This is a genomic window from Pseudomonas sp. H3(2019), from assembly GCF_007713465.1.
In the GTDB taxonomy this organism is placed as follows: domain Bacteria; phylum Pseudomonadota; class Gammaproteobacteria; order Pseudomonadales; family Pseudomonadaceae; genus Aquipseudomonas.
Map to the genome: position 1 here is coordinate 1 of NZ_VMSG01000024.1, position 56,213 is coordinate 56,213.

Annotated in this window: 56 protein-coding genes, 1 tRNA gene, 3 pseudogenes and 1 riboswitch (1 of these 61 running past the window's edge); of the genes and pseudogenes, 28 read left to right on the plus strand and 32 right to left on the minus strand. The window is 59.2% G+C overall.

What is annotated here, in order from left to right; translation table 11 throughout:
• Positions 1-428 (plus strand): hypothetical protein (locus FPT12_RS27705; protein ID WP_178098845.1); only part of this gene is annotated, 428 nt, incomplete at its 5' end.
• A 118-nt stretch (positions 429-546) separates the two neighbouring features.
• On the opposite strand, the gene FPT12_RS21470 is transcribed toward FPT12_RS27705, so the two are convergent.
• From FPT12_RS21470 to FPT12_RS21480, 3 genes are all read right to left on the minus strand, one after another.
• Complete coding sequence (locus FPT12_RS21470) at positions 547-1,149, minus strand: hypothetical protein (RefSeq protein WP_145019730.1); 603 nt, start codon at positions 1,147-1,149, stop codon at positions 547-549.
• Between the two features lie 73 nt (positions 1,150-1,222).
• Positions 1,223-1,723, minus strand: a complete 501-nt coding sequence (locus FPT12_RS21475) for a methylated-DNA--[protein]-cysteine S-methyltransferase (protein WP_145019733.1) — start codon at positions 1,721-1,723, stop codon at positions 1,223-1,225.
• A gap of 161 nt (positions 1,724-1,884) precedes the next feature.
• Entirely contained in the window at positions 1,885-2,145 is a 261-nt protein-coding gene (locus FPT12_RS21480; protein ID WP_145019735.1) for a hypothetical protein, read from the minus strand.
• A gap of 129 nt (positions 2,146-2,274) precedes the next feature.
• Here FPT12_RS21480 and FPT12_RS21485 point away from each other — a divergent pair, with 129 nt between their 5' ends.
• The gene (locus FPT12_RS21485) at positions 2,275-2,958 is read left to right on the plus strand and encodes a response regulator transcription factor (protein ID WP_145019738.1); all 684 of its coding nucleotides are present in this window, start codon (positions 2,275-2,277) and stop codon (positions 2,956-2,958) included.
• Positions 2,943-4,262 carry a HAMP domain-containing sensor histidine kinase gene (locus tag FPT12_RS21490; RefSeq protein WP_145019741.1) on the plus strand — a complete coding sequence of 440 codons (1,320 nt, stop codon included), beginning with the start codon at positions 2,943-2,945 and terminating at the stop codon, positions 4,260-4,262. The genes FPT12_RS21485 and FPT12_RS21490 overlap by 16 nt, the downstream gene beginning before the upstream one ends.
• A gap of 85 nt (positions 4,263-4,347) precedes the next feature.
• On the opposite strand, the pseudogene FPT12_RS21495 reads toward FPT12_RS21490, so the two are convergent.
• The 9 genes and pseudogenes from FPT12_RS21495 to FPT12_RS21535 all read right to left on the minus strand — a co-directional run.
• Positions 4,348-4,542, minus strand: a pseudogene (locus FPT12_RS21495) (response regulator transcription factor); the annotation flags it as partial.
• Positions 4,543-4,649: 107 nt separating this feature from the next.
• Positions 4,650-6,797 carry an ergothioneine biosynthesis protein EgtB gene (egtB, locus tag FPT12_RS21500; RefSeq protein WP_145019744.1) on the minus strand — a complete coding sequence of 716 codons (2,148 nt, stop codon included), beginning with the start codon at positions 6,795-6,797 and terminating at the stop codon, positions 4,650-4,652.
• A complete protein-coding gene (locus FPT12_RS28415) occupies positions 6,778-7,107 on the minus strand; it encodes a DUF427 domain-containing protein (protein ID WP_371922601.1) in 330 nt (109 codons plus the stop codon). The genes egtB and FPT12_RS28415 overlap by 20 nt, the downstream gene beginning before the upstream one ends.
• A gap of 13 nt (positions 7,108-7,120) precedes the next feature.
• Positions 7,121-7,207 (minus strand): annotated as a pseudogene (locus FPT12_RS21510) (cysteine methyltransferase); the annotation flags it as partial.
• Positions 7,208-7,236: 29 nt separating this feature from the next.
• Positions 7,237-9,975, minus strand: a complete 2,739-nt coding sequence (locus FPT12_RS21515) for a LuxR C-terminal-related transcriptional regulator (protein ID WP_145019750.1) — start codon at positions 9,973-9,975, stop codon at positions 7,237-7,239.
• 217 nt (positions 9,976-10,192) lie between these two features.
• Complete coding sequence (locus FPT12_RS21520; RefSeq protein ID WP_145019753.1) at positions 10,193-11,557, minus strand: DUF1329 domain-containing protein; 1,365 nt, start codon at positions 11,555-11,557, stop codon at positions 10,193-10,195.
• A 28-nt stretch (positions 11,558-11,585) separates the two neighbouring features.
• Complete coding sequence (locus FPT12_RS21525) at positions 11,586-13,475, minus strand: DUF1302 domain-containing protein (RefSeq protein ID WP_145019756.1); 1,890 nt, start codon at positions 13,473-13,475, stop codon at positions 11,586-11,588.
• A 336-nt stretch (positions 13,476-13,811) separates the two neighbouring features.
• Positions 13,812-15,494, minus strand: a complete 1,683-nt coding sequence (locus FPT12_RS21530) for a fatty acid--CoA ligase (RefSeq protein WP_145019759.1) — start codon at positions 15,492-15,494, stop codon at positions 13,812-13,814.
• 150 nt (positions 15,495-15,644) lie between these two features.
• Positions 15,645-16,829, minus strand: a complete 1,185-nt coding sequence (locus tag FPT12_RS21535; protein ID WP_145019762.1) for an MFS transporter — start codon at positions 16,827-16,829, stop codon at positions 15,645-15,647.
• A gap of 85 nt (positions 16,830-16,914) precedes the next feature.
• Here FPT12_RS21535 and FPT12_RS21540 point away from each other — a divergent pair, with 85 nt between their 5' ends.
• On the plus strand, positions 16,915-17,688 hold the full coding sequence (locus FPT12_RS21540) for a helix-turn-helix domain-containing protein (protein ID WP_145019765.1): 774 nt from the start codon (positions 16,915-16,917) through the stop codon (positions 17,686-17,688).
• On the opposite strand, the gene FPT12_RS21545 is transcribed toward FPT12_RS21540, so the two are convergent.
• Positions 17,672-18,301 (minus strand): LysE family translocator, encoded by a 630-nt coding sequence (locus FPT12_RS21545; RefSeq protein WP_145019768.1) that lies wholly within the window; start codon positions 18,299-18,301, stop codon positions 17,672-17,674. The genes FPT12_RS21540 and FPT12_RS21545 overlap by 17 nt on opposite strands.
• A 92-nt stretch (positions 18,302-18,393) precedes the next feature.
• Here FPT12_RS21545 and FPT12_RS21550 point away from each other — a divergent pair, with 92 nt between their 5' ends.
• From FPT12_RS21550 to FPT12_RS21560, 3 genes are all read left to right on the plus strand, one after another.
• A complete protein-coding gene (locus FPT12_RS21550) occupies positions 18,394-19,359 on the plus strand; it encodes a 2-hydroxyacid dehydrogenase (RefSeq protein WP_145019771.1) in 966 nt (321 codons plus the stop codon).
• Positions 19,360-19,392: 33 nt separating this feature from the next.
• The gene (locus tag FPT12_RS21555; RefSeq protein ID WP_123582786.1) at positions 19,393-20,391 is read left to right on the plus strand and encodes a class I SAM-dependent methyltransferase; all 999 of its coding nucleotides are present in this window, start codon (positions 19,393-19,395) and stop codon (positions 20,389-20,391) included.
• 40 nt (positions 20,392-20,431) lie between these two features.
• Positions 20,432-20,553, plus strand: a riboswitch (yybP-ykoY riboswitch).
• An 89-nt stretch (positions 20,554-20,642) separates the two neighbouring features.
• Entirely contained in the window at positions 20,643-21,227 is a 585-nt protein-coding gene (locus FPT12_RS21560; RefSeq protein WP_071553377.1) for a TMEM165/GDT1 family protein, read from the plus strand.
• A 48-nt stretch (positions 21,228-21,275) separates the two neighbouring features.
• Here the strand turns inward: FPT12_RS21560 and FPT12_RS21565 are convergent, their stop codons facing one another.
• A complete protein-coding gene (locus FPT12_RS21565; protein ID WP_145019774.1) occupies positions 21,276-22,094 on the minus strand; it encodes a M48 family metallopeptidase in 819 nt (272 codons plus the stop codon).
• Positions 22,095-23,457: 1,363 nt separating this feature from the next.
• Here FPT12_RS21565 and FPT12_RS28420 point away from each other — a divergent pair.
• Both FPT12_RS28420 and FPT12_RS28425 read left to right on the plus strand, forming a co-directional pair.
• Positions 23,458-23,655: pseudogene (locus FPT12_RS28420) on the plus strand (HAMP domain-containing protein); the annotation flags it as partial.
• Between the two features lie 111 nt (positions 23,656-23,766).
• Positions 23,767-24,510: a methyl-accepting chemotaxis protein gene (locus FPT12_RS28425; protein WP_371922602.1), complete on the plus strand. Its 744-nt coding sequence runs from the start codon at positions 23,767-23,769 to the stop codon at positions 24,508-24,510.
• A gap of 98 nt (positions 24,511-24,608) precedes the next feature.
• On the opposite strand, the gene FPT12_RS21575 is transcribed toward FPT12_RS28425, so the two are convergent.
• The 3 genes from FPT12_RS21575 to FPT12_RS21585 are packed head-to-tail and all read right to left on the minus strand — an operon-like array spanning position 24,609 to position 25,721.
• Positions 24,609-25,229 (minus strand): SOS response-associated peptidase, encoded by a 621-nt coding sequence (locus FPT12_RS21575; RefSeq protein WP_103320210.1) that lies wholly within the window; start codon positions 25,227-25,229, stop codon positions 24,609-24,611.
• A 36-nt stretch (positions 25,230-25,265) separates the two neighbouring features.
• Positions 25,266-25,526, minus strand: a complete 261-nt coding sequence (locus FPT12_RS21580) for a putative signal transducing protein (protein WP_054595657.1) — start codon at positions 25,524-25,526, stop codon at positions 25,266-25,268.
• 12 nt (positions 25,527-25,538) lie between these two features.
• Positions 25,539-25,721, minus strand: coding sequence for a CPXCG motif-containing cysteine-rich protein (locus tag FPT12_RS21585; RefSeq protein ID WP_123424980.1), 183 nt, complete (start codon positions 25,719-25,721; stop codon positions 25,539-25,541).
• Positions 25,722-25,861: 140 nt separating this feature from the next.
• Here FPT12_RS21585 and FPT12_RS21590 point away from each other — a divergent pair, with 140 nt between their 5' ends.
• Positions 25,862-27,028 (plus strand): 1-acyl-sn-glycerol-3-phosphate acyltransferase, encoded by a 1,167-nt coding sequence (locus FPT12_RS21590; RefSeq protein ID WP_145019781.1) that lies wholly within the window; start codon positions 25,862-25,864, stop codon positions 27,026-27,028.
• Positions 27,029-27,088: 60 nt separating this feature from the next.
• Here FPT12_RS21590 and FPT12_RS21595 read toward each other — a convergent pair whose 3' ends face one another.
• Positions 27,089-27,376, minus strand: coding sequence for a hypothetical protein (locus tag FPT12_RS21595; protein WP_178098847.1), 288 nt, complete (start codon positions 27,374-27,376; stop codon positions 27,089-27,091).
• 182 nt (positions 27,377-27,558) lie between these two features.
• Here FPT12_RS21595 and FPT12_RS21600 point away from each other — a divergent pair, with 182 nt between their 5' ends.
• Entirely contained in the window at positions 27,559-27,765 is a 207-nt protein-coding gene (locus FPT12_RS21600) for a hypothetical protein (protein WP_145019787.1), read from the plus strand.
• Between the two features lie 542 nt (positions 27,766-28,307).
• Here the strand turns inward: FPT12_RS21600 and FPT12_RS21610 are convergent.
• Positions 28,308-28,892, minus strand: a complete 585-nt coding sequence (locus FPT12_RS21610; protein ID WP_145019790.1) for a YajG family lipoprotein — start codon at positions 28,890-28,892, stop codon at positions 28,308-28,310.
• A gap of 998 nt (positions 28,893-29,890) precedes the next feature.
• Here FPT12_RS21610 and mqo point away from each other — a divergent pair.
• Positions 29,891-31,399, plus strand: coding sequence for a malate dehydrogenase (quinone) (gene mqo / locus FPT12_RS21615; protein ID WP_145019793.1), 1,509 nt, complete (start codon positions 29,891-29,893; stop codon positions 31,397-31,399).
• 67 nt (positions 31,400-31,466) lie between these two features.
• On the opposite strand, the gene FPT12_RS21620 is transcribed toward mqo, so the two are convergent.
• From FPT12_RS21620 to FPT12_RS21630, 3 genes are all read right to left on the minus strand, one after another.
• The gene (locus FPT12_RS21620) at positions 31,467-31,754 is read right to left on the minus strand and encodes a PA4642 family protein (protein WP_054595650.1); all 288 of its coding nucleotides are present in this window, start codon (positions 31,752-31,754) and stop codon (positions 31,467-31,469) included.
• A 189-nt stretch (positions 31,755-31,943) separates the two neighbouring features.
• Entirely contained in the window at positions 31,944-32,417 is a 474-nt protein-coding gene (locus FPT12_RS21625; protein ID WP_145019796.1) for a WbuC family cupin fold metalloprotein, read from the minus strand.
• Positions 32,418-32,420: 3 nt separating this feature from the next.
• The gene (locus FPT12_RS21630) at positions 32,421-32,978 is read right to left on the minus strand and encodes a hypoxanthine-guanine phosphoribosyltransferase (RefSeq protein ID WP_145019799.1); all 558 of its coding nucleotides are present in this window, start codon (positions 32,976-32,978) and stop codon (positions 32,421-32,423) included.
• Between the two features lie 165 nt (positions 32,979-33,143).
• On the opposite strand from FPT12_RS21630, the gene upp reads away from it, so the two are divergent.
• Positions 33,144-33,782: a uracil phosphoribosyltransferase gene (gene upp, locus FPT12_RS21635; RefSeq protein WP_145019802.1), complete on the plus strand. Its 639-nt coding sequence runs from the start codon at positions 33,144-33,146 to the stop codon at positions 33,780-33,782.
• A gap of 2 nt (positions 33,783-33,784) precedes the next feature.
• Positions 33,785-35,059 carry a uracil-xanthine permease family protein gene (locus tag FPT12_RS21640; RefSeq protein WP_145019805.1) on the plus strand — a complete coding sequence of 425 codons (1,275 nt, stop codon included), beginning with the start codon at positions 33,785-33,787 and terminating at the stop codon, positions 35,057-35,059.
• Between the two features lie 37 nt (positions 35,060-35,096).
• Here the strand turns inward: FPT12_RS21640 and hemH are convergent, their stop codons facing one another.
• Together hemH and FPT12_RS21650 are read right to left on the minus strand one after the other, a co-directional pair.
• On the minus strand, positions 35,097-36,119 hold the full coding sequence (gene hemH / locus FPT12_RS21645; RefSeq protein ID WP_145019808.1) for a ferrochelatase: 1,023 nt from the start codon (positions 36,117-36,119) through the stop codon (positions 35,097-35,099).
• Between the two features lie 13 nt (positions 36,120-36,132).
• Positions 36,133-37,035, minus strand: coding sequence for a TIGR01777 family oxidoreductase (locus tag FPT12_RS21650; protein WP_145019811.1), 903 nt, complete (start codon positions 37,033-37,035; stop codon positions 36,133-36,135).
• 196 nt (positions 37,036-37,231) lie between these two features.
• Here FPT12_RS21650 and FPT12_RS21655 point away from each other — a divergent pair, with 196 nt between their 5' ends.
• From FPT12_RS21655 to FPT12_RS21680, 6 genes are all read left to right on the plus strand, one after another.
• A complete protein-coding gene (locus FPT12_RS21655; protein WP_145019813.1) occupies positions 37,232-38,218 on the plus strand; it encodes an NAD(P)/FAD-dependent oxidoreductase in 987 nt (328 codons plus the stop codon).
• Between the two features lie 160 nt (positions 38,219-38,378).
• Complete coding sequence (locus tag FPT12_RS21660) at positions 38,379-39,341, plus strand: DUF523 and DUF1722 domain-containing protein (RefSeq protein ID WP_145019816.1); 963 nt, start codon at positions 38,379-38,381, stop codon at positions 39,339-39,341.
• Positions 39,342-40,286, plus strand: a complete 945-nt coding sequence (locus tag FPT12_RS21665; RefSeq protein ID WP_145019820.1) for a MerR family transcriptional regulator — start codon at positions 39,342-39,344, stop codon at positions 40,284-40,286. It abuts the gene before it with no gap.
• A 21-nt stretch (positions 40,287-40,307) separates the two neighbouring features.
• Entirely contained in the window at positions 40,308-41,753 is a 1,446-nt protein-coding gene (gene phrB, locus FPT12_RS21670) for a deoxyribodipyrimidine photo-lyase (protein ID WP_145019952.1), read from the plus strand.
• A 13-nt stretch (positions 41,754-41,766) separates the two neighbouring features.
• Entirely contained in the window at positions 41,767-42,549 is a 783-nt protein-coding gene (locus FPT12_RS21675) for an SDR family oxidoreductase (RefSeq protein ID WP_145019948.1), read from the plus strand.
• Positions 42,550-42,645: 96 nt separating this feature from the next.
• A complete protein-coding gene (locus FPT12_RS21680; RefSeq protein ID WP_145019823.1) occupies positions 42,646-42,951 on the plus strand; it encodes a YkgJ family cysteine cluster protein in 306 nt (101 codons plus the stop codon).
• A gap of 63 nt (positions 42,952-43,014) precedes the next feature.
• On the opposite strand, the gene FPT12_RS21685 is transcribed toward FPT12_RS21680, so the two are convergent.
• The 6 genes from FPT12_RS21685 to hemA all read right to left on the minus strand — a co-directional run bounded on the left by FPT12_RS21685 (position 43,015) and on the right by hemA (position 48,380).
• Complete coding sequence (locus FPT12_RS21685; protein WP_145019826.1) at positions 43,015-43,533, minus strand: acyloxyacyl hydrolase; 519 nt, start codon at positions 43,531-43,533, stop codon at positions 43,015-43,017.
• Between the two features lie 114 nt (positions 43,534-43,647).
• A complete protein-coding gene (gene murI, locus FPT12_RS21690; RefSeq protein ID WP_145019829.1) occupies positions 43,648-44,439 on the minus strand; it encodes a glutamate racemase in 792 nt (263 codons plus the stop codon).
• Positions 44,432-45,187: a molybdopterin-synthase adenylyltransferase MoeB gene (locus FPT12_RS21695; RefSeq protein ID WP_103318437.1), complete on the minus strand. Its 756-nt coding sequence runs from the start codon at positions 45,185-45,187 to the stop codon at positions 44,432-44,434. Before FPT12_RS21695 ends, murI begins: the two co-directional genes overlap by 8 nt.
• Complete coding sequence (prmC, locus tag FPT12_RS21700) at positions 45,181-46,011, minus strand: peptide chain release factor N(5)-glutamine methyltransferase (RefSeq protein WP_145019831.1); 831 nt, start codon at positions 46,009-46,011, stop codon at positions 45,181-45,183. The genes FPT12_RS21695 and prmC overlap by 7 nt, the downstream gene beginning before the upstream one ends.
• Entirely contained in the window at positions 46,012-47,094 is a 1,083-nt protein-coding gene (prfA, locus tag FPT12_RS21705; RefSeq protein WP_054595622.1) for a peptide chain release factor 1, read from the minus strand.
• Positions 47,091-48,380 carry a glutamyl-tRNA reductase gene (hemA, locus tag FPT12_RS21710; RefSeq protein WP_145019834.1) on the minus strand — a complete coding sequence of 430 codons (1,290 nt, stop codon included), beginning with the start codon at positions 48,378-48,380 and terminating at the stop codon, positions 47,091-47,093. Before hemA ends, prfA begins: the two co-directional genes overlap by 4 nt.
• 216 nt (positions 48,381-48,596) lie before the next feature.
• Here hemA and FPT12_RS21715 point away from each other — a divergent pair, with 216 nt between their 5' ends.
• From FPT12_RS21715 to ychF, 8 genes are all read left to right on the plus strand, one after another.
• Positions 48,597-50,321, plus strand: coding sequence for a tetratricopeptide repeat protein (locus tag FPT12_RS21715; protein ID WP_145019837.1), 1,725 nt, complete (start codon positions 48,597-48,599; stop codon positions 50,319-50,321).
• Between the two features lie 4 nt (positions 50,322-50,325).
• Positions 50,326-50,943: a lipoprotein insertase outer membrane protein LolB gene (gene lolB / locus FPT12_RS21720; protein ID WP_145019840.1), complete on the plus strand. Its 618-nt coding sequence runs from the start codon at positions 50,326-50,328 to the stop codon at positions 50,941-50,943.
• Position 50,944: 1 nt separating this feature from the next.
• Positions 50,945-51,796 (plus strand): 4-(cytidine 5'-diphospho)-2-C-methyl-D-erythritol kinase, encoded by an 852-nt coding sequence (gene ispE / locus FPT12_RS21725; RefSeq protein WP_145019843.1) that lies wholly within the window; start codon positions 50,945-50,947, stop codon positions 51,794-51,796.
• Between the two features lie 36 nt (positions 51,797-51,832).
• Positions 51,833-51,907, plus strand: a tRNA-Gln gene (locus FPT12_RS21730).
• Positions 51,908-51,953: 46 nt separating this feature from the next.
• Entirely contained in the window at positions 51,954-52,895 is a 942-nt protein-coding gene (locus FPT12_RS21735; protein WP_003171603.1) for a ribose-phosphate pyrophosphokinase, read from the plus strand.
• 142 nt (positions 52,896-53,037) lie between these two features.
• On the plus strand, positions 53,038-53,634 hold the full coding sequence (locus FPT12_RS21740) for a 50S ribosomal protein L25/general stress protein Ctc (protein WP_145019846.1): 597 nt from the start codon (positions 53,038-53,040) through the stop codon (positions 53,632-53,634).
• 168 nt (positions 53,635-53,802) lie between these two features.
• Entirely contained in the window at positions 53,803-54,387 is a 585-nt protein-coding gene (pth, locus tag FPT12_RS21745; RefSeq protein WP_145019849.1) for an aminoacyl-tRNA hydrolase, read from the plus strand.
• Between the two features lie 23 nt (positions 54,388-54,410).
• On the plus strand, positions 54,411-55,511 hold the full coding sequence (gene ychF, locus FPT12_RS21750) for a redox-regulated ATPase YchF (RefSeq protein ID WP_145019852.1): 1,101 nt from the start codon (positions 54,411-54,413) through the stop codon (positions 55,509-55,511).
• 73 nt (positions 55,512-55,584) lie between these two features.
• On the opposite strand, the gene FPT12_RS21755 is transcribed toward ychF, so the two are convergent.
• Both FPT12_RS21755 and FPT12_RS21760 read right to left on the minus strand, forming a co-directional pair.
• Positions 55,585-56,172 (minus strand): hypothetical protein, encoded by a 588-nt coding sequence (locus FPT12_RS21755; RefSeq protein ID WP_054595614.1) that lies wholly within the window; start codon positions 56,170-56,172, stop codon positions 55,585-55,587.
• Between the two features lie 3 nt (positions 56,173-56,175).
• Positions 56,176-56,213, minus strand: the final stretch of a protein-coding gene (locus tag FPT12_RS21760) for a DUF3592 domain-containing protein (protein ID WP_145019855.1). The gene runs 406 nt beyond the window's last position; 38 of the gene's 444 nt are visible here — the last part of the coding sequence; the start codon falls outside the window, past its right edge; the stop codon is at positions 56,176-56,178.

Sequence of the window (56,213 nt, forward strand, 5' to 3'; positions counted from 1 at the left end):
CACAGCATCGAGGATCAGGTGATGACTTTGAATGTGGAGTTCATGGAGCGCTTACGTACTTTCTAGTACAGTCTGGCTCAAAGAGCCCCTTCTACATTGGCGAATACGGCAAAGCAGAGGGATACAACGTAATTGAACGTATTAGTCGTCACTTTGCGAACAGCGGAACTCTTCGCCGAGTCGCCATAAACCTATCAGCCTTTGGGGTTCCTCAGCCATCAAAGTTCTCAGCTTACGTGAAGCAGTTGCCAGATGAGTATCGAGATGATGCGAAACGAAAGAGCCTCGAGGCGTGGATTATTCATATCGTTTGTCACGAACTGAAAATTCAAAGCAAGTCATTTTGCGTTGTTAAGTACCAAGCTCCCACGCACAATGAACAGGCGATTGCCAGAGAAATCATCAATGAATTCGTGCGCAGCACATAACAACTTCCTGCCACCCGCGCAATACAGGGACAGACCACGATCATGAGTTTGAGCAAAACGTGGTCCACCCCTGAAAAACTCCTTAACCCAGTTACTAGCATCACTCGCCATATATTGATTAAAAACTGCTTACCCACTCATCTGTGGCGTTGTATCTTGCATAATAATCTCGCTTTTCCGCCTCATTTAAACTTGTGAAAAACGGGAAGAAGAAGTTGTCGTTGTAGTAACCCGGAGCGCCTTGCATGTTTCCGCCCCACCATGATGGATTGTAACCCTCAAAGGCTACCCAAGGCGGAGGTACGGCGAATTTCTCACCATGGATAGCCTTCAGTAAATCAGTGCTATTCGTAACCAGCCGTATAGTGACGGAGTTGAATTCTCTGGTGGATACAGAAAAAATCAAGTGTTCACTCTTTTGAGCGCTCTCATACAGCTTCACGGGTAGATCGTTGAATTCTTTCTCGTTTACAAATGTGAAGCTTGATTCCACGATCGCCCAAAACGCATGAATGTCGCCTCCATCGATCAGGAGCGAAACGTAATAAGCTGGAACACCCACATCTTCCAAAGACACCGCTCTCAGCTGGCCAGACTGAGTGTGGATCGTGTGCAACAAAGGCTCAGTAAAAACTGTTTTGAGCTCTGTTATGGAATACCCGACAACTTGTTCCTTGGGGTCTTGCCTGACAAAGGTCTTGATACGACTGAAAAAATTCATGACCCTCCTCACTCCTTGAGATATTCAGTTAGCCAAGTCGCCCCGCGATAATCGGCCGCCGCCCCACAACACGTCAAAACACCAACTGCAACGTCTCCTTCCCCTCCAACGCCAACAAAAACTGCTTCGCCCCCAACCCACCCGCAAACCCGGTCAAACTCCCCGAAGCCCCAATCACCCGATGGCACGGCGCAACTATCGAAATCGGATTCTTCCCATTCGCCGCCCCCACCGCCCGAACTGCCTTCGGATTACCAATCTGCTGGGCAATCTGGCTATAACTCCGCGTCTCCCCAAACGGAATCGTCAGCAACGCCTGCCAAACCTTTTGCTGAAACTCCGTCCCGGCAAAATCCAGTTCCAGCTCAAAGCAATCACGCTCACCCGCGAAGTACTCGTTGAGTTGGCGCTCAGCCTCCAGCAACACCGGGCTGTGGATATCTTCCTGCAACGGGCCGATACGAACCCGGTCGAACTTTTCGTTTTCCCACAAGATCGCGCAGAGCGCGATGCCCTTGGCGACCAGGGTGAGGGTGCCGACGGGGGATTTCATCAGCTTGAATACGTACGACATGGTTGACTCCTTGATCCGACGGAGGCCTTAGGCGTCATTGGACGTTGAAGGCGATCGATCATCTGTGTCAGAGGACGTATTCAGAGTAATTGTGGGTTCAAACGCAAGAACTACGTTTCTTGCGATTGAATTTTGCAGGCTGATGCCACCCGCGTTTAGCGCTATTGATCGTCAGCCGCTTCGGCATCTTCCACAAAGTAGCAATTATTGCGCTTACCGCTTGGGTCGATGATGAATGCGCCCTGCCCTTTGCCGCACTCGAGCGGCTGGGTGGCCGAGTCCAGTCGTGTCTTGCCGATCCAGACATTCAGCCGGGAGATGTAGATGGCCATGCCAATGGCGATACTCAGCACCAGCAGCAAGCAAAAAACAAACTGTGCGGTGTAATGGTCGCTTTCCTTTTCCGAGCCTGCGGGTTGCATGTCGAGGTCCTGTTGTTGAAACACGCCGTCACGATAAGGAGCATCGGGTTAACGTCAGGTGAACATTGTCGCGACGGAAGGTAACTCCGCTATCCTCTGCCCCACTAGTGAAAAACCGTGGGTCTGTGCGTGCATATTCATCTGTTGTTGGTCGAAGACAACATCGACCTGGCGAACACTGTCATCGAGTACCTGGAAATCACCGGGATCGTCTGCGACCACGCCAGTGATGGGCAAAGGGGTTTGAACCTGGCGCTTGCTCAGCACTATGACGTGATCTTGCTCGACATCATGCTGCCGCGCCTGGACGGCCAGCAGGTGTGCAAAAAGCTGCGCGAGCACGGCAATCAGACGCCGATCCTGATGCTCACTTCGCTGGATGCCCTGGCCGACAAACTCGCCAGTTTCTCGGTCGGGGCCGACGACTATCTGGTCAAACCCTTCGAACTGCCGGAACTGGTTGCCCGGATTCGTGCCCTGAGCCTGCGCCGCAGTGGCCAGGCCAGTCGGCTGCAAGTCGCTGACCTGATCATGGACCTTTCAACGCGCAAGGTCAGTCGCAACGGTCAGGAACTGCACTTGTCGCCAACCGGCTGGACGTTGCTTGAATGCCTGATGCGCTCCAGCCCCGCCGCCGTCAATCGCGAGCGTCTCGAAGCGGCAATCTGGGGTGATGAATTGCCGGACAGCAACACGCTCAAGGTGCACATGCACCGTCTGCGCAAGGCGGTCGATAAAGACTTCGACGTGGCGCTGATCCACACCCTGCCCGGTATCGGCGTTCAGTTGGGGGCGACATGCGCAAAGGCCTGAGCCTGAAGTGGGTGATCAGCGGCAGCCTGCTGTTGATCATTGCCGTGGTGCTGATCATCTATAACCAGCTACTGCCGGTGTATACCATGCGCGGGTTCCTGTTTACCGCCAGCGCGATGATGGAAGAGGAAGCGCAATACTTCGCCCGGCACTACCAGCAGGACCCGACGACTCCGCCGCCCGATAACTACTTCGTCAAGAGTGCTATCGGCAAGGAAGCCTTGCCGAGAAACATCCGCGACCTGCTCGACACCACGCCGACATTGGTCTTCGGCGCTGTGCAATTCTTCGGTGACATGGAATCCGACGACGAGGATGACGGCACGGCCATCCTGATCCACCCGTTGTACGACGGTAAAACGCTGTATATGTACGACACCGACCACGACCATGAAGCAGGCGGCGTGGTTGAGACGCCGTTGTCCGATGCCTACCTGGAACACGAGTTGGCGATGACCGGCATGATCGGTCTGGCGGTGTTCATTCCGGCGCTGATCATTATCGCCCTGCTGGTGTGGTGGGTGGTCCGGCCGCTCGGTCGGCTGACGCAATGGTCGACCCGCCTGGAAAGCCTCGGCGCGGCACCGAATGGCCGACCGCATTTCATCTTTCGCGAGTTCAATGTGCTGGCCGATTCACTGGCCCACAGCGTGCATCAGGTTAAAGCTGCGAGCCTGCGTGAAGAGCGTCTGCTGCGCTACACCAGCCATGAACTGCGTACGCCGCTGGCGGTGCTCAAGGCCAATGTGGAATTACTCGCCGTGCAGTCCGGCGGCGAACTGCCCCCGCCCTTGCAGCGGATCGAGCGCTCGGTGCTGAACATGCAGCGGATTGCCGAGACGTTGTTGTGGATGAGCCGCGAGAGCCCGGAAGCGCTGCGCGAAGAACCGCTCGACATGCGCCAGTTGCTCAATGAACTGATCCAGGAACACCGCTACCTGATCGGCAAACGCGATATCGAATTGATCCTGCACATCAGCGACGAGCCTTGCCGGCTGCCCCTGACGGCGTGCCGCATCGTGGTGGGTAACTTCCTGCGCAACGCCTTGCAATATGCTGACGATGGCAGCGTCGAAATCACCTTCGAACAGCTGCAACTGCGCATCGTCAATCGGATACGCGACACCCAACAGCATCAGGAATCTACCGATTTCGGTTACGGCCTCGGGCTCGAACTGATGCACCAGCTCTGCGCAAAACTGGACTGGCACATCGAGGTCGCGCCCGAAAAGAACCGCTACACGGTCACTCTGAACTTTTCAGCTCAGGCACCGCAACAATTCCCGGAAGCAACGGACGCCTGAACCTCCATCAGTGCGCCTCCTCCCGATCATCGTGCAGCAACCCAAAGATGATCATCCCTAGGCACTGTTTGGGAGCGATCAATCGCTAAGCCAACAACCCCAACTCCTTGGCCCGAGCCACGGCTTGGGTACGGCGTTCGACACCGAGCTTGCCGTTGATGTGGCTGGCGTGGGTTTTGACGGTGTGCAGCGAGATGAACAGCTGATCGCTGATTTCCTGATTCGAGCAGCCTTGGGCGATCAATTGCAGGACTGCCTGTTCGCGGGCGCTGAGCGCTTCACTGGGATGCTGAAATTCAACCGTCTCGCGGGCCGTGGCCTGAGGCAAGCGCTCGATCAGGCACATAACCTCGTACCGTTTTCACCCTAGCGTTGACCCCACGAAAATCACACCTTCAAACTGAACAACGCCACCTGCGGCGTCTCACTCACCCAGTAACCGCTCACCGACCAGCCAGCACGCGCTGCCAGTCGGGTGAAGGATTCCACGGTGAATTTGTGCGAGTTCTCGGTATGCAAACGTTCGCCGTCGCTGAAGTGGAAGGTGTGTCCGGCGACCTTGACCACTTGTTCCCGGCGGCTCACCAGATGCATCTCCATGCGCTCATCGATGTCGTTCCACAACGCCAGATGGTCGAAGGCCTCGATGTTGAAGTCTCCCTCCAATTCACGGTTGATGCGGATCAGCAGGTTCTTGTTGAACCGCGCGGTCACCCCTTCGGCGTCGTCGTAAGCAGCGACCAGGATGTCGGCGTCCTTGAGCAGATCCACGCCAACAATGAAGTGGGCCTCATCACCCAATAACCTATGGGCCGAACGCAGGAACTTCACGGCTTGATCATGGGTGAAGTTGCCGATGGTCGAACCGGGGAAAAAACCTACGCAAGGGTGCCCGGCCGCTTCGGCCGGCAATTGCAGTGCGCGACTGAAATCATCGACCAGCGGCGCGACCTTCAATTGCTTGTAGTGCTTTTTCAGCAGCGCGGCGGCCTTATTCAGCGCAGTCGCGCTGATGTCGATGGGCACGTACAGCCCAATCTGGGGCGCGGCGTCGAGCAGCAGGCGGGTTTTCTCGCTGACGCCGCTGCCGAACTCCACCAGAGCCGCGCCCTCTGGAATCGCATCGGCAATCTGTTGCGCAACCCGGGTCAGCAGACCGGTTTCGGCACGCGTCGGGTAATACTCGACCGTCTCGCAAATGGCCTCGAACAGCTCGGAGCCCGTGGCATCGTAGAAGTATTTGGGCGACAGGCTTTTCACCGGGGCCGACAAGCCGCCGATGACATCACGACCAAATTCACTGTCGTGGTTGTTCACCGCACCCGGCTGACGCGCATCTCGGGCCAGACGCAAACCGGAGAACATCCAGCGCTTGTCCGGGCCGAAAAAGTTACGATAGGTCAAGCGGGTATGGCCCGGGGAGGTGATGCTGGCACCCCCACGCAAAACCATCACGTTGATCATGAACTTGCCGTTGTATTCGCCCACCGCGCTGTCCGCCGGACGGAATCCCGGGTAGGCGTTGTACGCACTTTGTGTCCACTGCCAGGCCACGTTATCGACTTGTTCCAGCAGACCCGCTTTAGCGGCGGCTTCCCACTCGGCTTCGGTGGGCAGGCGTGCATCGGCCCATTGGGCAAACGCAGCGGCTTCGTAATAGCTGATGCTGATCACCGGAGCCATCGGGTCGATGGCTTCCAGACCACGCAACGTCATCTGCCGCCAGCCCTGGTCATCGTGCTGCCAATAAAGCGGGGCGTTCCAGCCGTTCTGCTGCACTGCCGCCCAGCCGTCTGACAGCCATAGGCTGGCTTTGCTGTAGCCGCCGTCCGCCATGAAGGCCAGCCATTCACCGTTAGTCACCAGGCGGTCGCTGATCTCGAAGGATTGCAGGTAAGTGGTGTGTCTTGGGCCTTCGTTGTCGAAGGCGAAACCGTTGCCCTTGTGACCCATTTCGGTCAGCCCGCCCTTGAGCGGCTTGAACTGGCCGCGACGCCCGGAGAGGTCTTTGGGCCAGCGCAGGTCATAGGCTGGCTTGAGCGAGGAGGTACTGAACAAATGCAGGATGTCCATCAGCAACAGCTCTTGATGCTGCTCCTCATGGGCCAAACCCAGCTCGATCAATTCGGCGGTGCCGCTGGGCAACGCCGACTGGAGCAAGGTACGCATGTGTTTATCGACATGCTTGCGGTAGTCCAGCACCTTGGCCACGGTCGGACGTGTCATCAACCCGCGTTGTGGCCGGGGATGACGGGGGCCGATGGCTTCGTAATAGGAGTTGAACAGGTAACCGAACGCCGGATCGAACAGGGGGTAGTCGACGACGTTTTCGGCCAGCAGAAACGTCTCGAAAAACCAGGTGGTGTGCGCCATGTGCCACTTGGCGGGGCTGGCATCAGGCATTGACTGGACGACCATGTCCTCAGGGCTGAGCGGTGCAATCAGGTTCTCTGTCCTGCTGCGAATAGTTTGGTAGCGCTTGAGAAGCGCGCTACTGGCGGGGAGGTCGCATAGCTCACTTAAGGTGCTGGTCATCAGGTTTTCTCTCCGCTGAATCGTCGCTCCGCTGGTCTGTCGACTCTCTGGTATTTTCAGAGGAGGCAGGGCTTCGTACGTTCTTTCCCTGACCGAGTTCCTTGATTTGCGCCACTGTCGGGTACGTGTCTTCGTAGGTCCAGACCGCGTTTTCGGCGGTCTTTGCGCCGTCGCCAAGGCTCAAATAATTGGCGCGACCCTTGTAGGGGTAATGAGTTTGATGTTCGGTCCGCGCGTAATGTTCAATCCGAATGTCGGATCTCGGGATATAAAAAACCGCTGGACTCTGAACACATCGGCAGCAGTCCATGCAACGGGGGCCATCAAAACTCAAGTTGCAGCGTCTCTTTACCTTCCAGTGCGAGCAGCAACTGCTTGGCCGCGAGTCCACCCGCAAACCCGGTCAGACTCCAGAGAGTGGGAACGATAGCGCCTTGGCCTACACCAACAAGCCCAATTCCTTGGCCCGAGCCACGGCTTGGGTACGGCGTTCGACACCGAGCTTGCCGTTGATGTGGCTGGCGTGGGTTTTGACGGTGTGCAGCGAGATGAACAGCTGATCGCTGATTTCCTGGTTCGAGCAGCCTTGGGCGATCAATTGCAGGACTGCCTGTTCGCGGGCGCTGAGCGCTTCACCAGGGTGCTGCAACTCAACCGTCTCGCGGGCAGTGGCTTGGGGCAAGCGCTCGAGCAGGCTCTCACGCAGTGCACCGGCCGGACACTGCGCCAGTTGCTCACGCAACCAGTCCGGGCGATCGCGCAGTAACCCTTCAAAAGGTTGCAGGACACCACCGGCCGCCGCCTCGAAGGCCAGCCCCAAGGCCTGGCGCGCTTCGGCTTCACGGCCAATGTTCAGCAGCAGCGCCACCTTCTGAATCAACGCCATCACGCTGAGCATCTGCCTTCCGGTCTTCTGCCCATGTTCCAGCAGTGCGTTCAACCGCCCTTCGGCCAGCATCGGCTGCCCTTGGATGGACTCCAGCAGCGCTTGCTGCAATTCGATGTGCAGCGGCATTTGCGGATGAAACTCCGGCGGCGCCGCGGCTTGCTCGCCGTTGTAAGTCTGGCCTAGTCGCGCCAGCCAGGCTTCGGCCAGATCGGTGCGCCCCTGAGCCAGCCACAGCTCACATTTCACCAGCGTGATCATCGCCAGGTAGTAAATTGGCGGCACATCCCAGATGTGCATCAGCCGTTCGGCCTCGGCCAGTTCGGCAAACGCCCGGGCAAACTCGCCTTTGCTGCCTTCAAGCTTGGCGATCACACAATGACCGATCAGCACGCTGATATCGCGACAGGCCCGCGCTTCGTTCAATCCCGTCCGCAAACGCGCCAGCCCGGCTTCGGGCTGCAGGCGCAGGGTCAGCAGGAAACCTTCATACAAGGTCAGGCGTGCGCGAACCGCATACAGCCGCTGCGACGATAATCCCTGCAAACGTTGCTGGCCGTGATGCACTTCGTCCAGCGAACGGAGAATTTCCCCACGCGCTTGCAGCACTCGTGCGCGGTCGTAATGAGCCAGCGCCTCGAACAGCGGATTACCGACCCGTTGCGCCAGTTCCAGCGACTCACGGTTCAAGCCCCGGGCGCGCCACAGATCCGCGTCGGCGATCGCCAGGTTGGACAAGGTCGACAGGCACATCAAGCGTTGCCCGTAGCGTTTGTGCGGCAGGCTCTCCAGCGCCTCGTTGCAATACAGCAGCGTCAGTTCACGCTGGCCGCGACCACGGGCGATGATCCCGCTGAGCGCCAGCCACTGCGCCAGCATGGATTTCTGCGCGGTGGCCGACGGCGCGGGCAGGAAGCGACTCAAGTGGCTGGCCAACTCTTCGGCAGCGTCGAGCTGGCAGGCCAGCCCCAGCGCCCAGCTGTACAGCACGATCAGCCGCGGTGTGCTGATCAGCAGGCTGTCGGGCAAGTCCATCTTCCAGCGCAGCAGCATGCCGACGTTCTGTTCGGCCAGCAGCTGTTCTTCGGAAAGGTTCTGCACCAGGTTCGCCGCTACATCCAGATGCCCGGCGCGCAATGCCTGCTCCACTGCTTCATCGAGCAAACCCTGGGCATTGAACCAGCGACAGGCGCGCAGGTGCAGGCTGGCGGTGGGCACCATGGCATTGGCAGTTGGCCGGCTGCGCAACAGATCGGAAAACAGATGGTGATAACGGTACCAATGGCCGTGCTCGTCGAGCGGCACCAGGAACACTTGATGGGACAGCAGAAAGCGCAGGATCTCGGCGCTGTCATGGGCTTCGCGCACGGCGTCGCAGAGCTCGCTGCAAAAGCGCTCTTGCGGTGCGGTGTCGTACAGAAATGCCTGCACTTCGGCGGGCAGGCAGTCGATGACTTCTTCAAGCAGGTAGTCGCGTATCAAGCCTTCGCCACCGTGCAGCGGCTGCGGCAACCTGCCGCCATTGCGCGCTTCAGAGGCGGCCAGCAACCAGAAACGCAGCCCCGCGACCCAGCCTTCGCTGCGCTGGATCAGATTCTCCAGCGCCTCGCCGCGCAATGAACTGCTGTGTCGATCAAGCAGCGCCAGGGATTCATCGTGGGTCAGGCGCAGGTCCTGTTCGCTCAGCTCAAGCAATTGCCGCGACAGGCGCAAACGCGCCAGGTGCCAGTCGGGACGCTGGCGACTGGTCACCAGCACCAACAGGCCATCGGGTAAATGATTGAGGAAAAATTGCAGGCAGCGATCGAGCACCGGGCCCTGGGCCAGATGGTAGTCATCCAGAACCAGCAGCAGCGGCGTACTCGGTGACAGGTGAATGGCCAACTCGTCGAGTAGCCCGTCCAGCCATTCTTCGAAGGCGAACGGTTGATGGCGTTGACGCATTTTCAGCAGGCCGAGGGCCTGGCTGCCCAGCTGTGGAAAATAGTCTTGCAGGCCTTCAAGCAGCCGTTCGAGGAAGCGCCCGGGGTCATTGTCGCGCGGACTCAACCCCAGCCAGAGGCTTTGCCAATGCGCCGGCAGGCTCTGACAGAACTCCACCGCCAATGAGCTTTTACCGAACCCCGCTGGCGCGCTGACCAACAGCAATCGCCCTTGCAACCCGGCACTCAGCCGCTCGCACAGACGAGGCCGCAGCACATAGCTGTCAGGCAAGGGGGGCCGGTAAAAACGCCCTTCCAGCACAGGCATTGCAGCGCCGGATGGCCTTTGGATTCGAAACAGGTCAGTCATAGCCAACTCTTGTTTAGGTGCTGTTGTCGGCATTGCAGATGTCCGCAGACTAGCGGTAAACCGGAGCGGATTGAAGGTTCCTGCTACAAATGGCTACAAAAAGACTACGAAAAAAAGTTGCGGGGCTGGTGATGCACCGATCTTTTTTTGAGACAAAAAAAACGCCCCGAACCAGTCGGGGCGTTTTTCGAGGATGCGGCCTCTGTGTTACGACACGTTAGCGAACGCCGTCCTGAGCCAGCGCAGCCGGGGTGAAATCACTGGTGCTCGCGGTGAAGCCGAAGTCATACGCGCGTTTCTCTTCGTTCTTCATCCCCAGCGCCAGGTAGCGGCCGGACTGCAGGTCGTAGAGAGCTTCCAGGGCATACCACGGCACTTGCTTGTCGTAGTAGTTCTCGGCATGCGCCTCGGCCACACGCCACAGTTGACCACGACCGTCGTAGTGATCGATGACTGCGGCTTGCCAGGTGTCTTCGTCAATGTAGAAGTCACGCTTGGCATAAATGTGACGCTGACCTTCCTTCAGGGTGGCAACCACATGCCAGACGCGACGCAGTTCGTAACGCGTCAGGTCCTGGTTGATATGACCGGCCTTGATGATGTCGTCGTACTTGAGCGTCGGCGAGTCGAGTTTGTAACTGTCGGAGGCAATGTACAGCTCTTTCTTGCCTTCGAGCTTCCAGTCGTAACGATCCGGCGCACCGTTGTACATGTCCAGGTTATCGGAAGTACGCAGGCCATCGGCAGCCGTCCCCGGACCGTCATACGACACTTGCGGGGCACGACGCACACGACGCTGACCGGCGTTGTAGACCCACGCCGAACGCGGTTCCTTCACCTGGTCGAGGGTTTCGTGAACCAGCAGCACGCCACCGGCCAGACGCGCCGGCGCAGTCACTTTCTGCTTGAAGTAGAACAGGATGTTGCCCGGGTTTTTCGGGTCGTAATCCTTCATTTTGTCGCGAAACACGAATTGGTCCTGGAAGTACACCATGCTGTACGAGCCGTTCGGCTGCGGCGTGGCCTGGGTCACCAGACGGGTCACGCTGCCGCCACGATAGCGGGTGATGTGGTTCCAGATGACTTCGACGCCGCTTTTCGGAATCGGGAACGGCACGGCCGTTTTGAAGTTCTCCAGACCGTTGCCACCGGACACCAGGTTGGTGTTGGTGGCGTTTTCCTTGATGGCGGCGAACACATCATCCGGCACGGTCGCGCCGCGATGGGACGGGTACACCGGCATTTTGAAGGTGTCCGGGTAACGCTTGAACATCGCGTATTGGCCCGGCGCCAGTTTGTCTTTGTACTTGTCGACGTTTTGCGCGGTGATGGTGAACAGCGGTTGCTCACTGGCATACGGGTTGGACAGGAAGCCCTTGCTGTCGACGGCCCCGGCGTTTTTCGCCATGGGTTTCCAGGCCGGGATCGAGCCATCGGCATTGCCTGCCATTTCCGCGCCCATCGGCGTCAGGCTCTTGCCCAACTTGTCCGCCTCAGCAGCCGGAACCGCTGCCATGACCGCGGTTGCCAACAGCGAAAGCCCGAGGACACCCGCTTGCAACAGACTTTTGGTTACTTTCATATTCTTGTTCGTCCTGATGATGCAGTGCTTAGAAGTTCACGCCGACGCTGAGCGCAACGAAGTCGCGATCATCCACGGTGCTGTACTTGCCGCCAAAGAAGTTGGTGTAGGCGAGGCTCGCGGTGTAGGTGTTCTGGTACTCGGCATCGAGACCCAGGCTGACCGCTTTGCGACCTTCCTCGAAGTTGCCGCCAGGGCCTGGCGAGTAACCGCTGACGTCATGGGACCAGGCGACGTTCGGCTTGAGGTTCACACCGGCGAAGACGTCCGGGTATTCCCAGATGGCGCGGGCGCGGTAGCCCCAGGAATTGGCGGTGGTGAAACCGTCGTTGTTGCAGTTGGTGCTGCGGTTGTTGGCCGACGCACCTGGCCCGGCACCGTTGATGGTGGAGGTGTTGAGGATCTGCGAGCAGGTGTCCAGACCACCCGTGGCAGGCAGTTCGCCTGGGCCGAAGACCGGATCGCGGCCATAACGGACATCGGACGTGCTTTCCAGGCCACCGACGTGAGTCAGTCCGACTTCACCTACCAGAGTCAGACGCTGGGCGCCCATGACCTGATCGAAGAAGTGCGTGAAGGTGGTCTGGATCTGGGTGATTTCCTTACGGCGATAGCCGTGCAGGTCTTCCCCTGGAACCCCTTGGAGCAACGAAGCGTTGGTCAGCGCGCCACCCAGCGGACGAACACCGGCGAAGAGGATATCGGTGGAGTTCAACTGCACCGGCGCATTCGGCCGGTAGCTGATCTCACCGCTCCACGCCGTACCGGTAGGCAGGGTGGTGGAGAAGCTCAGACCATAGAGGCGGATGTCTTCCGGGTACTCGACGAAGTACTGCGAGTTACCCGCGACTACCAGCGGCCCCAGGGCCTTGAATGGACCTGGCAAGGCTGCGACGCCGTTATAGACCGATTGCGGAGCACCGGTCGCACTGAAGATCGGCGCACGGCTGTGGTAGTTCATGAAGTAGGCGCCGAACTCGGTGTCCAGCGGATCGAACATGTACTTGAAGGCCGCGCCCCACTGGCCGCCGTTGCTCGCCTCGCGGTCCCTACCACGACGAACCAGTACACCCTCTTCGTTGACGTCGACACCATTCGCGGCCAATGGCCCCAAGGCGACGGCCGGGATGGTCGAACGCTTGCTCAGTACGCGCAGATTATCAGTGCAACCGTTGGCAATGATGTCTGGCTGGGAGAAGAAGGTACCGCAGTTGTCGACAACGGTCTGGTCCCAGCCGATCTGGTAGAACGCTTGAGCCGACAGGCTCTCGGTCAGGCTTTGCGAGATGTAGAACATGTTGACCGGGATCAGGCCTTCCTTGATCTCGGCACCGGGACGACGGAATGCGGACACGTCGATCGGGTTGATCGAGTTGATGCCGCCACCGATGAAGGTACTTTCGCCCCAGTTGACCACCTGTTTGCCCAAGCGCACGGAGCCCGGCTCATCGGCAATGGAGTAGTTGTGGTAGACGAAGGCGTCGAGGATTTCCCCACCCGACGACCTGGCGCCTTCCTTGCGTCCGTCGTTGCTGACGTTCTTGAATTCCAGGTCCTGGTTTTGCAGCGCGAAGTCGTACCAGTATTTACCGCGCACGAAGACGCCGGTATCGCCGTATTTCAATTCAAGGTCATGGATGCCCTTGAAGATTTTCGAAAAGGCTTGCCCGCTCTTGAAGTTCAAGTGACCGTCATCGGAGGTCTGGGACAGGCCCTTGCCACCGTTGTTGACACCGATCAGGTTCTTGTTCGGTTGTTGGGTCGATACGCTCATGCCCAGGGAGAGGGACGAGTCGAACTGACCTTCAATTTCACCGACGTTGAAACTGACGCCGAATGCGGGTCCGGCGAGCGTAGAGGCGAGACTGACCGCCAGAGGCAGTTTCGCCCGGCGCCAGAACTGGTTTACTGATGTCATCGACGCTACTCCATGTGCTTTTATTGTTATGGCAGTGAGCACTTTTAAAAACGCTCTGAAGGACGGAGAGCCATGCGCTCGCGAAATCATTCAAAGTTGCATCGCCCCGTTTTGTGCGTTTGCCCCGTTCTTAAAAATCCTTGAGCGGACTATAGCCAGCAGGTAGTACTGCTTGATCCCTCTAAAGTGTGATTTGCAGCCCCCACAACTTCAGAGCAGTCCTGTTGCCAGTCCGACAGATGTCGGCCCGGCAAGGATGGCTGAAAATTCGGAATAAACAAGCCAAGCGCTTGCTTGGTGGGCTTGCCGGGCCCTTTCGGGCTCGGCAAAGGACGCTTAAAGCGTCGAAAGGAAGGTGCTGTTGCTCGCCTGCCATTGCGCGATGTCGACGCGGATCCGCTTCTTGTCGAGCTTGCCGACACTGGTCTTGGGAATTTCAGTAACAAGGGCGATCTGGCTCGGGATGGCCCACTTGCTCAGGTGCCCCAGTTCGACGAACGGCTTGAGGTGTTCCTTGAGCTCCCTGGCGCCTATCGCATGGCTTTCACGGAGTACCAGCAAGGCAAACGGGCGCTCGCCCCATTGCGGGTCAGGGATACCGACCACTGCTACTTCGCGTACCCCCGGATGACGGCTGATCAGGTCTTCGAGGTCCAGGGAGGAAATCCACTCGCCACCGGTCTTGATCACATCCTTGATCCGGTCACGGATGTCGATCACCCCCATGCTGTCCAGGGTCGCGACATCACCAGTGTGCAGCCAGCCCCCGGCCCAGAGCTCTTTGCCCTTCTCGGATTCGTTGAAATAACCTTCGGTCAGCCACGGCGCACGCAGCACCAGTTCGCCCTGGGACTCGCCGTCGGCCGGCAGGAAGTTGCCGTCAGCGTCGATGATCGCTGCTTCCACCAGGGGACCCGGCACGCCGGCCTTGATGCGATACGTGGTGCGTTCGTCTTCGGTGCCGGCCATCAGCTCATCGTTGAGGTGAGCGCAGGACACCAGCGGCCCGGTTTCCGACATGCCATAGGCGGCGGTCAACTGAATGCCCTTGGCCTTCGCCGCTTCGTACAGCGCGCGGTTCAGGGCGCTGCCACCGATGACGATTTTCCAGCCGCCGAAATCCGTGCCTTGCGCGGACTTGGCGTTGAGGACCATTTGCAGAATGGTCGGCACGCAATGGGAGAAACTGACCTTTTCCTTGCGCCACAACTCCACCAGGTATTCCGGGTCGTAGCGGCCGGGGTAAACCTGCTTGAGCCCAAGCATGGTCGCCACGTACGGCAAGCCCCAGGCATGCACGTGGAACATCGGGGTGATCGGCATGTACACGTCGTTGGTGCCCAGCAGGCGAACGCTGTCGATGCTGCCCATGATCGTCGACACGCCCATGGTGTGCAGCACCAGTTGCCGATGGGTGAAATACACGCCCTTGGGATTGCCGGTGGTGCCGGTGGTGTAGAAGGTGGTCGCCACCGAGTTTTCGTCGAAGTCTTCGAAGCTGTACTGCGTGCTTGCGGCAGCCAGCAGTTGCTCGTACTCGCCGATCAGGTTGGGCAGGTCGGCGGTTTTTTCCGGCAAGTCGGTGAGCAGCAGGGTTTTCTCAACCGTGGTCAAGTGCCCGGCAAGCGCCTGGTACAGCCCGACGAACTCGCTGTTGACCAGCACGAAGCGGTCCTCGGCGTGGTTCATGGTGTAGAGAATCTGTTCGGGCGACAGGCGCACGTTGATGGTGTGGATCACCGCACCGATCATCGGGATGGCGAACATGCATTCGAGGTAGCGATGGCTGTCCCAGTCCATCACGGCCACCGTATCCCCGGCCTTGACCCCGGCCGCCGTGAGCACGTTGGCCAGCCGCGCGACACGCTCGATGAGGGTCGGGTAGCTGTAGCGCAACTGGTCGCGGTAGACAATCTCGCGGGTTTTCTCGTAACGGCTGCCGGACATCAGTAACCGCTTGATCAACAGCGGGTATTGATAAGCGCCTTCGGCTGGCGGAATAACGCGAGTCTCCAACATAAGCATCCCTTTATCTGACTACACGGTCGTGACTGAAAAGATAAGCACTTTAGTTAGCCGGAGCGCCAGCTAAATCAGCCAAAGGGATGATTTGCAGAGCCGTACAAATGCTAGCCTTGCGCCAGCACCTGAACATAAAAACGTCATCCATTACGCCGTTTGGCCTACAGCCGCCTCCGCCGGTGTGCGTGGGAATGCTAGCGCAGCGACGAAGGTCAACGCCGCAAACCCTGCAAGAATCAGGTAAAGGCCCACAAAACCCTGACGTGGTTCGATAAACGTAATCAGTGGAATCGCCGTGGCACTGGCACCGAACGACAAGCAATAACGCAAGGCGAAGACTCGTGATTGCCATTGCGGCGCAACGAAGTTGGCGACCATCGAGTCATTCACCGTAACCTGCCCGAATACCACGAACATGAACGCGGCACCGAGCACGATCACCGCCGAACCTTCGACATAGGCCAGGCCAAACAGCAGTGGCGCCTGGCACAGGGTCAGCACCATGAACGGCCACTTCAGGCTGAAACGATGCAACACCCGGCCAATGCTCAACTGCGCCACGGCACCAAAGGCGTAGGCCAAACTGACCACGACACCGAGCGTTTGCGGTGAAGCAAACAGGTCGTGCAAGCGCTCCTGAAACAACTTCGGATAGGTCATGGTCGTGGCGTTGAACACCACCCCGCCGGTAGCGGTGGCCAGCGCCAATACGCTGAACACCATGACCATGGAAATCCGCTGACCTGCGGCCCCCTTGAGCGGTGCATGAGGGCGCACTGGAATCGGCTCTTCACGCACCTGCCAGGCAAAGCCTGCGCCCAACAGAATGGCGACCACACCCGGCAAGATGAACGCCGAACGCCAGCCGAACTGCGCAACGAGCAGCCCGGTGATCAACGCCGAAAACGCCACCCCCAAATTGCCCCACATGCCGTTGATGCCGATTTCCCGACCACGGTTTTGTGCATAAGCCACCAGCATCGCGGTACCGACCGGGTGGTAAATCGCCGCAAACACCCCCATCAGCGTCAGCCCGAAGACCAGCATCGGCGCACTGCTGCTCAAGCTGGTAAAAATCGCCGAGGCGCCGATGCCGAAGAAAAACACCAACATCATCTGCCGCCGACTCCAGCGGTCACCCAGCCAACCCGCCGGTAGTGAACAAGCGCCAAAGGCAATGAACCCGCCGAGGGACAAGCCAATCATCGCCGCGTAATCCAGCGCAAAGACCTGAGTCATGCCAAGCACGGCGGCGGGGAAAATCAGCATGAACATGTGATCGATCACATGGGCTGCGTTGATATAGCGGATGACGTTTCGGGGCTGATTCATGGCGGCACGCTTTTCGTTGTTATCGTGGCGCTATGCTAAGTTGGCGATAAAACGCGTTACTGACAATAAACTCATCGAATCAGACATGATAATCAGCCATTTCCAGCATGGACCGGTCAGCGCCTACCCACGGGATTACATGGATGGCGCTCACCAGGAACGGCATCGACATCGCGAAGCGCAGTTGCTGTATGCCGTGTGCGGCACGATGCGAGTGGTCACCGCGCAAGGCGCTTGGGTGATTCCGCCAACCCGGGCGGTGTGGATTCCGCCGCTGGTCGAGCATGAGATTTTCATGTCGGGCGAGGTGCGCATGCGTTCGCTGTTCATCGCCGCCGAACTATCTCCGCCAAACCTTACGCAGTGCTGCGTGCTCGCGGTCACGCCCTTGCTGCGCGAGTTGATTCTGCGGGCGGTACAAGGTCCTCAACATGCCGAAAACCCATTGATCCAGCAGTTGATGCTGGAAGAAATCGCCAGTCTGGAGAACCTTCCGCTGCACATCCCGATGCCCGAGGATCGGCGTTTGCAAGGTATCTGCCTGGTGCTGCTGCAAACCCCTGGCCACCCCAATACGCTCGAAGACTGGGCGCAACAGGTCGGCGCCAGCTCACGCACGCTGGCGCGTCTGTTTCAGCAACAATTGAAGATGAATTTCAATGCCTGGCGCCAGCAGTTGCGCCTGATGGAAGCCCTGCCACGCCTGCTCGCCGGCGAAAGCGTGCAGAACGTGGCGCGTGAGCTGGGGTATGGCAGTGCCCGAGCCTTCAGCGCGATGTTTCGCAGATTGCTGGGCGACAATCCCCGGGAATACCTCAACGCGCTGAATCAGTTCAGCGCAATCAATGCATCTCGGTAAACGCCAGCTTCACACCAATGGCGATCAGCACCACGCCCATCGTGCGGTCGAACCAGTGGCCCATGCGGGCGAAACCGGCCCGTACACGCTGTTGGCTGAACAGCATCGCCACCAGGCAGAACCAGATCGCGGTGGCCACTGCCAGGTAAACGCCGTAACCGGCCTGAATCGCCAATGGTGTATGCGGACTGATCACTACGGTGAACAACGACAGGAAGAACAGCGTGGCTTTGGGGTTCAGGCCGTTGGTCACGAACCCTGAGGTAAATGCGCCGCGGGCGGTGCGCTCGCCGGCTTCCTTATGCAGGTCTTCGGTGGCCGGTTTCGCCGGTTGCGCGCGCAGGGCCTTGAAGCCGATGTACAGCAAGTAGGCGGCCGCCAGCCATTTCAGCGCGTTGAACAGCACGATCGACTGCGAGACGATCAGGCCGATACCAAGCAACGAGTAGCCCACGTGCAGGAAAATCGCCGAGCCGACGCCCAGCGCCGTCCAGGTCCCGGCGCGACGACCGTGGGTCACGGCCTCACGCACCACCACGGCAAAGTCCGGACCCGGGCTTGCCACGGCCAGCAGGTGAATCAGGGCGACGGTCAAAAACTCTGTCCAGTACATGGGGGGCTCCTTTAGGCCAAGCGTAACGACTTGTTTCATCTGGTAGGCTCGGCAGATTACGCCTTCAGACTCACGCGCAAAAGGTACAGTTAATGACCAACAATCGCCGCGCCGTATTCCTCGACCACAGTTCCCTGGACCTCGGCGACCTCGACCTCAGTGGGTTGCAGCAGTGCTTCGACGACTTGCAACTGTGCTCGCTGACCACGCCCGACAACATCGTCGAACGGCTGCAAGGCGCGAGCGTGGCGATCAGCAATAAAGTCCTGCTGAACGCCGAAACCCTCAAGGCCTGCCCCGAACTGAAGCTGATCCTGATCGCTGCCACAGGCACCAACAATGTCGACCTGGCCGCCGCCCGCGCCCAAGGGATTACCGTGAGCAACTGCCAGGGTTACGGCACGCCGTCGGTGGCGCAGCACACGATCATGTTGCTGCTCAACCTCGCCACCCGCCTGAGCGATTACCAGAAAGCCGTCGCTGAAGGTCGCTGGCAGCAGGCCAAACAGTTCTGCCTGCTGGATTTCCCGATCGTCGAGCTCGAAGGCAAAACCCTCGGCCTGCTCGGCCACGGTGAATTGGGTGGCGCTGTTGCGCGGCTGGCCAAGGCCTTTGGCATGCGCGTGTTGCTCGGCCAATTGCCAGGGCGCCCGGCCCGCGCCGACCGCTTACCGCTGGATGAACTGCTGCCGCAAATCGACGCGCTGACCCTGCACTGCCCGCTCAACGAACATACCCGTAACTTCATTGGTGCCCGCGAACTGGCACTGCTCAAACCCGGCGCCTTTGTGGTCAATACCGCACGCGGTGGGCTGATCGACGAACAAGCCTTGGCCGATGCGTTGCGCAACGGGCATCTGGGCGGCGCGGCGACCGACGTCCTGAGTGTCGAGCCACCCACCGCCGGCAATCCGCTGTTGGCCGCCGACATCCCGCGCTTGATCGTCACTCCGCACAACGCCTGGGGCAGCCGCGAGGCGCGGCAGCGGATCGTCGGTCAACTGACCGAAAACGCCCAAGGCTTCTTCAGCGGTACAGCGCTGCGGGTCGTCAGTTGATAAACTGCCGCACTTTTTTTCAAGGAGCAGAGTATGGATCCGCGCAGTGAAGTACTGCTTCGTCAGGCTGAGTTGTTTCAAGGCGAGTTGTTGCTGGCCGGTTTGCCCGCCGATGACCTGCTGGGCAAATTGCCCAACGCTCACGGCTGGTGCTGGCACGCAGGCGACCAGGCGGCGCTGGACGCACGCTTTGCCGAGCGCAGCCACTTTGGCGTGAATGCCCCGAGCCGCGAGTTTGAAACGGCCGTTGTGTTCCTGCCCAAATCCAAGGACCTGACCGATTACATCCTCAACGCCCTCGCCTCGCGCCTCGCCGGTCGTGAGCTGTACCTGGTGGGTGAAAAGCGCAGCGGCATCGAAGGCGCGGCCAAACAGCTAAACCCCTTCGGCAAACCGCGCAAGCTCGACAGCGCACGCCACTGCCAGCTCTGGCAGGTCACCGTGGCCAACGCGCCCGAGGCCAAATCGCTGGAAAGCCTGGCGCAGGAATACGAACTGCCACTGGCTGAAGGTCCACTGAAAGTCATCAGCCTGCCCGGCGTGTTCAGTCACGGTCGACTGGATCGCGGCAGTGCCCTGCTGCTCGAACACCTCGACAAACTGCCAAGCGGTCACTTGCTCGACTTCGGTTGTGGTGCCGGCGTGTTGGGCGCGGCAGTGAAACGGCGTTATCCACACAACACCGTCACCCTGCTCGACGTTGATGCGTTCGCCGCAGCCAGCAGTCGCCTGACCTTGGCCGCCAACGGTCTGGAAGCCGAGGTGCTGACCGGCGATGGCATCGACGCTGCACCGATGGGTCTGAGCGCCATTCTGAGCAATCCGCCGTTCCATGTCGGGGTTCATACCGATTATCACGCCACGGAGAATCTGCTGCGAAAAGCAGCCAAACATCTGAAAAACGGCGGTGAACTGCGCCTGGTGGCCAACAGTTTCCTGAAATATCAGCCGCTGATCGAGGAGCATCTCGGTGTGTGTGCGATCAAGGCCGAAGGTCAGGGTTTTCGAATCTACCGGGCCAAACGCGGCTAGAAATTAGCGCTTGCCGAATGGATTTTGCCTAGGCAGAATCCGCTCCGTCCTAGGGGAGTAGTCTCCCACGAGCGCCATGCTCGTCCGGCATACGTCAACATACTTGGTCCTCAGACCATGGCGTATGCGACCCAAGCGTCCACTCAGATGGATCGCAGGGTTTGACAAGACCTATGACACGCACACCTTACCCGGGGCGGGGAGGCTGTACGTGTCATAGCCGTGTCGACCCGCCCCTTAGGAAAACCCTGATGCTGGATTCTCTTCTCGTTCCCACCGCTGTCGTTGCCTTGGCCGAAATCGGCGACAAGACGCAATTGCTCGCGCTCATTCTCGCCGCACGCTTTCGCAAACCCTGGCCGATCATCGCCGGTATCGTCGCGGCAACCCTGGCCAACCACGCGGCCGCGGGTGCCGTCGGCGCCTGGTTCGGGAGTTTCTTCTCGGATGCGACGCTGCACTGGATCCTCGCCGCAAGCTTTACCGCGACGGCGCTGTGGACCCTGGTGCCAGACAAGATGGATGAGGACGAAGCCAGCACTGCGCGCAAATTCGGGCCGTTTCTGACCACGCTGATTGCGTTCTTCCTCGCCGAAATCGGCGACAAGACCCAGATCGCCACCGTGATGCTCGCCGCTCAGTACCCTGAGCTGTGGCTGGTGATCATCGGCACCACGCTCGGCATGCTGATTGCCAACGTGCCGGTAGTGCTGGCGGGTAATTTTGCCGCAGACAAACTGCCCCTGACCCTGATCCGCCGCCTGGCAGCATCGGCGTTCTTCATCCTGGCCATCGTCGCGGTGTACAAGGCGATGCAGAGCAGCGGGTGGGTGTAACCCAGCAGGAAGATCGTTCCCACGCAGAGCGTGGGAACGATCATTGGCTCAAGACTTTTTGGCCTGCTGGTAAAGCGGCATGACTTTCGGAATCGCTGCCTGGAGCGACGCAACCCGGCTGCTGGACGCCGGGTGAGTGCTCATGAATTCTGGCGGCGAACCTTCGGAAGCCTTGCTCATCTTGTCCCACAGAGTGATCGCCGCGTTCGGGTTGTAGCCAGCGCGGGCGGCCAGTTCCAGGCCGATCAGGTCAGCTTCGTTTTCATTGGCGCGACTGTTGGGCAAGGTCATGCCGTAGTTGGCCACGGTATCGGCCAGGGCCAGCGTGTCCTGCCCCAACCCGAGCAAGGCACCGGCGCCCTGCTTGGCCATTTCGATGCCATAGGCCTTGGACATCGCTTCACGACCATGCTCGCGCAAGGCGTGGGCAATTTCATGGCCCATGACCGCAGCGATTTCATCGTCGGTGAGTTTCAGGCTGTCGATCAACCCGGTGTAGAAAATGATCTTGCCGCCAGGACCGCAGTTGGCGTTGAGCTCGTCACTCTTGATCAGATTGACTTCCCACTTCCACTGCGCCGAATCCGGCCGGAAAACCGGTGCCTGTGCGATCAACCGATTGGCAATCGCCTGGACCCGTTTGGCCTCATTACTATTCTTGTCCAGCACACCCTTGCTGCTCGCCTCACCCACAGTCTTTTGGTAGGACTGGGCATACATCTGGTTAACCTCATCGGTCGACAGCATGCTGAACATGTACTGCTTGCGCTCCACGCCCACCGCGCCACCGTTGGTGGTGTTGACCGACTGGCAACCACTGAGCAGCAGACTTGCACCCAGTGCACACAAAACCAATGCCTTACTCATGAACAGCCTCCCTGGAAATATGGCGCGTATCCTAGGCGGTGCTTTGTATCAGCGCTAGATACAACAGACATGTAGCACGTCATTTACCGATACATTCCCCCTCACTGTCGCAATAAATTCATAAAACACCGTGCCCCGAGAGCACGCGGGCCTGACACCTGTCTCTATGCGACCTGCACAGATCAAAAACAGTCATCGGCAAAAAACCCGCTCATGGACCGCCGCACCTGCGCCGATACAGCTCGGCAGACGTCATCTTGCGTCCGGAGCCCCTATGAAATTCAAGTCGATCCAGTTTTCCGTCGCCGCGCTTGCCGGCGCCATCGTGCTCAGCGTGGTGGCGACGCTGGTGCTGTATGCACTGTTTTCCGGCGCGCGTACCCAGGAAATGGTCCAGCAGCGGACCCAGGCGCAATTCGAGCAAGTCATCGAGCAACGCCTGCGTGGACTGGCGCAAACCCAGGTCAGCCAGATCCAGCGCGAACTCGAAGCGCCCCTGCTGATCGCTGGCGGTCTGGTTCGGGTCAACGCCTTGATTGGCTCCCAGGATGCCGACGGCAAACCGGCGCTGACCCTCAGCCGTGAGCAATTGATCAGCCTGATCAAGGAAAACGTCGCGAAGAATCCGAAGATTCTCGGCACTTACATCGGCTGGGAACCGAACGCACTGGATCACAATGACGCGGCCTACATCGGCAGCAAAACAGTTGGCATTGATGCCACCACCGGGCGTTTCCTGCCGTGGTGGTTCCGCAATGACGACGGCAGCCTGGGCGTCGACAAGCTGGCGGACGTCAACGACCGCACCGCGTTGTCCACAGGCGTGCGCGCCAGTGAGTACTACCTGTGCTCCCAGGAAGGCAAAAAATCCTGCGTGATCGACCCGGCGCCTTACAAGGTCGGCGACAAGATCGTCATGCTCGCCTCCTTTATTGAACCGATCATGCTCAACGGCACCTTTCAGGGCATCGTCGGCGCGGACTTGTCGGTGAACTTCATTCAGGAAATGCTCCTGGCCGCGAACCAGAAGCTTTATAACGGTGCCGGTGAAATGGCCCTGATTGGTGGTAACCAGCGCTTGGTCGCCTACACCAAGGACCCGAGCAAGTTCGGCGAAAAGGTCAGCGACATCCTCGACGCCACTCAGGTGGCCAACCTTGGCAAGCTCAATCGCGGCGAAGTGACCTATAACGTCGACAAGGCCAACGGCAGGATCGAGCTGTACCTGCCATTCGGTATTGGCCAGACCGATGCGCGCTGGACCCTGCTGCTGCAATTGCCGCTGAACGCGGTCATGGCCGATCTGCAACAACTGCAGGGCGACCTGAACACCCAGCGCAAGGCCGACACCTTTGGCATGGCCATGGTCGGCCTGGTGATTGCCGGCCTGGGTTTACTGGTGATCTGGCTGGTGGGCCACGGTATCGCCCGCCCGCTGAAACAGATGGTTGCGATGCTTGATGACATTGCTCAGGGCGAAGGTGATCTGACGCGCCGCCTGACCAGCGACCGCGCCGACGAACTCGGCTCGATCGCCAAGGGCTTCAACACCTTCCTCGCCAAGTTGCAGGCGATGATCACCCAGGTGGTGACCTCGGTGCAGAGCGTCAGCGATTCGTCCGAACACACCGCCGACATCGCCATTCGCACCAACCTCGGCGTGCACAAGCAAATGGCCGAGATCGATCAGGTGGCCACCGCGGTGCAGGAAATGACCGCCACCGCCCAGGACGTGGCCCGCAATGCGACCCAGGCCGCCCAAGCCGCCAGCCATGCCGATCAGGCCGCCGCCCAGGGCATGCAGATCGTGCGCGACACCTCGACCTCGATTGGCGTCCTCGCGGTGGAAATCGGTAGAGCGGTCGGTGTGGTGCAAACCCTGGCCAAGGACAGCGAGAACATCAACGCGATCCTGATCGCCATTCGCGGGATTGCCGAACAGACCAATTTGTTGGCGTTGAACGCGGCCATCGAGGCCGCACGGGCCGGTGAACAAGGCCGGGGCTTTGCAGTGGTGGCCGATGAAGTGCGCAACCTGGCGCAGAAAACCCAGCAGGCGACTGAAGAAATCCAGTCGATGATTCAGCAGTTGCAGCAAGGCACGCGCGACGTGGTGCGGGTGATGGAAGACAGCCAGAACAAGACCGACGAAAGCGTGCAGCACGCGGCCAAGGCGGCGCAGGCGCTGGAGACCATCACTCAGGCGGTGTCGGTCATCAACGACATGAACACCCAGATCGCCAGCGCCGCCGAAGAGCAAAGCGCAGTCGCCGATGACATCAACCGCAACGTGATCAATATCGGCCAGGTGGCCAATGAAGTCGCGGGCGGCGCGGATGAGTCGAGCGCGGCCAGTGCCGACCTGACCAAACTGGCCGAGCAGCAGCGGCGGTTGATCAATCAGTTCAAGGTCTGATCCCAAGACCCCATCGCGAGCAGGCTCGCTCCCACAGTTGACCGAGTTCCAATGTGGGAGCGAGCCTGCTCGCGATGGCGTCAGTCAAGGCGACCTGATCAACCCGGCGTCAGACACTCTGGCGCATTGAGTTTCGGATCATTCACCAGATTCGCCAGTACCCGTTCGCGCAAGGCGGCAGGTTCGCTGGCGAGCAGCGCCTGCAAGGTGTGCAACGGGGTTTCGGGGTTGAGCCAGGCCTCTTGACCGGCGGCATCGAGAATCAACGGACGACGCTGATTCGAGGCGGCCTGAGTCACCACCGCCGTGCTCAGCCACACCTGTTCCTGCACTGGATACGCTTCCCAGATCGCCGCAAAAAACAGCGCCGAGCCCTCGCCCGGCGTCAGCCAGTAAGGGCGCTTGCGGGTAGTGCCGCGCCATTCGTAAAAGCCGTTGGCCGGCAACAGACAACGGCGCAGACGGAAAGCCTCACGAAACATCGGTTGCTCGGCGACGGTCTCTGCCCGGGCATGGGCCGGGGTTTTCGACAGGTCGGTCAGCCACGGCGGCGTCAGCCCCCAACGCGCGCGGGCCAGCGTGCGCTGCCCCGCCTCGGCGCGCAGGATCAGCACCGAATCATTGGGCGAAATATTCCACTGCGCCTGCTGATCGGCCGGGAAGCCGGGCAAGGCCGCGAACGCGGGGTTCCAACGAAACAGGGCAAAACGTCCACACATGGGGCAACACGACTCTGAACGAAAACAAACGCCAGCCTAACAGACCAGGACGTCGGGAAAGCTATCCGGTTCGTCGCCGGGCATCGGCAGCGCGGCATTGTACGCAGCGATCAACTCCCGGGCGTATTGCGCCTGATCGTTATCCACCGCCAGTCCCAGCAGCCCGAACACCGGCAACTCGCCCGCGCCGCCCAGCAGATCACGCCCCACCAGATGCGCCTCGACCCCTTCGCTGGCCAACATGCCCTGCAACAACTCACCTTCCATCAGGTTTTCCGGTTCGTAGATGCGCTGCATAGCCGCCACCCTTCACTCGTTTTCGCTGTGAACTTCGAGCATCCATTCATGACCATCTGTCTGCAGAGTAAATTTGATCGGTCGACAACACACAGGGCAATCCTCGATATACGTCTGATCCCCTCCCGACAAATCCAGAACCGCCTCTGACTCTTCACCACAATAAGGACATTCGTAGCGCTCGGTTTCCAGCATCGCGGTCTCCCAAGTGACTTGTGCGTATAATCGCCGGTCTATTTGCAGGGCCATTTTTGTTTGGGCGTATTTTTCAGACTGTACACCTGCCGTAATCGATCCAATCCATTACTTACCCTAGCCGTTTCTAACAAGAGAGCATGATGGGCGAATTCGATGCCATCCGACCTTACGACGACAGCGAAGTCCCAGCGGTGCTGGCACGGTTGCTGGGCGACAAGGCGTTTCTAGATATCCTCACCCACTTCCGCTTCCCGCGTTTTGCCGGTGCCTTCGGCTGGATGCTCAAACCACTTATAGCTTATCGGCTGCGCCGTGAGTTTGCCGGCGTCCGTTCGGTTGCAACCTTGCAGGACAAGGTCGAGTTTTATGTCGACCACACCATCGAGCGTGCCACCGACGGAGTGACCTACACCGGGGTCGAACAATTCAAGTCCGGCAGCGCTTATCTGTTTCTGGCCAACCACCGTGACATCGTGATGGACCCGGCCTTCGTCAACTACGCGATCTACCACGCCGGCCTGCCGACGCCGCGCATCGCGATTGGCGACAACCTGCTGCAAAAGCCCTTCGTCAGCGATCTGATGCGCCTGAACAAGAGCTTTATCGTGCACCGCTCCATCAGCGGTCGTCGCGAGAAAATGGCGGCGTATCAGTTGCTGTCGGCCTATATCAATCACTCGATCCTCAACGACTGCCAGTCGATCTGGATCGCCCAGGCCGAAGGCCGCGCCAAGGACGGTGACGACCGTACCGAGTCGGCGATCCTCAAGATGTTCCACATGAGCCGCAAGGACGAGCCGTTTGGCGAGGTCATCCAGTCGCTGAACCTGACGCCGGTGTCGATCAGCTACGAGTACGACCCGTGCGATCAGGCCAAGGCCCGCGAGCTGTACATCCGCGCCACCACCGGCAGCTACACCAAGGTGCCCGGCGAGGACGATGCGAGCATCGCCAAAGGCATCACCGGCTACAAAGGCCGGGTCCACGTGAACTTCGCGGCACCGATCAGCGAGCTGTTCGAAGACACCAAGCAACTGGCAATCGAGATGGACCGGCAGATCCTCGGCGGTTACCGGTTGTTCCCGGTGCACTACCTGGCGTACGCCCAATGGAGCAACGCCGACCCGCAACTGCAGGTGCCGAGCGCCGCCACACTGTTCCCGGCCGAGGAACTGGCCAAGGCCCAGCAAGAGTGGCAAAACCGTCTCGATGCGTGCCCCGAGGAACATCGGCCGTTCCTGGTGCTTCAATACGCAACACCGGTGCGCAATCAGTACCGGGTCAAGGCGGGTTTGCCGCTGTAAGGTTTCGGCTGAATACAACAACGGCGCCTCGAGGCGCCGTTTTCATGTGCGATGCAAACCTCAAAAATGCCGGCTGACCCACGACAGCAGTAGCGCCAAGGCCAGGCAGGCAAAACCGAAACGGTAGCAAAACCGGTTCAGGCGCAGCGTTGCGATGTCCAGAAACAGCAGCGGTTCATCGATCGCCCGTTCCGCACTTTGTGCCGCCAGGTTCTTCAGCGCCAGCCGTTCGCGACGACGGGTCACGTGCAACAGCCAGGCACCAGGCAAGGCGATCAACAACGCAAAAAGATTCATCAGGCTCCCGGGATGAGCGCTGACAGCAGACCAGCTCATATGCAGCGACATCATGCCCCTCACGTAAAAAACAGCACTTGTGGCCTGAAAACAGCGGTAAGTGGCCAGACGCTTTTTACGCCCTGCGCGTTGCACTCCAGTGACCGGTAATTTACTGATTAATGCGCACTGTCACCTGAACGTCACCTTAACAAGCCAGCCTGTCGCCCCTCGAAACCGACACGGAGCCTGTCATGCTGCACGCAGAAAACCAGGATCGCCTCTACCTGATCGCCCCCAGCGACGAACAACAAAACCTCGTCGGCAGCCTCGCCTTCAACGTCCAGGACCGCCACTGGCTCGTCTACTGCGCCCTGGGCGGCCACCCACACGCCGACCTGCCGGAAACCGACCTGCTGACGGGCGTGAGCATGCTGGATTTTTATGTGGAAGCGGCCTAAAGCCAATATCAAAAGATCGCAGCCTGCGGCAGCTCCTACGGATATCCCCCACCCACAACGAAGTGGCGCACCCGCCCTCACCACTCAACAGGCCGAGCGTTAGCTCGCCTGCCGCTGTTGATCTTGATCCACCCGCCCCTTCGGCAGGCCGAGTGGAGGTGTTCATCAGGGGGTAGGCGCGCAGCGCCGTTCGGCGAAGCCGAATACATCGAGAGGAGGTCGAAGCGAAGCCGACCGGAGGCGATGCCCCCTGATGGACACCGGAGCGAGGGGACGCCGAGCCTAGGCGAGGTGCCGTACGCTTGGGGCGAAGACCTTTGCTTCCTTTGGGGCGTTTGCCAAAGGGAGTCGCTGTAAGAGCGAAACCGTCAGCCGCCGTTACCGCAGGAATGGATATGTACACCTGAAAGAGATTAGTCGGCTGTCAGGCCGCTATCGCGAGCAAGCTCAGCTCCCACAAAAGGCGCTCCCACCAAAAAACCGCAGGCACAAAAAAGCCCGGAGCCATCACTGGCACCGGGCTTCTTGAAGACAACGAACCGTTATTGGGCGAGCATCTGACCCACCGTCGGATCCTTGAACAACCGGGTCAACGCATCACTCAACACATCGCTCACCAGCTTGGTGTTGGTTTCCTGATTCGGCGCCATACCAAAACGCTGATTCAGCGACGCCGCATAACGGCCACTGTAACGATGATTGGCATTCTGCACATCAGAGCGGAAAGCCGCGCCAATGGTCGCCTCAGTCACATACATGCCTTCTTTGGGCGACTGATACGTCAGTTCTGCCAGCGTCACCGTCAACTGCGGCGCGTTGTAAGCATTAGGCGTTGGCGTGAAACCCAGCAAACGCACCGCTGCTTCGGCCTGGGCCTGCAACTTCGGCAGGATTTGCGCACCTTGTACCGTGATTGCGCTGGTTTCAGGGTACAGGCCACCACGGGTGCCCAAGGTTGGCGAAGGACGGCCATCGACCACCCTCACCACCACCGGCTGACCATGCCCGACCGGCGCGAGCTGAGTCGTGAGCTTAGGCTCCGGGGCTAGTTGTTGCGGGCTGTTGGCGCAGCCAGCCAGGGTCAAGCTGGTCACAGTGATCAAACCGAACAACAGTCGTTGCAACATGCGCTACTCTCCAGATACAAATACAAACTGATCGGCAGTATAGCGGTGGGCACGCGCTTCAAACCAGTAACCCTGAAGACTTGTGCAAAGTCTGCGCTTGCGGGCGCTCGGTAACCTCAGTGTCATGCCGTACTGCTAACTTCCGGGTGGAAATCGAAGAAATTCGCCTCAACTGGTTGCACCAGCCGCTACCAACCAGCACCCGTCTGAACCAGCGCATTGCTGATGCACGCTTGCATGCCCTGTAGCCCACCTGACCGAATGGCTAATAAAAGTCATTAAACACGACCATTTCCCTGCGTTTCTTCGCTACAATCTCCCCCCGATTATAAGGACGTCTCCTGATCGGGCCTCGCAGCATCGTCAATGCGCTTGTATTGACACCCCGCACCGCCCACAGAGAGCCGCCCACACAGATCGAGTGAAGCTGGCGAGCTTGCTGTTTATCCTGCAAACCACCACTTTTCGCGAATCTGCCAGAGCTGTCGTTACGCTCGGTCACTGAGCTGTTTGCCCGTTTTGCCTGCCCTGTATCCCATGGCGGCAATCCATGCGGACACGGTGCCAGGCTGGGACAGCCCTTTTTTTGAGGTTCACGTCTTCAAAAGAGCGTGAAAAAAACGGGTTTTCACAACTTCACAAGAGTGTGGCGAGCAAATGAATAGTTTTGCGTCTGAATATGCACCATTAGCGTCTACAACAGCCCAACGACACAGGACCGAGTACTCCTCAAGAACTGGAGCCTGAAGCCTGTCCACTACGGATTTGGTTGCACAAACGGACGTATCGACCATAAGTCGAATTGCCTCCCGCGCGCTGAAGTGAGTTCATAGGAACCCTGAGCCCGGTGGGTAGCGTCTGTCGAAGTTGCAAAAAATTGCGAAGATTCGGACATGGCGATCCTGGCCATGGGTGACCCGGGGCTCTACAGAGCATGCCCCGTAACTCCTGGCAGCTATGCCGACAATTTGGTGCTGCAGATTTTGGAGACGCGTTAAATGGCGCATAACGAAGCAGTCGACGTAGTACTGGTTGGGGCCGGCATCATGAGTGCCACCCTTGCTGTATTGCTCAAAGAGCTCGACCCCGCGATCAAGCTGGAAGTCGTCGAGCTGATGGATTCCGGTGCCGCGGAGAGTTCCAACCCGTGGAACAACGCCGGTACCGGTCACGCCGGGCTATGTGAGCTGAACTACACGCCACAGGCCGCTGACGGCAGCGTCGACATCAAGAAAGCCGTGCACATCAACACCCAGTTCGAGGTGTCGAAGCAGTTCTGGTCCTACCTGACCCGAAAAGGCACCTTCGGCTCGTCGAAATCCTTCATCAGCCCGGTCCCGCACCTGAGCTTCGTGCAAGGTGACGCAGGCGTTTCGTTCCTCAAGGAACGTTTCAAGTTGCTGAGCAAGCACCACGCCTTCGCCGAGATGGAGTACACCGAAGACAAGGCAAGAATGGCCGAATGGATGCCATTGATGATGCCTGGTCGTCCGGCCGACGAAGTCATTGCCGCAACCCGCGTGATGAACGGCACCGACGTCAACTTCGGCGCCCTGACCAATCAACTGCTCAAGCACCTGACCAGCGCACCCGACGCCCAGGTCAAGTACTGCAAGCGCGTGACCGGTCTCAAGCGTAACGGCAACGGCTGGACCGTCAGTATCAAGGACGTCAACAGCGGCAACACCCGCGAAGTCGATGCCAAATTCGTGTTCCTCGGTGCCGGCGGCGCAGCCTTGCCGTTGTTGCAGGCTTCGGGCATCGAAGAAAGCAAAGGTTTCGGCGGTTTCCCGATCAGCGGCCAATGGCTGCGTTGCGACAACCCGGAAGTGGTCAAACACCACCAGGCCAAGGTCTACAGCCAGGCAGCAGTGGGTTCGCCACCAATGTCGGTGCCACACCTGGACACCCGTGTCGTCGATGGCCAGAAGTCCCTGCTGTTCGGACCTTACGCCGGTTTCACCACCAAGTTCCTCAAGCACGGTTCGTTCATGGACCTGCCGATGTCGGTTCGCGCCGGTAACATCGGCCCGATGCTGGCCGTGGCGAAAAACAACATGGACCTGACCAAGTACCTGGTCAGCGAAGTGATGCAGTCGATGGAACAACGCCTGGAATCGCTGCGCCGCTTCTACCCTGAAGCCAAGGCCGAAGACTGGCGTCTGGAAGTTGCTGGCCAGCGCGTGCAGATCATCAAGAAAGACCCGAAAAAAGGCGGCATCCTGCAGTTCGGTACCGAACTGGTTGCCGCCAAGGACGGATCGCTTGCCGCGCTGCTCGGTGCATCGCCAGGCGCGTCGGTCACGGTGTCGATCATGCTTGAGCTGATCGAAAAATGCTTCCCGAACAAAGCCAAGGGTGAGTGGGCAGCCAAGCTGGCCGAAATCTTCCCGGCCCGGGAAAAAGTTCTGGAAACCGATGCTGCGCTGTATCGCAAGATCAACGCGCAGAACAACATCGCGCTGGAACTGGTTGAAGAAAGCAGCGAGACCCCAAGCTTCGCTTGATTGTCACGCATAAAAAACGCCCCGTTCTCATTGAGAGCGGGGCGTTTTTTTATGGCTCTAAAACATCTTAGCCGCGAGCTTTCTGGATCAACTCGATGTAGTCGGCGGCATTACGCTGATCCTGGATCAGGGCAACGAAGTCCTTGCCGTGCTCGTCCTTGCCATCCAGGTCGTAACCGGCCTCGACGAAGAACGCCAGGAAACGCTCGAAATCGTCGATACGCAGGCCACGGTAGGCCTTGATCAGTTTGTGCAGGGACGGTGATGTCGCGTCGACCGGTTCAAAATCGAGGAACAATTTGATCTGCGCATCGCCGATCTCGTCACCAATCACCTGTTTCTTATCTTTACGCATTGCCGACTCCAGCTCGCAGACATCTCACGGGGCGGGCAGTTTACCCCTGCCCCGCCCCAAGCCTCAACGACCAGCGCTCAATGCGTACGCCCGACACCGGCACGCAAACCTGCCCAGATGTGATCGTTGGCATAGCTGAGGAACAGAATCAGATCGTCCAGCAGCTACAAAACAACGCGAAGCACACCGTCAGTCGAACTGTTCGCGCATCCAGGCCTGATACTCGGCAACGCCAGGTTCACCTTCGCGAGGCGCCCAATGGGCGTGCTCGCCCTCGCCCACCGGGCGATAAGGTCCGGCTTTGCACTCGAATATCACGCTGTCTGCTTCCAGCGCCACCAAGCCATGGTAAACACCGGTCGGCAGGTCGATCCCCAGCGTATCGCCACCGCACTCCAGCACTCGCTTGGCAACCACCTGGCCTGCCTCGTCGAACACCAGCACACCCAGACGGCCCTTGAGGACCAGCAGGGTTTCAGCCTTGTCGCCGCCCAGATGCCGATGAGGTGGAATGTAGGTCGACGGCTGCAAACCAATCGCCATGCGGTGGCACGGCTCGTCCATCTGATGGAAGTTGTGATGCTGCCGGCCACGAGGATTGGCCGCAGCTTTCTCGGCCAGCTCGGTAAACAGTGCTTGATCAAGAAAGCTCGGCACGGCCATGTCTTACATTCCTTTGACGGCGTAGATCCCGGCGGCGTTGCGCCAGTAGCCTTTGTAGTCCATGCCGTAACCGAAGATGTAGCGGTCGATGCACGGCAGGCCGACGAAATCGGCTTTCAGGTCCGGGCGAGCCTTGCGGTCGTGGTCTTTATCGATCAGTACGGCGGTGTGCACAGCGCGGGCGCCAGCGTGTTTGCAGAAGTCGATGATTGCGCCCAGGGTGTGGCCTTCGTCGAGGATGTCGTCGATGATCAGCACGTCACGGTCGATGAACGAGACTTCTGGCTTGGCCTTCCAGAACAGGTCGCCGCCGCTGGTTTCGTTGCGATAGCGGGTAGCGTGCAGGTAGGAAGCTTCCAGCGGGAAATTCAGATGGGGCAGCAGTTTGCCAGAGAAAATCAGGCCGCCGTTCATCACGCAGAACACCACCGGGTTGCTTTCAGCCAACTGATCGTTGATTTGCGCACCAACGCGGGCGATGGCCGCCTCGACTTCAGCTTCGGTGTACAGGCAGTCAGCCTCTCGCATGATTTGACGGATATGCTCGAGATCAGCGGACATGGTGCTCTCCAAGGGGGTGGCGGATTCGGAAAAGCGAGCAAAGGTACGCATCCCGCCGGGTCAGATCAAGCGTTTCTGGACTAACGTACAGTATGTCTATAGGACAACACCCTCGGATAGATTAATCTAGGCCGGTTTTTTTGCCCGCCGCCGGAGCCTTTCCCCATGCCCATTCGTGAGATCCGCCATCCGCTGATCCGACACAAACTTGGCCTTATGCGCCGCGCCGACATTAGCACGAAGAATTTCCGCGAGCTCGCTCAGGAAGTCGGTGCCCTGCTGACTTACGAGGCGACCAAAGACCTGCCCCTTGAAACCTACGATATCGAAGGCTGGTGCGGCACGGTTTCGGTCGAGAAGATCGCCGGCAAGAAAATTACCGTCGTACCGATCCTGCGCGCCGGCATCGGCATGCTGGAAGGCGTGCTCAGCCTGATCCCGGGCGCCAAAGTCAGCGCCGTGGGCGTGGCCCGCAACGAGGAAACCCTCGAAGCGCACACGTATCTGGAGAAACTGGTTCCGGAAATCGACGAACGCCTGGCAATGATCATCGACCCGATGCTCGCCACCGGCGGTTCGATGGTCGCCACCATCGACCTGCTGAAAAAGGCCGGTTGCAAGGACATCCGCGCGATGGTCCTGGTGGCCGCCCCTGAAGGCATCGCCGCAGTAGAGAAGGCTCACCCGGACGTGATCATCTACACCGCGTCCATTGATCAAAAATTGAACGAACACGGCTACATCATCCCGGGTCTGGGCGATGCCGGCGACAAGATCTTCGGTACCAAGCAGAAGGACGCGTGAGCATGCAGGATGAGTTCAACGACCCGCTCTGGCGCACGGTGCTGTCTGGCGCGCAGATGCTGTTCGTGGCGTTTGGCGCGTTGGTGTTGATGCCGCTGATTACCGGCCTCGACCCGAATGTTGCGCTGTTCACGGCGGGCCTCGGGACTCTGCTGTTCCAGGTGGTCACCGGGCGGCAAGTGCCGGTGTTCCTGGCGTCGAGTTTTGCCTTTATCACCCCGATCATTCTCGCCAAGGGCCAGTTCGGCCTCGCAGCGACCATGGGTGGGGTGATGGCGGCCGGTTTCGTTTATACCTTTCTCGGCGTGGCCGTGAAGATCAAGGGCACCGGTTTTATTGACCGTTTGCTGCCACCGGTGGTGATTGGCCCGGTGATCATTTCGATCGGCCTGGCGATGGCGCCGATTGCCGCGAACATGGCGATGGGCAAGGCCGGTGACGGTTCGGAGCTGATTCATTACCAGACCGCCATGATGATCTCCATGCCAGCGCTGCTGACGACGCTGATCGTGGCAGTGTTCGGTAAAGGTATCTTTCGTCTGGTGCCGATCATCTCCGGCGTACTGGTCGGGTTTGGCATGGCGTTCTTCTTCGGCGTCGTCGACACCGCGAAGATCGCTGCCGCACCGTGGTTTGCGTTGCCGCACTTCACCGCGCCGGAGTTCAACTGGCAGGCGATTCTGTTCATTGTCCCGGTGGCGCTGGCCCCGGCCATTGAGCATATCGGCGGCGTGATCGCAGTCGGCAGCGTGACCGGACGTGATTACCTGAAGAAGCCCGGCCTGCATCGCACGTTGTTCGGCGACGGCATCGCAACCACTGCCGCCGGCCTGCTCGGTGGCCCACCTAACACCACGTACGCTGAAGTGACGGGCGCGGTGATGCTGACCAAGAACTACAACCCGAAAATCATGACCTGGGCGGCGATCTTTGCCATCAGCCTGGCGTTTATCGGCAAGTTCGGTGCACTGCTGCAAAGCATCCCGGTACCCGTCATGGGCGGTATTCTTTGCCTGTTGTTCGGGTCGATTGCTGCGGTGGGGATGAACACCATGATCCGCCACAAGATCGATTTGGCTGAAGCGCGCAACCTGGTAATTGTCTCGGTCACGCTGGTGTTCGGGATTGGCGGCATGCTGGTCGGCACCGGTACCGGCGCGCAGGATTTCGGCCTCAAGGGCATCGCGCTGTGCGCTGTCGTGGCGATCGCGCTGAACCTGATTCTGCCGGGCAATGACAGCTGGAAGCACAAGAAGGCGGATGAGCCGTTGCTCTAAAGATCGTTCCCACGCTCTGCGTGGGAACGATCATCGCCTATAGGGCCAACGGCGCTCGCTCACACAAGGTGCTCAACGCCTGCGCCCAGTGCGGGTCATCGTTGAGACACGGCACCAGCACCAACTCCTCGCCTCCGGCCTCGCGGAACTGCTCGAGCCCACGGTCACCGATCTCTTCCAGGGTTTCGATGCAGTCGGCCACAAACGCCGGGCACATCACCAGAATCTTCTTCACCCCTTGCTTGGCCAACGCGTCAAGACGCGCTTCGGTGTAGGGTTCGATCCATTTGGCGCGGCCCAGCCGTGACTGGAACGACACCGACCATTTGCCGTCCGGCAAGCCCATGCGCTCGGCAAATGCTGCGGCGGTACGCAAGCACTGACCGCGATAGCAGGTCGCGACCACTTCCGGCGGCGCGTCGGCACAGCAATCACCGTCGCCCTCAAAGCTATGGCCCGGGTTGAGTTTCTTCAGGTGCCGCTCTGGCAATCCATGGAAGCTCAGCAGCAGATGATCGTAATCCTGCTCCAGGTACGGCCTGGCACTGGCCACCAACGCGTCGAGGTATTCCGGCTGATCGTAGAACGGCTGGAGAATCGAGAACTGCACATTCAGTTTCTTCTCGCGCACCACCCGCTTGGCCTCTTCAATCACCGTGGTCACGGTGCTGTCGGCGAACTGTGGATAAAGCGGTGCGAGGGTGACGTTTTTGATCCCTTGAGCAGCCATGCGGGTCAACACCGACTCAATCGACGGCTCGCCGTAACGCATGGCCAACTCGACCGGCCCCTGGGTCCACTGCGCGGTCATCGCTTGCTGCAAACGGCGACTGAGCACCACCAGCGGCGAACCTTCATCCCACCAGATCGAGGCATAGGCGTGAGCCGATTGCTCAGGACGCTTGATCAGAATCAGCGAGACCAGCAAACGCCGCACCGGCCATGGCAGGTCAATGACATAAGGGTCCATCAGAAATTGATTGAGGTAGCTGCGCACGTCAGCCACCTGTGTGGAAGCGGGTGAACCCAAGTTGACCAGGAGCAACGCGTGATCGGTCATGCAACGTCCTATTTCAAAGGCGGCTGGACAGGTCGTCCAGGGCCGCACGCAAATCAGTGAAGCGGAATGTGAAACCCGCCGCCAGCAAGCGCGTCGGTGTCGCCCGCTGACCACCCAGCAGCAACAGTGACAACTCGCCAAGACCGACCTTCAGGGCAAATGATGGCATCGGCATGAACGCCGGCCGATGCAAAACGCTGGCAAGGGTCTTGGCGAACTCACGATTGCGCACCGGTTTTGGCGCGCACGCATTATAAGGACCGCTGGCGTCTTTCTGATGCAGAAGAAAATCAATCAGGGCGATTTGATCATCGATGTGAATCCACGGCATCCACTGCCGACCATTGCCGATCGGCCCGCCCAGCCCCAGTTTGAACGGCAATAACAGCCGCGACAAAAAGCCGCCCTCCGCCGACAGCACCAACCCGGTACGCACCAGCACTACCCGAATCCCCAACGTCTCGGCGCGCTGTGCGGTCTCCTCCCAGGCAATGCACAACTGGCTGGCGAAGTCTTCGCTGACCGGCGGCGACTTTTCGCTCAACTCACGTTCACCGCCGTCGCCATACCAGCCGACTGCAGAGCCCGAAATCAACAGCTGCGGTTTCTGCTCACGGCTTTCAAGCCACGCCAGCAGGGTTTCGGTAAGCCTGATTCGACTGCTCCAAAGCAGCGCCTTGCGTCGATGAGTCCACAAGCGATCAGCAATCGGTGCACCCGCGAGATTGATCACCGCATCCACCGGACGTTGGCCAATGTCTTCCAGACGCCTGACGCCACGTACCTGCGTGCCGCACAATTTGGCGACTTGTTCAGGCCTGCGACTCCACACCGTCAGGCTATGGCCCTGGCTCGACCAGTGTCGGCAGAGTTGACGTCCTATCAAACCAGTACCGCCGGTCAGCAATATGTGCATGACATCTTCCTCGCGTGGCGTTTTACCCTGATCACTAGTCTATTTTTATAAGCAGGGATGTTTCGGATCAGGCAGGTTCTGTGTTTAACAATAGGCCAACCTGCCAGAACGAGAACGCTGAAAGTTATACCAGAAAACAATGTTGTATAGGTTTAACCTGCAGCGTAGCCTGTACAGAAAGGTAAACGAGGCCTCTATGACTGTACCCATCGCAATCATCGGCACCGGCATCGCCGGACTCTCGGCAGCCCAAGCCTTGCAAGAGGCCGGGTACGTCGTTCAATTGTTCGATAAAAGCCGTGGCAGCGGCGGTCGCATGTCGAGCAAACGCAGCGACGCCGGCGCACTGGACATGGGCGCACAATACTTCACCGCCCGTGATCGCCGCTTTGTCATTGAAGTCCAGCGCTGGCAAGCCAATGGCTGGGTCGCGGAATGGACGCCGCAGCTCTACCACTATCAAGGTGGCCAGCTCAGCCCATCACCGGATGAACAGACCCGCTGGGTCGGCACCCCACGCATGAGCGCCATCACCCGCGCGCTGATCGGCGATACGGAAGCGCATTTCGCTTGCCGGATTACCGAGGTCTATCGTGGCGAAGAACATTGGCATTTGCAGGATGCCGAAGGCTTCACCCACGGTCCCTTCAGCCATGTCGTCATCGCTACGCCGGCGCCGCAAGCCACTGCCCTGCTGGCCGCCGCGCCGAAACTCGCCGGGGTCGCCGCCGGGGTAAAAATGGACCCGACCTGGGCCATTGCGCTGGCCTTCGACACGCCGCTGGATACGCCGATGGAAGGCTGCTTTGTACAGGACAGCCCGCTCGACTGGCTGGCGCGTAACCGTAGCAAGCCGGGCCGCGACACCACCCTCGACACGTGGGTATTGCACGCCAACAGCAACTGGAGCCGACAACATATCGACCTGCCTAAAGAGGCGGTGATCGAGCAACTGCACGGCGCCTTCGCCGAGCTGCTGCACGACTCCATGCCCGCGCCGGTCTTCAGCCTTGCCCATCGCTGGCTCTACGCACGCCCGTCCAGCAGCCATGAATGGGGCGTATTGGCCGATGCCGACCTGGGCTTGTACGTGTGTGGCGACTGGTGCCTGTCCGGGCGCGTCGAAGGGGCCTGGATGAGCGGTCAGGAAGCGGCTCGTCGTCTGCACGCACACCTGCAGTGAAGCGTATCAACCCCGCACAGCTGTCGCGTGATGAAACCCACAAGAAGATGGAGCGGGTGAAACTTATACAAACAATTTGACTTGTACACCTTTGGATCTATGATCAAACCGTGTTGTACAGCGTGCACAGCCTGTACAAATATAGATCCGAGGTACCTCCATGCCCTTCGACTCCGCAAGCAAACCGAAAATCGCTATCAGTGCCTGCCTGATGGGTGCCGAGGTGCGTTACAACGGCGGGCATAAAGCCTCTCGGCTGTGCAGTCAAACCCTCACGGATTATTTCGAGTTCATTGCGGTGTGCCCGGAAGTCGCCATCGGTCTGGGGGTTCCCCGCGAGCCGATTCGACTGGTCGGCGATCTGCTGCAACCTCACGCCGTTGGTACGGTTCACCACGAACTGGATGTCACTCAGGCACTGACGAACTACGGCCAGCAAATGGCCGGCGCGCTGGGCGATATTTGCGGCTATATCTTCATGCAGAAATCACCGTCCTGTGGCCTGGAGCGGGTCAAGGTTTACCACGCCAACGGCAGCCCGCACGACGGCGGTGCACGCGGCATCTACGCTCAAGCGTTTTGCGCCCGACACCCGGACCTGCCGGTGGAAGAAGACGGTCGACTGAACGATCCCGTACTCCGCGAGAATTTCCTGACCCGGGTATTTGCCTACTCAGCCTGGCAGGAGCTCCTGCAAAACGGCTTGGGTCGCAATGCTCTGACCGACTTTCACGCACGCTACAAATACCTGTTGATGGCCCATAACCCACTGCAATACAAAGCCTTGGGCAAGCTCCTGGGTGATATGGGCCAGACCGATCCCGATGAACTCGGCCCGCGCTATTTCAGCGAGCTGATGGCGGCACTGAAAAAATGCGCCACCCGCGGCACCCACACCAATGTGCTGCAACACCTCAGCGGCTATCTCAAACAGCTCATCAGCGCCGAAGACAAACAGGAAGTGCAGCATGTGATCGGTCAGTACCGCCACGGCATCGTGCCCTTGGTGGTGCCACTGACATTGCTCAAGCATCACTTGCGCCATCATCCCGATCCGTACGTTATGCAGCAGGCGTACCTGCAACCGCACCCGGAAAATCTCAGCTTGCGAAATGCGATCTAAATGAAAACCGAACCTGACACTTATCCCCATGACGACAGCCCAGGCACCGGCGATCAACAGCCCCCGGAGAATGATTGGCTGCCGATTCGCGAAGTTGCACGAATCACCGGCATCAACGCCGTTACCCTGCGTGCCTGGGAACGTCGCTATGGCCTGATCGTGCCGCTGCGTACGTCCAAGGGACACCGACTGTTCTCGGTCGAACATGTGCAGCGGATCCATGACATTCTCACCTGGCTCAATCGCGGCGTGGCCGTCAGCCAGATCAAACAGCTGCTGGATACGCCAGCAGCACTGCGTGAACCGGTCACAAATGACTGGCACGTCCTGCGCCTCAAGCTGATGCAGGCGATCGGACAACTCGCCGAGCGCCAGCTCGATGAGACGCTCAATCAGGCCATGTCGTTGTATCCACCGCGCACCTTGTGCGAGCAACTGCTGATGCCGCTGCTGGCCGAACTCGAGCAGCGCTGGCAAGGCCAGTTCGGCGCGCAGATGGAGCGGGCGTTCTTTTATTCCTGGTTGCGCAGCAAGTTCGGTGCAAGGGTCTACCACAACAACCGTCAGTTGCGCGGCGCGCCGTTGCTGCTGATCAATCACTCCGACTTACCCCTGGAGCCGCATCTGTGGCTCATCGCCTGGCTGATCAGCAGCGCCGATTGCCCCGTGGAAGTGTTCGACTGGCCGTTGCCAGCCGGCGAATTGGCACTGGCGGTCGAGCATCTGCAAGCGCGCGGTGTGCTGCTGTATTCCAGTAAAACAATCGATCTCAAACATTTATTGAAACTTCTGACCAATGTCGGCGGCCCAAAACTCATGGCCGGCCCTGCCGTGTGCATCCACCACGCCGAGTTGTCCGCCATAACCTCTGAAATAGCCGATTTATCTCTGGCCGAAGATCCCTTGTCGGCCCATCAGGCACTGCTTCAGCGCGGGCTCATTTAAATGCTTGTAGGCAAAACTTCCCTGCAATTGATCTGGCTGCGCAGCGACTTGCGCCTGCATGACAACACTGCCCTCTCAGCCGCCGCCGCTCATGGTCCATGCGTGGCGGTGTATTTGTTGAGCCCGCTGCAATGGCATGCCCACGATGATGCACCGTGCAAAGTGGATTTCTGGCTGCGTAACCTGCGCGAGCTGAGCCACGCCCTCGGCGAGCTGAACATTCCCTTGCTGATCCGTACTGCCGCACGCTGGGATGATGCGCCGCAGGTGCTTGGCCAGTTATGCACAGAGCTGGACGTCGAGGCGGTCCACGTCAACGAGGAATACGGCGTGAATGAAAGTCGCCGTGATGCGGCCGTCAGCAAGACTCTCGACGCTGCGGGCATTGGCTTTTACAGCTACTTCGATCAATTGCTGTTCAAGCCCGGCAGCGTGCTGACCAAAACCGGTACGTACTTCCAGGTCTTCAGCCAATTCCGCAAAGCTTGCTACGCCCGCCTGCACGGCGCATTACCCCGCCTGACTGCCGCCCCCGGGGTCCAGGTGCCAACGGCCATCAACCGTGACCCGATTCCATTGCAGGTCGAGGGTTTCGACACGCCAAGCGAACATCTGCGCCTGCTCTGGCCCGCCGGTGAAGGTGAAGCCCATCGGCGTCTGGAGCACTTCGCCCAAGGGCAGATTGATGACTACAAGGACCAACGCGACTTCCCGGCAAAACCCGGTACCAGCCAGTTGTCCGCGTACCTCGCAGCCGGGGTGATTTCGCCACGCCAGTGCCTGCACGCCGCCGTGCAAAGCAATCAAGGCGAGTTCGAAAGCGGCAGCGTCGGCGTCATCACCTGGATCAACGAACTGCTCTGGCGCGAGTTTTACAAACACATTCTGGTGGGCTATCCACGGGTCTCCCGGCACCGCGCCTTTCGCCCGGAAACCGAAGCCCTTGCCTGGCGCGACGCTCCGGATGAGCTGGCGGCCTGGAAAGAGGCGCGCACCGGGCTGCCGATCATCGACGCCGCCATGCGCCAACTGCTGGAAACCGGCTGGATGCACAACCGTCTGCGGATGCTGGTGGCGATGTTCCTGACAAAAAACCTGCTGATCGACTGGCGCGAAGGTGAGCGTTTTTTCATGCGCCATTTGATCGATGGTGATTTGGCCGCGAACAACGGCGGCTGGCAGTGGAGCGCTTCCACCGGTACCGATTCGGCACCCTGGTTCCGGATTTTCAACCCGCTGAGCCAGTCGGAAAAATTCGACGCTGAGGGCCTGTTCATCAAGCACTGGCTGCCGGAGCTGGCGGGGCTGGACAACAAAGCTATCCACAACCCGGCGGCCATGGGCGGACTGTTTGGCGTGGCCGACTATCCACTGCCAATCGTCAATCTGGGCCAGTCACGCGAACGCGCACTGGCGGCGTTCAAACATTTGCCTTCGCGCCTGGATGTCGGAGCGATACATGACTGAAAAGGAGAGTGGATTGAGTCATACAACGCCACGACGGTATTGGCTGACGGGGGCCGGCAATGGCATTGGTGCTGCACTGGCCGAAGAACTGTTGAAGTCCGGCATGCACCTGGCGGTCAGTGCCCGCACGATTGCGCCATTAAAAGTCCTGGCCCAGCGGTATCCGGGGCAAGTGCTGGTGGTGGCGGGTAATCTGACCAACAGCCAGACCGTGCGCGAGATCGGCGAGCGAATCCAGCAGCAGTGGGGCTCGCTGGACACCGTGATTATCAATGCCGGCACCTGTGAGTATGTTGACACCCAGCAGTTCGACGGTTCGATCATCGAACATGTGGTGCGTACCAACCTGCTCGCCAGCAGCTATTGCATCGAAGCTGCCCTGCCGTTGCTGCGCGCTGGCTTCGCCCCCCATCTGGTGGGTATTGTCAGCTCAGTAACCGACCTGGCCCTGCCTCGGACCGAAGCCTATGGTGCCTCGAAAGCCGGGCTGCGGTATCTGTTTGAGTCCCTGCGCATTGATCCGGCGTCGAAAGGTGTTGAAGTCACCCTGGTTAGCCCAGGTTCCGTCGACACCCCGCTGAACGGGAGCAACGACTATCCGATGCCACAGATCTGGTCAGCCGATAAAGCCGCGCGCCATGTCGTCGAAAAACTCAAGCAGCGCCCGCAGGAAATCCCCCTCCTGGCCCTGTCCATGGCCGCACTCTGGCCTCTGTCGAAACTATTCAACCGTAGAAAATTAGTGATCGGCAAACGCATGGTCAGGCGCTCGCCGCCAAGCATCGATACGCCGTAAACAGATCATGAGCAACGCCCGTCGGCAGCCTCATCCGGTTGAGCGTCCGTCTGGCCTTTCACACAGTTACGGCGCGCTGCCTTACACTGCGCACCTATGAACACGATCCCCATCAAGACCATCGCTGAACCGGCGGTCACCTGCTCGACCTGCGCAGCCTGCTGTTGCCAGCTCGAAGTCATGCTGATCACCGACACTGGCGTGCCCGAACGTTTTATCGACACCGACGATTGGGGCGGGGAAGTCATGCTGCGCCTGGATGACGGCTGGTGCGCCGCACTGGATCGCGACAGCATGATGTGCACCATTTACGAAAAGCGCCCGCTGATCTGCCGGGAGTTCGAGATGGGTGCGCCGGAGTGCATCGATGAGCGTCAGGGGATTGCGACGGCGTATCGCTGAGTGCAAGTTAGCCAAATACACCTGTGGGAGCCAGCCTCGCTCCCACAATGAAGCAGCCAGTCATTACAGCGGCATCGTGTAATGCAACGCGTAGCTTTCTATACCGTCATTGGTGACGTTGATATGGGCGTTGGAGTAATGCGTCGCGCGAATCCCGATTTCATGCCCGCCAGCAAACCGCAGGCCGAACCCCAATCGATCCTCAAACTGAAAAGCCTCGCCCAACCGGCGGTCGTCCACTTCGTCGTGAGCGAACACCGCAACGCCGATGCCGGCTTCCAGATAAGGTTTGACGGTTTGCCCGGCAAACTCGTAAACGAACACCGGAGAGAACGACAGGCTGTGATTGCTTACGGTCTTGTCACCATTCCAATAGGTGTACGCACCGCTCCAGTAGCCCGTCACGCGCCCGACATCAGTCTGCCACCAGCTTTTATCCCAATCCCATTGCAGGCCCAGGCGATAAGTCTGGGTCGAACCGGAGGTCTGGCCAACCGCAAACTCGACGCCAGCTGCTTGTGCGGTAAAACTGTGCCCCAACAACGCGACCGCGATCGCGGCTAAACAGAACAGTCGCTTCATGAGAAACATCCTTTTCTGAACGATTATGTTTGTTTTTTTGGCTCAACAGACGGGCTATGAAAATCCACGCTTCAACAGAAATTCATCCACTTGAAGCGTTCCCCAAAACGATTTCTACAGACTGAAGCTTTGCACAACCCCGGCGTTATGCCAGAGCAGCGGCAGGATATTTCTCAGGTGCTCGGGGCTGGCACTGGTCCAGAACTGCGCGTCGCGAGGTGGCCCCACTGCGAGCAACTCACGCTCGGCCAGCAGGCGCTGGGTTTGCCGGGCAACAGCCGCGCCAGTATCGATCAGGCTGATGTCAGCGGGGAGCATCCGCTTGAGCAATGGCTTGAGGAAAGGATAGTGCGTGCAACCGAGAATAATCGTGTCACACCCGGCTGCCAGCAGAGGTTCGAGATAACCGGCCAGTAACTGGCACAGCTCCTGGCTGTGCAGATCACCGGCTTCGATCAGCTCCACCAACCCTGGGCACGGCTGAGTGATGACCCGTACATCGGTGGCAAAACGGTCGAGCAAGGCCGCGAACTTGGCGCTCTGCAACGTCCCGGTAGTGGCGAGCACACCGACCACGCCACTGCGAGTGGCCGCGGCGGCTGGCTTGACCGCAGGCTCCATGCCGATGATGGGCCAGTCCGGGTAGTCGCGACGCAAATCCGCGACACCGGCCACGGTTGCCGTGTTGCAGGCCACGACCAAGGCCTTGGCACCTCGCCGGACAAAAAACTCCGCGACTACGCTGCAACGCTGGCGAATGAACTCGGGAGATTTCTCGCCATAGGGAATGTTCCCGCAATCGCCGACATACAACAGCGATTCATTGGGCAACAATTGCTGGATCTCAGCCAGCACCGACAACCCGCCGACCCCGGAATCGAACACGCCGATGGGCGCTTCACGCATGCCTGCCCCCGCAAACACTGCAGCCTGGATCACGCTTGACCCGCAACTCACGGAACCGCGCCCCCAAGGCATCGATTAATAATAACCGCCCCACCAACGGCTCACCGAACCCGACCAACAGTTTCAACGCCTCAAGCGCTTGCAGGCTGCCCACCAACCCCACCAGCGGACCGAGCACGCCGGCCTCGCTGCAGGTCAGTTCGGCTTCGCTGCCGTGCCCGTACAAGCAGTGGTAACACGGGCTCTCGGCGCGACGTGGGTCGAACACCGACAACTGCCCTTCCAGGCGAATCGCCGCGCCGCTGACCAAGGGTTTTCGCGCCGCTACACACGCCGCGTTCACCGCTTCGCGGGTGGAAAAATTGTCGGAGCAGTCGAGTACCACATCGACCGCCGACACTGCAGCCGCCAACGAGTCTTCGTCCAGCGCGGTGCGATGCGCGATCAGTTGAATCTCGGGGTTGATCGCCGTCAGACGCCGGATAGCCGAGTCGACCTTGCTCAGCCCGACGCTGTCGGTGTCGTGAATGATCTGCCGTTGCAGGTTGGTCAGGTCGACCGTGTCGAAGTCCGCCAGATGCAACTCACCGACGCCGGCAGCCGCCAGGTACAGCGCGACCGGCGCACCAAGCCCGCCGAGGCCGACGATCAGGACGCGGCTTTGCTTGAGTCGCAATTGGCCGTCGATGTCGACGTGTTGCAACAGAATCTGCCGGCTATACCGCAACAGCTCCTGATCATTCAGCACGGTAGACGCCCCAGACTGATACGTTCATGGTCACCGAGGTCCTTGCGGCTGTGGACCTCTTCAAAACCTTGGGTCAGCAGCAAATCGCGCACGGCATCGGCCTGATCATAACCGTGCTCGAGCATCAACCAGCCGCCCGCTTCCAGGTGGCCAGGCGCCTGGGCGATGATCAAACGCAAGTCATCGAGCCCGTCGGTGCCGGCCACCAACGCACTGGCCGGCTCGAAACGCACGTCACCGGCCACCAGATGCGGGTCGGCGCAGGCGATATAAGGCGGATTACTGATGATCAGCGTGTAGCGATGATCTTTCAGCGCACTGAACCAGTGACTGCTCAGCACCGTGACGTTGTTCAAGTGCAGACGCTGGCGATTGCGCTCGGCCAGGGCCACGGCCTCGAGGATCCGGTCCACTGCAGTGACTTGCCAGGCTGGACGCTCGCTGGCCAAAGCCAGGGCAATCGCGCCGCTTCCGGTGCCCAGATCGAGAACCTTGGCAGGTGTTGCGGGCGCCAGTTCCAGGGCAGTTTCGACCAGCAACTCGGTGTCCGGGCGCGGGATCAGCGTATGCGGCGCCACTTCCAGGTCCAGCTTCCAGAAACCCTGCTGGCCGAGAATATAGGCCACCGGCTCGCCGGAGCGACGACGTTGCAGGTACTCGGCAAAGATCAGCGCCGCTTCGCTGGGAACGATGCGCTCCGGCCAGGTGTGCAGAAAACTGCGGGACTTGCCCAGGGCCGCGGCCAGCAGCAATTCAGCATCCAGGCGCGCGGTCGGCGAGTCAGGCAGGTCGGCTGCACGTAACAAACTGGCAATGATGGTCATTTATTCACCTATCGCTGCCAGTTGGTCTGCCTGGAATTCGGCCAATAACGGCTCGATCACGGCATCGACGCCACCCGCGAGGATTTCGTCGAGGGAATACAGCGTCAGGTTGACCCGATGGTCGGTGACCCGCCCCTGGGCGAAATTGTAGGTACGGATTCGCTCGGAGCGGTCGCCCGACCCCACCAGCAACTTGCGCTCGCTGGCGATGGCATTCGCCGCAGCACTGGTTTGCTGGTCATTCAATTTAGCCGATAGCCAGGACATCGCCCGCGCTCGGTTCTTGTGCTGGGAACGTTCTTCCTGGCACTCGACCACGATGCCCGACGGCAAGTGGGTAATCCGGATCGCCGAGTCGGTCTTGTTCACGTGCTGACCGCCTGCGCCGGAGGAGCGATAGGTATCGACGCGCAAATCTGCCGGGTTGATCTCGATCGCTTCCTGTTCGTCCGGCTCAGGCAATACCGCCACGGTACAGGCCGAGGTGTGGATACGTCCCTGGGATTCAGTGGCCGGAACCCGTTGCACGCGGTGCGCGCCGGATTCGAACTTCAGCTTGCCGTAGACATTGTCGCCTTCGACCCGCGCGATAACTTCTTTAAAGCCGCCGTGTTCGCCGATGTTCTCCGACAGAATCTCGACCCGCCAGCCACGCCGTTCGGCGTAACGCGAATACATGCGGAACAGATCGCCGGAGAAGATCGCCGCTTCGTCGCCGCCAGTACCGGCACGAATTTCCAGGAACACGTTGCGCCCGTCGTTCGGGTCCTTGGGCAGCAGCATGCGTTGCAGGCTGGCTTCAAGTTCGATCAGTTGCTCTTTGGCTTCGCGGACTTCTTCGACGGCCATTTCGCGCATGTCCGGATCGCTGTCCTTGAGCAGCGCCTGGGCACCTTCGAGATCGCCCTGAACCTTGAGCAACTGTTTATAGGTGGCGACAATCGGCTCAACTTCCGCGTATTCCTTTGAATAGGTACGGAATTTGTTCTGATCGGAAATGACTTCACCATCGCCAAGCAAGGCGGTCAGTTCCTCGAAACGGTCCTGGAGGATGTCCAGCTTATTGAGCAGTGACGCTTTCATTGCGGTTTTTTATCCGAAGAGCTATCCGAATTACCCTCACCGAGGGCAAAGAGTTCCTGGGCCATGGCCAGCGCATCGAGGCGGCCTTCGGCAGTAAGCTTTTTCAACTGTACGCTGGGAGCATGCAACAGTTTGTTGGTCAGGCCGCGGGCCAGTTGCACCAGCACGTCTTCAGCACTGCTGCCGTTGGCAAGCAGGCGCTGGGCTTTTTGCAATTCTTCATCACGCAGACGTTCGCTCTGTTGACGATAGGCCTTGAGCACATCCACCGCTGCCAGTTCACGCAGGCGAACCATGAAGTCGTCGGCACCGATGGAAACCATTTCTTCCGCCGCCTGGGCAGCACCCTGACGGCTCTTGAGGTTTTCGGCGACCACTTCGTGGAGATCGTCGACGCTATAGAGGTAAACGTCGTCCAACTCGCCGACTTCCGGTTCGATATCCCGTGGTACAGCGATATCAACCATGAAGATCGGTTTATGCTTGCGCAATTTCAAGGCACTTTCTACCGCGCCTTTGCCAAGAATCGGCAACTGGCTGGCGGTCGAGCTGATGACGATATCACTGCGCACCAGTTCTGCCGGGATGTCCGAGAGCAGCACCGCATGGGCGCCAAACTGCTCAGCCAGGATGCTGGCGCGCTCCAGGGTCCGGTTGGCGACCACGATCCGCTTCACGCCCAGCTCATGCAAATGGCGGGCGACCAGGGTAATGGTCTCGCCAGCGCCGATCAGCAATGCCTGGCTGCGCTGCAAATCGCTGAAAATCTGTTTCGCCAGGCTGACTGCGGCAAACGCCACGGACACCGGGTTTTCACCGATGGCGGTGTCGGTGCGCACCTGCTTCGCCGCATTGAACGTGGCCTGGAACAAACGCCCAAGCAGCGGACCAATGGTGCCGGCCTCGCGGGCCACGGCGTAGGCCGATTTCATCTGGCCGAGAATCTGCGGTTCGCCCAACACCAGCGAATCGAGCCCGGAGGCGACACGCATCATGTGACGAACTGCCGCATCATCTTCGTGCACATAAGCGCTGGCACGCAGCTCATCGAGGCTCAAATGGTGATAATCGGCCAACCAGCGCAACACGGTATCGGCAGAAAGCTGATCCTGCTCTATATAGAGTTCACTGCGATTGCAGGTGGAGAGGATCGCAGCTTCGCGGCTGTCGGTGAGTCGGCAGAGCTGCTGCAAGGCCTCAACCAGCTGCTCTGGAGTAAAAGCCACGCGCTCGCGGACGTCTACGGAAGCAGTCTTGTGGTTAATACCGAGTGCAAGGAAGGCCATTCAAGATCGCTGATGATGTCGAGAAGCCGACAATTGTCCTACTTCGCCTGACTCAGAACAACCATTGCCGACTATTGTCCTGATACCTTGCCTCTATACAGGGGCTCGAGCACCTGAACAGGGATTGAGTTCAACGGCAAATTGACAGGCCGGTTATGTTTGGTCGAAGGCTTGTGTCATGATGATCCGACCGCAGGTTAGTCGTCCTCTTCCCATATGAATAGATCTTCCGCGTTGCTCCTCGCTTTTGTCTTCCTCAGCGGCTGCCAGGCCTTGGCACCCGTTTCGCCGAGCGGTACCCCGCCGGTCGAAGGCAGCACGAAGGCCCCTGAAAAGCCCAAGGTTTACAGCTCGTTCAGCGAAGACACGATCTTCAGCCTGCTGAGCGCGGAACTGGCTGGCCAGCGCAATCGTTTCGACATTGCCCTGGACAACTACGTTACCCAGGCCGTCAACACCCAGGACCCGGGCATCTCCGAGCGAGCCTTTCGCATCGCCGAATACCTGGGCGCCGATCAGGCAGCGCTTGATAGCTCGCTGATCTGGGCAAAAAACGCGCCGAACGACCTCGAAGCACAGCGCGCCGCCGCCGTGCAACTGGCCCGGGCCGGGCGTTATGACGACTCCATGGCTTATATGGAGAAGGTTCTGCTGGGCAAGGGCGATACTCACTTCGACTTCCTCGCTCTGTCCGCGGCCGATACCGATCAGGACACCCGCAACGGCCTGATGAAAAGTTTTGACCGTTTGCTGCTGCGCCATCCGAAAAATAGCCAACTAATTTTCGGCAAGGCCCTGTTGCTGCAACAGGACGGTGACACCAAGGGTGCACTGGCGCTGCTTGAGAAAAACCCTCCGCAAGACGGTGAAATCGCCCCGATTCTGTTGCGCGCTCGCCTGCTGCAAAGCCTTAACCGTGGCAAAGAAGCGCTGCCGCTGCTGGAAAAAAGCATCCGCAAATACCCGGACGACAAACGCTTGCGCCTGACGTATGCCCGGATGCTGGTCGAACAGGACCGCATGGACGACGCCAAAGAGCAGTTCTCAAGCCTGGTCCAGCAGTATCCGGAAGACGACGAGTTGCGCTATTCCCTGGCACTGGTTTGCCTGGAAGCCAAGGCCTGGAAGGAGGCCAAGGGTTACCTGGAAGACCTGATCGCCCGGGAAAGCCATGTCGACTCGGCCCACCTGAACCTGGGTCGCATCGCCGAAGAACGCAACGACCCGCAAGGCGCCCTGATCGAGTACGCACTGGTCGGCCCGGGCAACGACTATTTGCCGGCGCAACTGCGTCAGTCCGACATCCTGATAAACAACGGACGCACCGCCGAAGCCCAAAGCCGTTTGGCCAGGGCACGCGACGAACAACCGGATTACGCGATCCAGCTGTATCTGATCGAAGCCGAAACCCTGTCTGCCAACAAGCAGGATGATCGCGCCTGGGCCGTTCTCGATAAAGGCTTGAAGCAGTATCCGGACGATCTGAACCTGCTCTACACCCGGGCCATGCTCGCGGAAAAACGCAATGACCTGGCGCAGATGGAAAAAGACCTGCGACTGATCATCAAGCGTGATCCGGACAACGCCATGGCGCTGAATGCCCTTGGTTACACCCTGTCCGACCGCACCACGCGTTATGACGAAGCCAAGACCTTGATCGAGCACGCGCACCAGCTGAACCCGGAAGACCCGGCCGTTCTCGACAGCCTCGGCTGGGTGAATTACCGCCTGGGCAACCTCGATGTAGCCGAACGCTACTTGCGCCAGGCCCTGGAGCGCTTCCCAGATCAGGAAGTCGCGGCGCACCTGGGTGAAGTCCTGTGGGCAAACGGCAAGCAACGCGAAGCCAAACAAATCTGGGGCAAATTCCTCAAGGAACAACCCGACAGCCCTACCCTGCGCAGCACCATCAAGCGCCTGACCGGTTCCGAGACTCTTTAAAATCATGCTTTTGCGCCACATCATCGTTTTCAGCTTCATCGCCCTGCTCGCCGGTTGCGCGGGCTTTGGCGCCCGTGAGTCCGTCGAGGGCCACGGCAATCCCGCGCAATGGCGCGAGCACAAACAGCAATTGACCAGCCTCGACGGCTGGCAAATCAACGGCAAGGTCGGTATCCGGGCCCCGAAAGATTCGGGCAGCGGCACTGTGTTCTGGCTGCAACGACAGGACTACTACGATATTCGCCTGTCCGGCCCGCTGGGTCGCGGCGCAGCACGCTTGACCGGTCGTCCCGGCCAGGTGTCGCTGGAAGTGGCCAACCAGGGTCGCTTTGAGGCACCAACGCCCGAAGCCCTGCTCGAAGAACAGCTGGGCTGGAAGCTGCCGGTCTCGCATTTGGTCTGGTGGGTTCGCGGATTGCCCGCGCCTGACAGCAAAAGCCGCCTGAACCTGGATGCCGACAGTCGCCTGGCCACGCTCGAGCAGGATGGCTGGCAAGTCGAGTACCTCAGCTACATCCAGCAAAACGGTTATTGGCTGCCCGAGCGGATCAAACTGCACGGCACCGACCTTGATGTCACGCTGGTGATCAAGGACTGGCAACCTCGCAAACTGGGGCAATGACATGCCAGCCACTCGCCTGACCCTGCCCTCGCCGGCAAAACTGAATTTGATGCTGCACATCCTCGGTCGCCGTGAAGACGGCTACCACGAGTTGCAGACGCTGTTTCAATTTCTCGATTACGGCGACGAAATCACCTTCGCCGTACGCAATGACGGTGTCATTCACCTGCACACCGAGTTCGAAGGCGTCCCTCACGACAGCAATCTGATCGTCAAAGCCGCCAAAAAACTTCAGGAGCAATCCGGTTGTTCGCTGGGCATTGATATCTGGATCGAAAAAATCCTGCCCATGGGCGGTGGAATCGGTGGTGGCAGTTCGAATGCGGCCACCACGTTGCTGGGCCTCAATCACCTCTGGCAGCTGGGCTGGAATGAGGATCAACTGGCCACGCTGGGCCTGACGCTCGGCGCCGACGTCCCGGTTTTCGTGCGTGGGCACGCGGCTTTCGCCGAAGGAGTGGGAGAAAAGCTCACCCCTGTAGACCCGGAAGAACCGTGGTATCTCGTACTGGTGCCGCAAGTATCTGTAAGTACAGCAGAAATTTTTTCAGATCCGCTGTTGACACGTAACTCTTCTCCCATTAAAGTGCGCCCCGTTCCCAAGGGAAACAGTCGAAATGACTGCTTACCGGTGGTAACAAGGCGTTATCCAGAAGTATGTAACGCTTTGAATTTGTTAGGTAAATTTACCGAAGCAAAACTCACCGGAACTGGAAGTTGTGTGTTTGGGGGCTTCCCAAGCAAAGCTGAAGCTGATAAAGTCTCGGCCCTTCTTACAGAGACCCTTACAGGATTTGTAGCAAAAGGAAGCAACGTTTCGATGTTGCATCGCAAGCTGCAAAGTCTGCTCTAAAAGAACCGGGTACTGGGTACTCGTTGCAACAGATACAGGGGCGTCGCCAAGCGGTAAGGCAGCAGGTTTTGATCCTGCCATGCGTTGGTTCGAATCCAGCCGCCCCTGCCATTTTCCTATACTCATCCAGGTTACCCTCAGCCTTCAGGTACTGCGCGTGTCCAAGATGATGGTCTTTACGGGGAACGCTAACCCCGATCTGGCTCGGCGTGTCGTACGTCAGCTGCATATCCCTCTCGGTGACATTTCTGTCGGCAAGTTCTCCGACGGCGAAATCACTGCTGAGATCAATGAAAACGTCCGCGGTAAAGACGTCTTCATTATTCAGCCGACTTGCGCTCCGACCAACGATAACCTGATGGAACTCGTCGTGATGGCTGATGCCTTCCGTCGTTCCTCAGCCACTCGAATCACTGCGGTGATCCCCTACTTTGGTTATGCCCGTCAGGATCGCCGTCCGCGTTCCGCACGTGTGGCTATCAGCGCGAAAGTCGTCGCTGACATGCTTACCGTAGTCGGCATCGATCGTGTTCTCACGGTTGATTTGCATGCTGACCAGATCCAGGGTTTCTTCGATATTCCGGTAGATAACATCTACGGCTCCCCGGTACTGGTGGATGACATTGAAGATCAACGCTTCGAAAACCTGATGATCGTGTCCCCGGACATTGGCGGCGTCGTGCGTGCACGTGCTGTTGCCAAATCCCTGGGCGTGGATCTCGGGATCATCGACAAGCGCCGTGAGAAAGCCAATCACTCTGAAGTGATGCATATCATCGGTGATGTCGAAGGGCGTACCTGTATTCTGGTTGACGACATGGTCGATACCGCCGGCACTCTGTGCCACGCGGCTAAAGCCTTGAAAGAGCATGGCGCTGCCAAAGTCTTTGCCTACTGCACACACCCTGTGCTGTCGGGTCGGGCCATCGAAAACATTGAAAATTCCGTGCTGGACGAGCTGGTGGTGACTAACACCATCCCGCTGTCCGCTGCAGCACAAGCCTGTGCACGTATCCGTCAACTGGATATCGCACCGGTAGTTGCCGAAGCGGTTCGCCGCATCAGCAACGAAGAATCGATCAGCGCGATGTTCCGCTAAGGGCCCTGCCCTTCGGATACATCTCGATGACGAAAAGCGCCCCGCCCCGGCATAACCTGTCGGGGCGGGGCTTTTTTGCCCATATCGCCTTTAGCGCTGGTCGCAAACGCTGGGGCGAATGTGGTTATTTTGGAGATACAACATGAACGAATTTACTCTGAATGCTGAAGTGCGTTCCGACCTGGGGAAAGGTGCGAGCCGCCGCCTGCGTCGTCTCGCAAGCCTGGTTCCAGCTGTAGTTTACGGTGGCGAAAAAGCCCCTGAATCCATCAGCATGCTGGCCAAAGAAGTTGCCAAACTGCTCGAAAACGAAGCGGCTTACAGCCACATCATCGAGCTGAACGTTGGCGGCACCAAGCAAAACGTAATCATCAAAGCTCTGCAGCGTCACCCGGCCAAAGGCCACGTGATGCACGCTGACTTCGTACGCGTTGTTGCTGGTCAGAAACTGTCCGCTCACGTTCCTGTGCACTTCATCAACGAAGCTGCTGCAGTGAAAAAAGGCGGCGAAATTTCGCACGTTGTTGCTGAAGTTGAAGTTTCCTGCCTGCCAAAAGACCTGCCTGAATTCATCGAAGTCGACCTGGCTGACGCCGAAATCGGTTCGATCATTCACCTGTCCAACATCAAGGCCCCTAAAGGCGTTGAATTTGTTGCTCTGGCTCACGGTAACGACCTGGCAGTTGCCAACGTTCACGCTCCACGTGTTGCTCCAGCTGCAGAAGGCGCTGCAGAGTAATTCACTCTGTACGCCGGAGTGAGAAGTAACATCGCGGACTGGAACGTAGCGAGAAAGCGGGCGGGAACGCGAAGTTTACATCATGGTAAATGAGCATTTTTCGTCCACTTTCGCCGCACACACCTATTGCAGCGATGTTATCCACCACTCCAAAGAAGGGCCCCTGACGTGACTGCCATCAAACTGATCGTTGGCCTGGGAAATCCAGGCGCCGAATACGAACAGACCCGGCATAACGCAGGGGCCTTTTTTGTTGAGCGCATCGCGCAAGCACAAGGCGTCAACCTTGTGGCCGATCGCAAATATTTCGGCCTGACCGGGCGCTTCTCGCATCAGGGTCAGGATGTTCGTCTGTTGATTCCCACCACCTACATGAACCGTAGCGGCCAGGCCGTGGCGGCGCTTGCCGGTTTTTTCCGCATCAAGCCGGAAGAAATCCTGGTGGCGCATGACGAACTCGACTTGCCACCCGGCGTTGCCAAGCTCAAACAGGGCGGCGGGCATGGCGGTCACAACGGGTTGCGCGACATCATCGCGCAACTGGGCAACCAGAATACCTTTCACCGCTTGCGGCTCGGCATTGGCCACCCAGGCGTTGCCAGTATGGTTTCAAACTTTGTCCTGGGTCGTGCGCCACGCGCCGAACAGGAAAAACTCGATGCCAGCATCGACTTTGCCCTCGGCGTGCTGCCGGATATCCTCGCCGGAGAATGGAACCGCGCGATGAAAAACCTGCACAGCCAGAAGGCCTGACTCTAACTCCTAGGGGAAACACCATGGGATTCAATTGCGGCATCGTCGGCCTGCCTAACGTCGGCAAGTCCACCCTGTTCAACGCCCTGACCAAATCCGGTATCGCGGCCGAGAACTTCCCCTTCTGCACCATCGAGCCGAACAGCGGCATCGTGCCGATGCCGGACCCACGTCTGGAAGCCCTGGCGGCCATCGTCAATCCGAAGCGCATCCTGCCGACCACCATGGAATTCGTCGACATCGCTGGCCTGGTTGCCGGCGCCTCGAAAGGTGAAGGCCTGGGCAACAAGTTTCTGGCCAACATCCGCGAAACCGATGCCATCGCTCACGTGGTCCGCTGCTTCGAAGACGAGAACGTGATTCACGTCTCCAACAGCGTCGACCCGAAACGCGATATCGAAATCATCGACCTCGAACTGATCTTCGCCGACCTCGACAGCTGCGAGAAGCAACTGCAGAAAGTCGCGCGCAACGCCAAGGGCGGTGACAAGGACGCAGTGGTCCAGAAAGGCCTGCTGGAGCAACTGATCGCTCACTTCACCGAAGGCAAGCCTGCGCGCAGCCTGATGAAGAACATGGGCACCGACGAAAAAGCGGTGATCAAGGGCTTCCACTTGCTGACCACCAAGCCGGTCATGTACATCGCCAACGTCGCTGAAGACGGCTTCGAGAACAACCCGCACCTGGACGTGGTCAAGGCCATCGCCGAAGAAGAAGGCGCCGTGGTTGTGCCGGTCTGCAACAAGATCGAAGCGGAAATCGCCGAGCTTGAAGACGGCGAAGAAAAAGACATGTTCCTCGAAGCCCTGGGCCTCGAAGAACCTGGCCTGAACCGCGTAATCCGCGCTGGCTACGAAATGCTGCACCTGCAGACCTACTTCACCGCCGGTGTTGAAGAAGTCCGCGCCTGGACCGTCCGCGTCGGTGCCACCGCACCACAAGCCGCTGGCGTGATCCACACCGACTTCGAGAAAGGCTTCATCCGCGCCGAAGTCATCGCCTACAACGACTTCATCCAGTACAAGGGCGAAGCCGGTACCAAAGAAGCCGGTAAATGGCGTCTGGAAGGCAAGGATTACATCGTCAAAGACGGCGATGTGATGCACTTCCGCTTCAACGTCTAACGTTGTTGGAATCAAAGAAGCCGCGTTGATTCGCGGCTTTTTTGTGAGCGTTATATCGACCCGCTATGCGCGACTAGAACAGATAGCCCATGTAGATCGCGGCAGCTCCACCGGCCTGCACGCCAGCGTTCATGCCGGCCATGACCACCGCCCCCTTGGCCGACTGCAGCAACTGCCGGTTGACCGTGGAGGAGGCAATGAGCGAGGTCGCCGGGTTGGAGCTTAGAACCGCCGCCAACGCCAGCAGCTTGGGATCAAGCCCGAACAACAGGGCCGTGGCCGAACCGCCGACCACCAGCCCCGCCCCCACTTCGGTATACAGGCAAGGCCCGGTGATGTCGTCACTGGTCAGGTCACGACTGACCAGGGCGTCGCTGACAAACACCTTGCCAGTGCTGGGAAAAGCCTCCGCCGCACCGGCTGCCCCTACGCTCTTACCCTTGAGCTGGATATTGATCTTGCCGAAACGCGGCAGGCGCGCGCCAAATCCGACCCCCAACCCGACGCCGCCGTAGCGGTAGCTGACGTTCTCGCCCTGGGGCGAACGCAGGATGATCGAACCGCCACTGCCCGCCACCAAGGCTACGGTCAGACCGCCGCCGCTGGCGGTCTGATACTGCCAGCGACTCTCATTGAGCGGGATCGGGATGTTGTAGCTCATCGTTCAAAGTCCTTTATGTGAATGAACTGCGCCGCGACCGC

Excerpts from the sequence above, each read along its gene's own strand:
- FPT12_RS21470 (WP_145019730.1), bottom strand. The coding sequence starts at position 1,149 with ATGAATTTTTTCAGTCGTATCAAGACCTTTGTCAGGCAAGACCCCAAG.
- FPT12_RS21475 (WP_145019733.1), bottom strand. The coding sequence starts at position 1,723 with ATGTCGTACGTATTCAAGCTGATGAAATCCCCCGTCGGCACCCTCACC.
- FPT12_RS21480 (WP_145019735.1), bottom strand. The coding sequence starts at position 2,145 with ATGCAACCCGCAGGCTCGGAAAAGGAAAGCGACCATTACACCGCACAG.
- FPT12_RS21490 (WP_145019741.1), top strand. The coding sequence starts at position 2,943 with ATGCGCAAAGGCCTGAGCCTGAAGTGGGTGATCAGCGGCAGCCTGCTG.
- egtB (WP_145019744.1), bottom strand. The coding sequence starts at position 6,797 with ATGACCAGCACCTTAAGTGAGCTATGCGACCTCCCCGCCAGTAGCGCG.
- FPT12_RS28415 (WP_371922601.1), bottom strand. The coding sequence starts at position 7,107 with ATGGACTGCTGCCGATGTGTTCAGAGTCCAGCGGTTTTTTATATCCCG.
- FPT12_RS21515 (WP_145019750.1), bottom strand. The coding sequence starts at position 9,975 with ATGACTGACCTGTTTCGAATCCAAAGGCCATCCGGCGCTGCAATGCCT.
- FPT12_RS21520 (WP_145019753.1), bottom strand. The coding sequence starts at position 11,557 with ATGAAAGTAACCAAAAGTCTGTTGCAAGCGGGTGTCCTCGGGCTTTCG.
- FPT12_RS21525 (WP_145019756.1), bottom strand. The coding sequence starts at position 13,475 with ATGACATCAGTAAACCAGTTCTGGCGCCGGGCGAAACTGCCTCTGGCG.
- FPT12_RS21530 (WP_145019759.1), bottom strand. The coding sequence starts at position 15,494 with ATGTTGGAGACTCGCGTTATTCCGCCAGCCGAAGGCGCTTATCAATAC.
- FPT12_RS21535 (WP_145019762.1), bottom strand. The coding sequence starts at position 16,829 with ATGAATCAGCCCCGAAACGTCATCCGCTATATCAACGCAGCCCATGTG.
- FPT12_RS21540 (WP_145019765.1), top strand. The coding sequence starts at position 16,915 with ATGATAATCAGCCATTTCCAGCATGGACCGGTCAGCGCCTACCCACGG.
- FPT12_RS21545 (WP_145019768.1), bottom strand. The coding sequence starts at position 18,301 with ATGTACTGGACAGAGTTTTTGACCGTCGCCCTGATTCACCTGCTGGCC.
- FPT12_RS21550 (WP_145019771.1), top strand. The coding sequence starts at position 18,394 with ATGACCAACAATCGCCGCGCCGTATTCCTCGACCACAGTTCCCTGGAC.
- FPT12_RS21555 (WP_123582786.1), top strand. The coding sequence starts at position 19,393 with ATGGATCCGCGCAGTGAAGTACTGCTTCGTCAGGCTGAGTTGTTTCAA.
- FPT12_RS21560 (WP_071553377.1), top strand. The coding sequence starts at position 20,643 with ATGCTGGATTCTCTTCTCGTTCCCACCGCTGTCGTTGCCTTGGCCGAA.
- FPT12_RS21565 (WP_145019774.1), bottom strand. The coding sequence starts at position 22,094 with ATGAGTAAGGCATTGGTTTTGTGTGCACTGGGTGCAAGTCTGCTGCTC.
- FPT12_RS28425 (WP_371922602.1), top strand. The coding sequence starts at position 23,767 with ATGGCCGAGATCGATCAGGTGGCCACCGCGGTGCAGGAAATGACCGCC.
- FPT12_RS21575 (WP_103320210.1), bottom strand. The coding sequence starts at position 25,229 with ATGTGTGGACGTTTTGCCCTGTTTCGTTGGAACCCCGCGTTCGCGGCC.
- FPT12_RS21580 (WP_054595657.1), bottom strand. The coding sequence starts at position 25,526 with ATGCAGCGCATCTACGAACCGGAAAACCTGATGGAAGGTGAGTTGTTG.
- FPT12_RS21585 (WP_123424980.1), bottom strand. The coding sequence starts at position 25,721 with ATGCTGGAAACCGAGCGCTACGAATGTCCTTATTGTGGTGAAGAGTCA.
- FPT12_RS21590 (WP_145019781.1), top strand. The coding sequence starts at position 25,862 with ATGATGGGCGAATTCGATGCCATCCGACCTTACGACGACAGCGAAGTC.
- FPT12_RS21595 (WP_178098847.1), bottom strand. The coding sequence starts at position 27,376 with ATGTCGCTGCATATGAGCTGGTCTGCTGTCAGCGCTCATCCCGGGAGC.
- FPT12_RS21600 (WP_145019787.1), top strand. The coding sequence starts at position 27,559 with ATGCTGCACGCAGAAAACCAGGATCGCCTCTACCTGATCGCCCCCAGC.
- FPT12_RS21610 (WP_145019790.1), bottom strand. The coding sequence starts at position 28,892 with ATGTTGCAACGACTGTTGTTCGGTTTGATCACTGTGACCAGCTTGACC.
- mqo (WP_145019793.1), top strand. The coding sequence starts at position 29,891 with ATGGCGCATAACGAAGCAGTCGACGTAGTACTGGTTGGGGCCGGCATC.
- FPT12_RS21620 (WP_054595650.1), bottom strand. The coding sequence starts at position 31,754 with ATGCGTAAAGATAAGAAACAGGTGATTGGTGACGAGATCGGCGATGCG.
- FPT12_RS21625 (WP_145019796.1), bottom strand. The coding sequence starts at position 32,417 with ATGGCCGTGCCGAGCTTTCTTGATCAAGCACTGTTTACCGAGCTGGCC.
- FPT12_RS21630 (WP_145019799.1), bottom strand. The coding sequence starts at position 32,978 with ATGTCCGCTGATCTCGAGCATATCCGTCAAATCATGCGAGAGGCTGAC.
- upp (WP_145019802.1), top strand. The coding sequence starts at position 33,144 with ATGCCCATTCGTGAGATCCGCCATCCGCTGATCCGACACAAACTTGGC.
- FPT12_RS21640 (WP_145019805.1), top strand. The coding sequence starts at position 33,785 with ATGCAGGATGAGTTCAACGACCCGCTCTGGCGCACGGTGCTGTCTGGC.
- hemH (WP_145019808.1), bottom strand. The coding sequence starts at position 36,119 with ATGACCGATCACGCGTTGCTCCTGGTCAACTTGGGTTCACCCGCTTCC.
- FPT12_RS21650 (WP_145019811.1), bottom strand. The coding sequence starts at position 37,035 with ATGCACATATTGCTGACCGGCGGTACTGGTTTGATAGGACGTCAACTC.
- FPT12_RS21655 (WP_145019813.1), top strand. The coding sequence starts at position 37,232 with ATGACTGTACCCATCGCAATCATCGGCACCGGCATCGCCGGACTCTCG.
- FPT12_RS21660 (WP_145019816.1), top strand. The coding sequence starts at position 38,379 with ATGCCCTTCGACTCCGCAAGCAAACCGAAAATCGCTATCAGTGCCTGC.
- FPT12_RS21665 (WP_145019820.1), top strand. The coding sequence starts at position 39,342 with ATGAAAACCGAACCTGACACTTATCCCCATGACGACAGCCCAGGCACC.
- FPT12_RS21680 (WP_145019823.1), top strand. The coding sequence starts at position 42,646 with ATGAACACGATCCCCATCAAGACCATCGCTGAACCGGCGGTCACCTGC.
- FPT12_RS21685 (WP_145019826.1), bottom strand. The coding sequence starts at position 43,533 with ATGAAGCGACTGTTCTGTTTAGCCGCGATCGCGGTCGCGTTGTTGGGG.
- murI (WP_145019829.1), bottom strand. The coding sequence starts at position 44,439 with ATGCGTGAAGCGCCCATCGGCGTGTTCGATTCCGGGGTCGGCGGGTTG.
- prmC (WP_145019831.1), bottom strand. The coding sequence starts at position 46,011 with ATGACCATCATTGCCAGTTTGTTACGTGCAGCCGACCTGCCTGACTCG.
- prfA (WP_054595622.1), bottom strand. The coding sequence starts at position 47,094 with ATGAAAGCGTCACTGCTCAATAAGCTGGACATCCTCCAGGACCGTTTC.
- hemA (WP_145019834.1), bottom strand. The coding sequence starts at position 48,380 with ATGGCCTTCCTTGCACTCGGTATTAACCACAAGACTGCTTCCGTAGAC.
- FPT12_RS21715 (WP_145019837.1), top strand. The coding sequence starts at position 48,597 with ATGAATAGATCTTCCGCGTTGCTCCTCGCTTTTGTCTTCCTCAGCGGC.
- lolB (WP_145019840.1), top strand. The coding sequence starts at position 50,326 with ATGCTTTTGCGCCACATCATCGTTTTCAGCTTCATCGCCCTGCTCGCC.
- ispE (WP_145019843.1), top strand. The coding sequence starts at position 50,945 with ATGCCAGCCACTCGCCTGACCCTGCCCTCGCCGGCAAAACTGAATTTG.
- FPT12_RS21740 (WP_145019846.1), top strand. The coding sequence starts at position 53,038 with ATGAACGAATTTACTCTGAATGCTGAAGTGCGTTCCGACCTGGGGAAA.
- ychF (WP_145019852.1), top strand. The coding sequence starts at position 54,411 with ATGGGATTCAATTGCGGCATCGTCGGCCTGCCTAACGTCGGCAAGTCC.
- FPT12_RS21755 (WP_054595614.1), bottom strand. The coding sequence starts at position 56,172 with ATGAGCTACAACATCCCGATCCCGCTCAATGAGAGTCGCTGGCAGTAT.